The organism is Mycobacterium timonense, from assembly GCF_025821985.1.
In the GTDB taxonomy this organism is placed as follows: Bacteria; Actinomycetota; Actinomycetes; order Mycobacteriales; family Mycobacteriaceae; genus Mycobacterium; species Mycobacterium avium.
In genome coordinates this window covers 1-52,980 of sequence record NZ_JACKSY010000100.1, presented here as the reverse complement: position 1 = coordinate 52,980, position 52,980 = coordinate 1, and the positions used below count along the sequence as shown (strand labels likewise).

48 protein-coding genes, 1 tRNA gene and 3 pseudogenes are annotated in these 52,980 nt (G+C 70.3%); 37 read left to right on the top strand and 15 right to left on the bottom strand.

The window, feature by feature from the left end; translation table 11 throughout:
- Positions 1-71: 71 nt before the first annotated feature.
- Positions 72-1,298, bottom strand: a complete 1,227-nt coding sequence (locus H7I87_RS22275) for a tyrosine-type recombinase/integrase (protein ID WP_167542810.1) — start codon at positions 1,296-1,298, stop codon at positions 72-74.
- A 16-nt stretch (positions 1,299-1,314) separates the two neighbouring features.
- The gene (locus H7I87_RS22270; protein WP_011723607.1) at positions 1,315-2,538 is read right to left on the bottom strand and encodes an ImmA/IrrE family metallo-endopeptidase; all 1,224 of its coding nucleotides are present in this window, start codon (positions 2,536-2,538) and stop codon (positions 1,315-1,317) included.
- A gap of 1,075 nt (positions 2,539-3,613) precedes the next feature.
- Here H7I87_RS22270 and H7I87_RS22260 point away from each other — a divergent pair.
- From H7I87_RS22260 to H7I87_RS22235, 6 genes and pseudogenes are all read left to right on the top strand, one after another.
- A pseudogene (locus H7I87_RS22260) lies at positions 3,614-3,790 on the top strand (TadA family conjugal transfer-associated ATPase); the annotation flags it as partial.
- Positions 3,787-4,590 carry a type II secretion system F family protein gene (locus H7I87_RS22255; protein WP_011723610.1) on the top strand — a complete coding sequence of 268 codons (804 nt, stop codon included), beginning with the start codon at positions 3,787-3,789 and terminating at the stop codon, positions 4,588-4,590. The pseudogene H7I87_RS22260 and the gene H7I87_RS22255, both read left to right, overlap by 4 nt.
- 7 nt (positions 4,591-4,597) lie before the next feature.
- Positions 4,598-5,200 (top strand): type II secretion system F family protein, encoded by a 603-nt coding sequence (locus H7I87_RS22250; RefSeq protein WP_179143963.1) that lies wholly within the window; start codon positions 4,598-4,600, stop codon positions 5,198-5,200.
- An 18-nt stretch (positions 5,201-5,218) separates the two neighbouring features.
- Positions 5,219-5,419 carry a DUF4244 domain-containing protein gene (locus H7I87_RS22245; protein ID WP_009974713.1) on the top strand — a complete coding sequence of 67 codons (201 nt, stop codon included), beginning with the start codon at positions 5,219-5,221 and terminating at the stop codon, positions 5,417-5,419.
- A complete protein-coding gene (locus tag H7I87_RS22240) occupies positions 5,416-5,745 on the top strand; it encodes a TadE family type IV pilus minor pilin (protein WP_179143964.1) in 330 nt (109 codons plus the stop codon). Before H7I87_RS22245 ends, H7I87_RS22240 begins: the two co-directional genes overlap by 4 nt.
- 31 nt (positions 5,746-5,776) lie before the next feature.
- Positions 5,777-6,070, top strand: a complete 294-nt coding sequence (locus H7I87_RS22235) for an Rv3654c family TadE-like protein (RefSeq protein WP_009974714.1) — start codon at positions 5,777-5,779, stop codon at positions 6,068-6,070.
- Here H7I87_RS22235 and H7I87_RS22230 read toward each other — a convergent pair.
- On the bottom strand, positions 6,067-7,104 hold the full coding sequence (locus H7I87_RS22230; RefSeq protein WP_003873275.1) for a PAS domain-containing protein: 1,038 nt from the start codon (positions 7,102-7,104) through the stop codon (positions 6,067-6,069). The genes H7I87_RS22235 and H7I87_RS22230 overlap by 4 nt on opposite strands.
- Before the next feature lie 82 nt (positions 7,105-7,186).
- Entirely contained in the window at positions 7,187-9,517 is a 2,331-nt protein-coding gene (sftH, locus tag H7I87_RS22225; RefSeq protein ID WP_011723614.1) for a DEAD/DEAH box helicase, read from the bottom strand.
- A gap of 248 nt (positions 9,518-9,765) precedes the next feature.
- On the opposite strand from sftH, the gene cspA reads away from it, so the two are divergent.
- From cspA to topA, 3 genes are all read left to right on the top strand, one after another.
- Positions 9,766-9,969 carry a cold shock protein CspA gene (cspA, locus tag H7I87_RS22220; RefSeq protein ID WP_003419650.1) on the top strand — a complete coding sequence of 68 codons (204 nt, stop codon included), beginning with the start codon at positions 9,766-9,768 and terminating at the stop codon, positions 9,967-9,969.
- 188 nt (positions 9,970-10,157) lie between these two features.
- Positions 10,158-10,748 (top strand): hypothetical protein, encoded by a 591-nt coding sequence (locus H7I87_RS22215; protein ID WP_011723615.1) that lies wholly within the window; start codon positions 10,158-10,160, stop codon positions 10,746-10,748.
- Positions 10,749-10,952: 204 nt separating this feature from the next.
- Positions 10,953-13,751 carry a type I DNA topoisomerase gene (topA, locus tag H7I87_RS22210; RefSeq protein ID WP_009974717.1) on the top strand — a complete coding sequence of 933 codons (2,799 nt, stop codon included), beginning with the start codon at positions 10,953-10,955 and terminating at the stop codon, positions 13,749-13,751.
- Here the strand turns inward: topA and H7I87_RS22205 are convergent.
- Positions 13,748-15,409: an adenylate/guanylate cyclase domain-containing protein gene (locus tag H7I87_RS22205; protein ID WP_010948854.1), complete on the bottom strand. Its 1,662-nt coding sequence runs from the start codon at positions 15,407-15,409 to the stop codon at positions 13,748-13,750. The two genes, topA and H7I87_RS22205, sit on opposite strands and share 4 nt — an antisense overlap.
- Positions 15,410-15,507: 98 nt before the next feature.
- Here H7I87_RS22205 and H7I87_RS22200 point away from each other — a divergent pair, with 98 nt between their 5' ends.
- Entirely contained in the window at positions 15,508-16,713 is a 1,206-nt protein-coding gene (locus H7I87_RS22200; RefSeq protein WP_023861949.1) for a DNA polymerase III subunit delta', read from the top strand.
- Positions 16,714-16,754: 41 nt separating this feature from the next.
- A tRNA-Thr gene (locus H7I87_RS22195) sits at positions 16,755-16,827 on the top strand.
- An 83-nt stretch (positions 16,828-16,910) separates the two neighbouring features.
- Here the strand turns inward: H7I87_RS22195 and H7I87_RS22190 are convergent.
- Complete coding sequence (locus tag H7I87_RS22190) at positions 16,911-18,728, bottom strand: hypothetical protein (protein WP_085989538.1); 1,818 nt, start codon at positions 18,726-18,728, stop codon at positions 16,911-16,913.
- Here H7I87_RS22190 and H7I87_RS22185 point away from each other — a divergent pair.
- Complete coding sequence (locus H7I87_RS22185) at positions 18,694-19,635, top strand: NAD-dependent epimerase/dehydratase family protein (RefSeq protein ID WP_011723619.1); 942 nt, start codon at positions 18,694-18,696, stop codon at positions 19,633-19,635. The two genes, H7I87_RS22190 and H7I87_RS22185, sit on opposite strands and share 35 nt — an antisense overlap.
- On the opposite strand, the gene H7I87_RS22180 is transcribed toward H7I87_RS22185, so the two are convergent.
- From H7I87_RS22180 to H7I87_RS22170, 3 genes are read right to left on the bottom strand one after another with little or no spacing between them, the layout of a single operon-like run.
- Positions 19,632-19,973, bottom strand: a complete 342-nt coding sequence (locus H7I87_RS22180; protein ID WP_003873266.1) for a DUF2304 domain-containing protein — start codon at positions 19,971-19,973, stop codon at positions 19,632-19,634. The two genes, H7I87_RS22185 and H7I87_RS22180, sit on opposite strands and share 4 nt — an antisense overlap.
- Positions 19,970-20,671 (bottom strand): polyprenyl-phospho-N-acetylgalactosaminyl synthase PpgS, encoded by a 702-nt coding sequence (gene ppgS / locus H7I87_RS22175; RefSeq protein ID WP_003873265.1) that lies wholly within the window; start codon positions 20,669-20,671, stop codon positions 19,970-19,972. Before ppgS ends, H7I87_RS22180 begins: the two co-directional genes overlap by 4 nt.
- A gap of 35 nt (positions 20,672-20,706) precedes the next feature.
- Positions 20,707-21,957 (bottom strand): hypothetical protein, encoded by a 1,251-nt coding sequence (locus tag H7I87_RS22170; protein ID WP_009974726.1) that lies wholly within the window; start codon positions 21,955-21,957, stop codon positions 20,707-20,709.
- Between the two features lie 127 nt (positions 21,958-22,084).
- Between H7I87_RS22170 and H7I87_RS22165 the strand changes: the two genes are divergently transcribed.
- Entirely contained in the window at positions 22,085-23,173 is a 1,089-nt protein-coding gene (locus H7I87_RS22165; RefSeq protein WP_011723621.1) for a DUF475 domain-containing protein, read from the top strand.
- On the opposite strand, the gene H7I87_RS22160 is transcribed toward H7I87_RS22165, so the two are convergent.
- Positions 23,154-23,642, bottom strand: a complete 489-nt coding sequence (locus tag H7I87_RS22160) for an inorganic diphosphatase (protein WP_009974729.1) — start codon at positions 23,640-23,642, stop codon at positions 23,154-23,156. The two genes, H7I87_RS22165 and H7I87_RS22160, sit on opposite strands and share 20 nt — an antisense overlap.
- A 121-nt stretch (positions 23,643-23,763) precedes the next feature.
- Between H7I87_RS22160 and dacB the strand changes: the two genes are divergently transcribed.
- The 4 genes from dacB to hpt are packed head-to-tail and all read left to right on the top strand — an operon-like array spanning position 23,764 to position 27,822.
- On the top strand, positions 23,764-25,149 hold the full coding sequence (gene dacB, locus H7I87_RS22155; RefSeq protein WP_010948859.1) for a D-alanyl-D-alanine carboxypeptidase/D-alanyl-D-alanine endopeptidase: 1,386 nt from the start codon (positions 23,764-23,766) through the stop codon (positions 25,147-25,149).
- A complete protein-coding gene (locus H7I87_RS22150; protein ID WP_011723622.1) occupies positions 25,146-26,219 on the top strand; it encodes an Rv3626c family coenzyme F420 biosynthesis-associated protein in 1,074 nt (357 codons plus the stop codon). Before dacB ends, H7I87_RS22150 begins: the two co-directional genes overlap by 4 nt.
- Positions 26,198-27,160, top strand: a complete 963-nt coding sequence (tilS, locus tag H7I87_RS22145; RefSeq protein WP_011723623.1) for a tRNA lysidine(34) synthetase TilS — start codon at positions 26,198-26,200, stop codon at positions 27,158-27,160. The genes H7I87_RS22150 and tilS overlap by 22 nt, the downstream gene beginning before the upstream one ends.
- Before the next feature lie 5 nt (positions 27,161-27,165).
- A complete protein-coding gene (gene hpt / locus H7I87_RS22140; RefSeq protein WP_085988233.1) occupies positions 27,166-27,822 on the top strand; it encodes a hypoxanthine phosphoribosyltransferase in 657 nt (218 codons plus the stop codon).
- 7 nt (positions 27,823-27,829) lie between these two features.
- Here hpt and H7I87_RS22135 read toward each other — a convergent pair whose 3' ends face one another.
- Positions 27,830-28,579, bottom strand: a complete 750-nt coding sequence (locus tag H7I87_RS22135; protein WP_011723624.1) for an SIMPL domain-containing protein — start codon at positions 28,577-28,579, stop codon at positions 27,830-27,832.
- A gap of 316 nt (positions 28,580-28,895) precedes the next feature.
- On the opposite strand from H7I87_RS22135, the pseudogene H7I87_RS22130 reads away from it, so the two are divergent.
- Positions 28,896-29,196: pseudogene (locus H7I87_RS22130) on the top strand (PE family protein).
- A 9-nt stretch (positions 29,197-29,205) separates the two neighbouring features.
- Positions 29,206-30,471, top strand: coding sequence for a PPE family protein (locus tag H7I87_RS22125; RefSeq protein WP_011723626.1), 1,266 nt, complete (start codon positions 29,206-29,208; stop codon positions 30,469-30,471).
- Positions 30,472-30,480: 9 nt separating this feature from the next.
- Here the strand turns inward: H7I87_RS22125 and H7I87_RS22120 are convergent, their stop codons facing one another.
- The 4 genes from H7I87_RS22120 to H7I87_RS22105 are packed head-to-tail and all read right to left on the bottom strand — an operon-like array spanning position 30,481 to position 35,253.
- On the bottom strand, positions 30,481-32,061 hold the full coding sequence (locus H7I87_RS22120; protein WP_011723627.1) for an HNH endonuclease signature motif containing protein: 1,581 nt from the start codon (positions 32,059-32,061) through the stop codon (positions 30,481-30,483).
- 29 nt (positions 32,062-32,090) lie between these two features.
- Positions 32,091-33,104, bottom strand: a complete 1,014-nt coding sequence (locus H7I87_RS22115) for a zinc-binding dehydrogenase (RefSeq protein WP_011723628.1) — start codon at positions 33,102-33,104, stop codon at positions 32,091-32,093.
- Positions 33,104-34,291, bottom strand: a complete 1,188-nt coding sequence (locus H7I87_RS22110; protein ID WP_003877096.1) for an LLM class flavin-dependent oxidoreductase — start codon at positions 34,289-34,291, stop codon at positions 33,104-33,106. Before H7I87_RS22110 ends, H7I87_RS22115 begins: the two co-directional genes overlap by 1 nt.
- A complete protein-coding gene (locus H7I87_RS22105) occupies positions 34,288-35,253 on the bottom strand; it encodes an alpha/beta fold hydrolase (RefSeq protein WP_176213662.1) in 966 nt (321 codons plus the stop codon). The genes H7I87_RS22110 and H7I87_RS22105 overlap by 4 nt, the downstream gene beginning before the upstream one ends.
- 103 nt (positions 35,254-35,356) lie before the next feature.
- Between H7I87_RS22105 and H7I87_RS22100 the strand changes: the two genes are divergently transcribed.
- The 18 genes and pseudogenes from H7I87_RS22100 (at position 35,357) to H7I87_RS22015 (ending at position 52,738) form a co-directional block, all read left to right on the top strand.
- Positions 35,357-35,770 (top strand): VOC family protein, encoded by a 414-nt coding sequence (locus H7I87_RS22100; RefSeq protein WP_003875603.1) that lies wholly within the window; start codon positions 35,357-35,359, stop codon positions 35,768-35,770.
- Positions 35,771-36,157: 387 nt separating this feature from the next.
- Positions 36,158-38,557 (top strand): ATP-dependent zinc metalloprotease FtsH, encoded by a 2,400-nt coding sequence (gene ftsH / locus H7I87_RS22095; RefSeq protein ID WP_011723630.1) that lies wholly within the window; start codon positions 36,158-36,160, stop codon positions 38,555-38,557.
- 16 nt (positions 38,558-38,573) lie between these two features.
- Positions 38,574-39,188 (top strand): GTP cyclohydrolase I FolE, encoded by a 615-nt coding sequence (gene folE / locus H7I87_RS22090; RefSeq protein WP_011723631.1) that lies wholly within the window; start codon positions 38,574-38,576, stop codon positions 39,186-39,188.
- A pseudogene (gene folP / locus H7I87_RS22085) lies at positions 39,185-40,011 on the top strand (dihydropteroate synthase). Before folE ends, folP begins: the two are co-directional and overlap by 4 nt.
- The gene (gene folB / locus H7I87_RS22080) at positions 40,004-40,405 is read left to right on the top strand and encodes a dihydroneopterin aldolase (protein WP_011723632.1); all 402 of its coding nucleotides are present in this window, start codon (positions 40,004-40,006) and stop codon (positions 40,403-40,405) included. Before folP ends, folB begins: the two are co-directional and overlap by 8 nt.
- A complete protein-coding gene (folK, locus tag H7I87_RS22075) occupies positions 40,402-40,950 on the top strand; it encodes a 2-amino-4-hydroxy-6-hydroxymethyldihydropteridine diphosphokinase (protein ID WP_009974366.1) in 549 nt (182 codons plus the stop codon). Before folB ends, folK begins: the two co-directional genes overlap by 4 nt.
- Positions 40,950-41,426, top strand: coding sequence for a DUF3180 domain-containing protein (locus H7I87_RS22070; RefSeq protein WP_009974368.1), 477 nt, complete (start codon positions 40,950-40,952; stop codon positions 41,424-41,426). The genes folK and H7I87_RS22070 overlap by 1 nt, the downstream gene beginning before the upstream one ends.
- An 87-nt stretch (positions 41,427-41,513) precedes the next feature.
- Positions 41,514-42,902 carry a DUF6779 domain-containing protein gene (locus H7I87_RS22065; RefSeq protein ID WP_033725389.1) on the top strand — a complete coding sequence of 463 codons (1,389 nt, stop codon included), beginning with the start codon at positions 41,514-41,516 and terminating at the stop codon, positions 42,900-42,902.
- 115 nt (positions 42,903-43,017) lie between these two features.
- Entirely contained in the window at positions 43,018-43,929 is a 912-nt protein-coding gene (locus tag H7I87_RS22060; RefSeq protein ID WP_011723635.1) for a Rossmann-like and DUF2520 domain-containing protein, read from the top strand.
- Positions 43,926-44,852, top strand: coding sequence for a pantoate--beta-alanine ligase (gene panC / locus H7I87_RS22055; protein ID WP_011723636.1), 927 nt, complete (start codon positions 43,926-43,928; stop codon positions 44,850-44,852). Before H7I87_RS22060 ends, panC begins: the two co-directional genes overlap by 4 nt.
- Positions 44,852-45,283 carry an aspartate 1-decarboxylase gene (gene panD / locus H7I87_RS22050; RefSeq protein WP_003875613.1) on the top strand — a complete coding sequence of 144 codons (432 nt, stop codon included), beginning with the start codon at positions 44,852-44,854 and terminating at the stop codon, positions 45,281-45,283. Before panC ends, panD begins: the two co-directional genes overlap by 1 nt.
- Before the next feature lie 2 nt (positions 45,284-45,285).
- Entirely contained in the window at positions 45,286-46,101 is an 816-nt protein-coding gene (locus tag H7I87_RS22045) for a type III pantothenate kinase (protein ID WP_003875614.1), read from the top strand.
- Between the two features lie 46 nt (positions 46,102-46,147).
- Positions 46,148-47,647: a lysine--tRNA ligase gene (lysS, locus tag H7I87_RS22040; protein WP_009974742.1), complete on the top strand. Its 1,500-nt coding sequence runs from the start codon at positions 46,148-46,150 to the stop codon at positions 47,645-47,647.
- A 143-nt stretch (positions 47,648-47,790) separates the two neighbouring features.
- Positions 47,791-48,129 (top strand): histone-like nucleoid-structuring protein Lsr2, encoded by a 339-nt coding sequence (lsr2, locus tag H7I87_RS22035; protein WP_003875617.1) that lies wholly within the window; start codon positions 47,791-47,793, stop codon positions 48,127-48,129.
- A 336-nt stretch (positions 48,130-48,465) separates the two neighbouring features.
- Positions 48,466-50,997, top strand: a complete 2,532-nt coding sequence (gene clpC1 / locus H7I87_RS22030) for an ATP-dependent protease ATP-binding subunit ClpC (protein WP_019684762.1) — start codon at positions 48,466-48,468, stop codon at positions 50,995-50,997.
- Positions 50,998-51,185: 188 nt separating this feature from the next.
- Positions 51,186-51,401 (top strand): CbtB domain-containing protein, encoded by a 216-nt coding sequence (locus H7I87_RS22025; RefSeq protein ID WP_011723638.1) that lies wholly within the window; start codon positions 51,186-51,188, stop codon positions 51,399-51,401.
- A gap of 15 nt (positions 51,402-51,416) precedes the next feature.
- Positions 51,417-52,193 (top strand): CbtA family protein, encoded by a 777-nt coding sequence (locus H7I87_RS22020; protein WP_011723639.1) that lies wholly within the window; start codon positions 51,417-51,419, stop codon positions 52,191-52,193.
- Entirely contained in the window at positions 52,190-52,738 is a 549-nt protein-coding gene (locus H7I87_RS22015; protein WP_063967141.1) for a histidine phosphatase family protein, read from the top strand. Before H7I87_RS22020 ends, H7I87_RS22015 begins: the two co-directional genes overlap by 4 nt.
- Positions 52,739-52,980: the final 242 nt, after the last annotated feature.

The window sequence follows — 52,980 nt, the reverse complement described above, 5'->3', positions numbered from 1 at the left end:
TCTGCCTGGCGCGACGCCGTACCAACGTCCTTTACGCCCTCATCCGTGACAACCGCACCTGGCAACCCGAATCACCCCCGATCACCAAGTCGGCGGCTTGACATCTTCATTGAGAGTCCTTTCCAGCCGGCGACATAGTTCTTCCAGCTGGCCAACGACCGCATCTCGGCGTCCTGGGTGACCCAGCCGTAGGTGGACAAGGTGGTCTGCACATCGGCGTGGCCGAGCCGGCGCATCACCACGTGTTCGGGGACTCCGGCCAATAGCAGCGCGGTGGCGTGGGTGTGTCTCAGCCAGTGGGGCGTCCAACCTGCGGGCAGACTGGGTTGGGCCCGTTTGATGCCCCGGACTTTGTCGTAGACGGTTTCGACCCGCATCGCGGCAAACCGGGGTCCGTGGGCCAGGTTGACGAACACGAAGTGGCTGGCCAGATCCGGAACCTCGACATCAGCGGCCATCGCGACCAGCTGCCATACATATTCGGAGTACAAGGCCTCCAGATCATCGCCGACATAAACCCGACGGGAGCCGGTCTTGACTCGTACGCCGTGCGGGTGGTCTTGGCGGTCGACGATCTCGATGAATGGGGTGGCGCCGGCACCGATGTGGAAGTCGTGGTGCCGCAACGACAACGCCTCGCCCAGTCGCATGCCGGTCTCGGCCAGCACGGCGAACAACAGCCGGTTGCGCACCGCGGCGGGCCCGCCAGACCATGTCCCGTCGTGCTGCACCGAACACGCATCTAAAATGGTGTTGACTTGCGGCGGGGTCAGCACCGGGGTGGTGCAACGGTTCTGTGTGCGCATCCGGTAAATCGGGTGATCCCCGCGACGCTGCGGTCCGACGCCGTCGAGGAAGCCGACGTAGCGCCGATAACGCCGCCAACTGCCCCGCGAGGTGAACAGCCGCCGATACGGAGTATCGACGTGGTGGGCGTCGGCGTGATAGCGGTACATCGACAACACCGCTGCGGCACGCGGCTGCAACGACGAGGCCGCCAAGCGCTGTTGCGGCGGCCCGATTCGGGCCGAGCCCGGCAGATCCCCAGTGCGCAGGAACTGCAGATACTGCCCAAACAAGGTGGTAGGGAAGTCGTCCCAGACGTGGCCAGTGTGGCTGAGCACGGTAAACCAGTCGGCGATGCCGGCGGCGTACGCGCGGACCGTGTGTGGGGAGGCTCCGCCGTCGCGTAGGAACCGCAGATACTCCGCGGCTGGACCGATCGGCAGTCCGTCATCGCCGACCACGGTGTAGGTGTCGGGTCCCTCGCCGAAGCTGACTCGCTGCGATCGCGCCACCACGCACCCCTGGGGCTTACCCGCGCCGGTTACCGCGCTGGGACAGCACAATCACATTGTCATGTCTGCCGGCCAACGCCGGCACGCGCTCCTCGGCACCGTGAGTATGGGTGCCTGTAGCTCCGCGCTGCCCGGCCATGAAGTCCTCCAGCACATCCTGCGGCCACATCAGTTCATAAGGGGCCAGCATGGCTGCGCTGCGAGCCGAAAACGCGATATCGAGCCACCTGCTGATCAACAGCGGTCGCTCCACGTCGCGATCGTTCCAACCCGGCTCGACACGCCCCCACGTGGTATCGGTTTCCGCGTTGACCCGGGTATACAGCTGACGGCGCAACGCCTCGAACCGGTCGGAGGCCAACAATCCCGAGACATGCAAATGCCGCAGCAGCGCACCCAGCGAGATCCCCCACTTAGCCTTCACCGGCAACAACTCAGCCAGCGAGGGCGCCCGCGACACCTCCTCGGCCAACACCCCCGCGGGCGCCAACAACTCTGAGGCGAACGCCGAGGCCTGCTCTTCGCGTTCTTCGGTAACACCGCCCGACGCGTGTAACGACAAATGCCCGACCTCATGCGCCAGCGTCCACCGAGTCCTCTCCCACGAATTCGACTGGCGCACCACAATCAGCGGCCGAGTGTTGAACTCACCGACCCGCACCGAATAACCCAAATGCTTATCCAGCTTGCCCGTCGAATCCTCATCCCCAAGGACCCGACGCGATGAAGACGTCAGCAGCCGACGCACCACGATCACCACACCGCTGCGCTCGACCTCATGCGTCAGATACTCGATCGGCACGTCGACGTCGAATCCCAGTGCCTGACGCACCACCTCGGCCGCCTTCGCTACGGGGGTATGCGAAGGCAGTACCGGAAGCCGCACCGGCGGCAACTGTGCACGACTGTCCAGTTCGTCGAGGAATTCCCCAGCCAGCGCCGCGAACTGAGCCAGGTACTCGCGTTCCGACACCGTGATTGATCGCGGCGCCCGAAACAGCAGATCCGACGGATGCACACGCGAGGTCGGCGCGGTAGTGAAGAACTTCGCCGGGAAGCGCAGCACCTCAACGAGCCGATCGAAATCCTCGACCGGCACCAAGGCTGTCGTCGACTTCTCCAACCGGTTGAGCCGAGAATGCTTCCAGCCCAACGCTTCCATCACCGCGGTAACCGTCATCGCCCGCATCACCCGAGCCTGGTTGACGCGCAGCCCGTAGATCTGCACCGTCGTCTTCATCGCAGCTCCGATTCAACAACGACCCCACGACATGACCCATACGACCTTCCAGCACAGCGCGATCCGCCTAGGCCGGCTCGTCCGGATCGTCGGTGCCCGACCCCAACGCCGGTGGCTCGAGATCCCCGAAGTCGCTGGCCGGTTCGACGCTGCGTTTCGGTGTTGTCAGCAGTGGTGATTCCGTCACTGGCGGGAGCGGTGAAGTTGCCAAGATCTGCACCCGCGACGCACTGTCCACATCGATGACCGCCGCCAACTCGGCCTCCGCCAGACCCGACCCGTCGTCGGTGGGCCACCACAACGAAAGGATGTCTGGCTTGCCCGCCGCGGTTGTCTTCGGCGCCGGAAACAGCTCCGCCTTGGACCCCTCGTCGAGCATCATCTGCCTGCCCGGTTCGGTCGACNCCCGTAGCAGCGGCAGCCCACCCCCATCCGGCATCGCCACGATGCGCACTCGCTCCCCGTGCAGCACCTTCGACGGCCACCGCCGAACCCGCAGGTCCATCCCCCGGCCATTTGATATCTGCACCGACAACCCACTGCCACACCTCGACGACAACGTGTCCCAGGGCTGCGGCCCCCGAAGCTCCCGCATCCGCAACACCATCAACCGAACATCCGTGCAAAACGCCTGTCCATGAATGTCCCGCGGACTGTCGAACAACGCCTTCCACTGTTCGCCCACTTTCGGGATCGCCCGCTCGATGTCGTAACGCAGCGTCGCAAACGACTGTCGATGATCGGACACCACCCGATCTAACCACCCCTGTAGGTTCATGTGGCGAATTTCGCACGGTAAAGCAGCCTAAGCAAGCAACTCGGCCGGTGTGTCGCCGACCGAATCTTCTGCCCGTTTCCACCATCAAAGAATACATGTTTCTTGTGATAAATGCCCAGGTAGGCACGCCGTAAGACTGTCGGTTTGAGCGGTGACCTACAGATAANGGCCGGTGTGTCGCCGACCGAATCTTCTGCCCGTTTCCACCATCAAAGAATACATGTTTCTTGTGATAAATGCCCAGGTAGGCACGCCGTAAGACTGTCGGTTTGAGCGGTGACCTACAGATAATTCCACCAGGTGCTGCTGCACGTCGAGCGCAACCGCGCCGGCCGGCGGCGACTCAGCGAAATCGCCGTGCTGCAACGGGTTCAGGAACGGGTGCGCTCGGTCACGGTGTGGCACGCCGACCGGGGGATGACCGAGGCCGCCCCGCTGCTGCGGCGGGTGCTGGAAGACCGGATGCCGTCATGACCGGGCCGGTGGTGGGTGCGTTGCTGCTAGCGGTTGCCCTCGTCGTCGGGCCGCCCTCGCCGCGGCGCCGGCTGGGCGTGGCGGTGACGGGCAGCCGGCGGCCATCGGCGCGCCGGCTCGCGGGGCTGGGCTGGGTGGCCGCCGGCGCCGGCTGCGCGGCCCTGGCCGTGCTGCCGTTGCCGAGCGTGCTGGCCGGCGCGGTGGTGGCCGCGACGGCGGGTCTGCGGCATCGCCGCCGCGGCCGGATCCGCCGCGCCGCCGGCGAGGGCCGGGCACTGGAAACGGCGCTCGACGTGCTCGTCGGCGAGCTACGGGCCGGCTCGCATCCGGTGCGCGCGTTCGACGTCGCCGCCGGCGAGACCGCCGGCCCGGTCGCGGTGGCGCTGCGCTCGGTGGCGGCCCGGGCCCGGCTGGGCGCCGACGTCGCGGCCGGCCTGGCCGCCGCGTCGCGCGGCTCGGCGCGGCCCGAGCACTGGCAGCGGCTCGCGCTGTGCTGGCGGCTGGCCGGCGACCACGGGTTGGGCATAGCCACCCTGATGCGCGCCGCGCAGCGGGATATCGCTGAGCGGCAACGGTTCTCGGCCCGGGTGTCATCGAGCCTGGCCGGCGCGCGGGCCACCGCGGCGATCCTGGCCGCCCTGCCGGTGCTCGGCGTGCTGCTCGGCCAACTGATCGGCGCCCGGCCGCTGGATTTCCTGCTGGGCGGGCAGGTGGGTGGGTGGCTGCTGCTCGTCGGCGCGACGCTGGCCTGCGCCGGGCTGCTGTGGGCCGACCGCATCGTCGATCGGGTGATGGCATGACGCGCAGATGGATCTAGCGGCGGTGTTGCTGGCCGCGGCCGTGCTGATGGGCCCCGGCCCCTCGCTGACGCGCCGGCGTGCCGGCACGCCGGCGCGGGCCGAGGGGCCAAGGCGTGAGCCGGGCCCGGGGCGGGGGCGCGGCCCCGATCCGCTGGCGATCGCCTCCTGTCTCGACGTGCTGGCGGTATGCCTGGGCGCGGGGATGGCGGTGTCAGCCGCCGCGGCGGCCGCGGTCCCGTCCGCCCCGGCGCAGTTGGGGCGGGTGCTGCGCCGCGCCGCCGACCTGCTGGCGCTCGGCGCCGATCCCGCCGTCGCATGGTCGATGCCGCCGGACCCGCCGGGCGGCCCGGCCGACCCGCAGATCGACGCGCTGCTGCGGTTGGCCCGGCGTTCGGCGGCCTCGGGCGCGGCGCTGGCCGGCGGCGTCGCCGAGTTGGCCGACCAGTCCCGCAGCGACGCCGCCCATACGGCTGCCGCCGCGGCCGAGCGGGCCGGGGTGCTGATCGCCGGGCCGCTGGGTCTGTGCTTCCTGCCGGCGTTCGTCTGCCTGGGCATCGTCCCGGTGGTGGCCGGGCTGGCCGGCGACGTGTTGCGGTCCGGGCTGTTGTGAAAGGAAAGGAAGTCATTGATGCGCAAGGTGTTTCGCAAATTCTCGGCTCGTGTGGCGGTGCTGGTGGCCGACGAGTCGGGCATGTCGACCGTCGAGTACGCCATCGGCACCATCGCGGCGGCCGCCTTCGGGGCGGTGCTCTACACCGTGGTCACCGGCGATTCCATCGTGTCCGCGCTGACCAACATCATCGGTCGCGCGCTCAACACCAAGGTATAGCCGGCTGTGCCGGCGCCAGCACCGTCGAGGCGGCACTGGGCATCGCCTCGCTCGTCGTGGTGCTGGTGGCCTGCCTGGCCGGGATCACCGCGGTTTCGATGCAGGTGCGCTGTGTCGACGCCGCCCGCGAGGCCGCCCGGCTGGCCGCCCGCGGCGACGAACGCTCCGCCACGGCGGCCGCGGCCCGCCTCGCGCCCGCGGGGGCGCGGGTCGACCTGCGCCGCGACGGCGACCTGCTGGTGGCCACCGTTGTCGCGCATTCGAAACTGTTGCCCGCCCTCGATATTCGGGCCCAGGCGGTCTCGGCGGCCGAGCCGGCGCGGTGAGCGCGGGTCGGCCACCCTGGTCGCGGCCTGGATGGTGGTGGTGCTGCTGTCGGCGACCGGTGCCGCGGTCTACCTCGGTGCCGCGGTGGTGGCGCGGCACCGGGCCCAGGCGGCGGCCGATCTGGCGGCCCTGGCCGCCGCGGCCCGGTTGCCGTCGGGAGCCGATGCGGCCTGCGCCCGGGCCGCGGCCGTGGCCCACTCCATGCGGGTCGACGACATCGGTTGTGTCGCAGACGGTCTCGACGTCGTCGTCACGGCGCGGGTGGCGGTCGGCGCCGTCGGCACCGCCGTCGCCGCCGCGCGGGCGGGCCCGGCGACCGGCTAAGGCGTTCCGCCGGTGGCTTGCGGCAGGCCCGCGGCGGCCAGCTCTTCCTCGGTGGGCAACCGCAGCGAGACCAGCCCGGCGTAGGCGTCCGGCTCGAGTTCCACGCGGTTCACCGTGATGTGCACCGGCACCCAATCGCCGTCGTGCCCGGCCAGCCGCAGCACCCTGCTGGTGGCGCCCCCGCTGAATTCCTCTGTCATGGCCGACATCACGGCGTGGTCGTCGGGGTGGACCCGGGGCTTGCCGGTCTCGCTGCTGCGCCAGTCGTAAAAGGTGCACGGCTCATCCAGCCATTTCAACAGCGTCCAATTGTTGAGATCGATCAGCGCGCGGTGCACCCCGGCCTGGGCCAGCCCGGACAGGATCCGCTGCGCCAGATCGTCGGTCGACACCGCGGGCCCCTTCTGCTCGGCCTGCCAGTTGATCGCCCGCGCCACCAGGTGTTCCCGGCCGTCGGGCCCCGGCTCCAAGATGGTGCGCGCCACGAAACCGATCCGAATGGCCTCGCCCCGCCAGTCGGTGAGATCCCAAGTGCTGCACAGTGTTTGATCGGGTTTGGCCTTGACCGCCATCGCCAGCACCTTGGTTTCGTTCGGGTTGAGCTCACGCGACGGGAGATCCTCGGCGAACGCCCGGCCGAACGTGACCTCGACCTCGGGGTTCTTGCCGCTGTTGATCAGCGATTCGCGGGTGTCGGTGGCTACCCCCAGCGTCAGGTCCCATTTCAGCGGCCCGGGAATCGGCCGCTCCGGCGGCTCGATGTCCGACGGCCCGGTCCACACGTGCACGCCGTGGATGAATCCGTCGGACATCACCACCGGTTCGGTGCGGATGACGCGGTCGCGCTTGGGGGTGATGCTGGTCAATGCCTGGCCGGTCTGCACCGACTCGGCGATCGCCGTCCGAACCGCGGAGAGGTAGGGGCTGCGGCGCAGGAACGTGGTGATCGGCACGAGATTCTTGAGCTGACGGCCCTGCGCCACAACGGTGGGATCACCCCCGAGCGTCTCCACGAGCAACCAGTCGTGGGCCATGCGGACGATTTTACGGTGACCGGGCGGGTCCGGGGCAGGCCCGGGTGAACCGGCCCGCGGATTTCGTCGCCCGCCCCTGCGCTCAGCGCGGCCCTCCGTCCAACTCCGCGAGGACCAATCGCAACACCCGCGCCGCGCCCGCCTTGTCGAGCGGGTCATTGCCGTTGCCGCACTTGGGCGACTGCACGCACGACGGGCAGCCCCGGGGGCACTCGCACGCCTCGATGGCGGCGGCCGTCGCCCCCAGCCAGGTGCTGGCCCGGCGAAAGCCCCGCTCGGCGAATCCGGCCCCACCGGGGTGACCGTCGTAGACGAAGACGCTGGGCAGGCCGGCGGGTTCGGGTCCCGCCGCGGTGGACAAGCCGCCGATGTCGCCGCGGTCGCAGCTGGCCACCAGCGGCAGCAACCCGATCGCCGCGTGCTCGGCCGCGTGCAACGACCCGGGGATGCGCGGGCCGTCAATGCCGTTGTCCCGCAACGCTTCCTCGGTGATGGTGTACATCGCCGCGGTGGTGGCCAGCGTGTGCTCCGGCATGTCCAGTTCGATGAAGTCGATCACCTCCCCGGACAGGCGGCGGCGCAGGTAGCCCACCACCCGGTGGGTGACCCGCACCGGCACCAGGCCCAGGGTGACCGGCCCGAAGACCAGCCGCTCCCCGGCGCCGGTGACGGCGATGTCGGTGATTTCCCGCGCGAACGTCGCATACCCGGGATCCTCGGCGTGCACGAACGCGATGCCCTCCTGCAGATCCAGCGAGTCGACGACGTAGCTCTCGCCCTGATGCAGGTAGACCGCGCCCGGATGGACCGACGCCGGTGCCTGCCCGGCGCCGGCGCTGCCCAGCAACCGGCCCGTGTCGGCCTCGAGGATGACGACCTGGCCGCCCGCTCCCCGGATGTCCACCGCGGCGTGCGGCTGCAGGCCGGGCGCCGGGAAGTACTTCCCGTTCCGCCGCCGCAGCAGCCCGTCGTCCACCAGGCCCTCGGCCACCTCGGTGGCGTCCAGCTCGCGCACCTCCGCCTCCTGCAGCGGCAATTCCGTTGCCGCACACAGCAATTGCGGACCCAGAATGTAGGGGTTGCGCGGGTCGATCACCACCCGCTCGACCGGCTTGCCCAGCAGCGCGGCCGGGTTGTGCACCAGGTAGGTGTCCAGCGGATCGTCCCGGGCGATCAGCACCACCAGCGCCCCCTGGCCGCGCCGCCCGGACCGCCCGGCCTGCTGCCAGAACGAGGCGACCGTGCCCGGGAAACCGGCCAGCACCACCGCGTCCAGCCCGGCGATGTCGACCCCCAACTCCAGCGCGTTGGTGGTGGCCAGGCCCCGCAGCCGGCCCTCGGCCAGCGCCCGCTCGAGGGCGGTGCGGTCCTCGGCGAGATAGCCGGCGCGATAGGACGCCACCTGCGCCGACAACTCCGGGGCGATCTCGTCCAACCGGGCCTGCGCGCCGAGCGCGGTCAACTCGGCCGCCCGGCGCGACCGGACGAATGTCAGCGTCTGCGCACCCTCGGCGATCAGGTCGGCCATCACCCGCGCCGCCTCCCCACCGGCGGAACGGCGCACCGGCGCACCGTTCTCGCCCACCAGATCGGCCCGCAGCGCCGGCTCCCACAACGCCACCGTCCGCGCCCCCTGCGGGGAACCGTCTTCGGTGACCTCCCGCACCGGCAGCCCGATCAACTCGGCGGCCGTCGCGCCGGGCGAATCCGTTGTCGCGCTGGCGAAGATCACCGCCGGCGCGCTGGCGTACCGGGCGCACAACCGCAACAGCCGGCGTAGCACCATCGCCACATGGGAACCGAAAACCCCACGGTAGTAATGACATTCGTCGACGATCACGAAGCGCAGGCCGCGCAACAGCACCGCCCAGCGGGCGTGGTTGCGCAGCGTGGACAGATGGATCATGTCCGGGTTGGAGAATACCCAGCGGGACCGCTCCCGCGCGAAGCGGCGCACCTCGGTGGGGCTGTCGCCGTCGTAGGCGGTGGGGGCGACCGCGAAACCGGGTTCCCGCAGCCGCGGAATCGCCGCGGTCAACGCGTGCGCGGCGCGTAACTGGTCGTGGCCGAGCGCCTTGGTCGGCGACAGGTAGAGCACCCGGGCCCGCGGGTCGGTGGCCAACGCGTTGAGCGCGGGAAGCTGATAGGCCAGCGACTTGCCCGACGCGGTGCCGGTGCTGACCACCACGTGACGGCCCGACCAGGCCAGGTCGGCGGCCGTGAACTGATGCGACCAGGGTGATTTGATCCCGCGCGCGGCGAACGCGCCGACCACCTCCGGCTCGGCCCACGCCGGCCAGTCGTGCGGCCGGCCACTGCGCGGCGGCAACTCGGCCACATGACGCAGCGGCTGCTCGTCGGCGGTGGTCCCGGCGAGCGCGGCGGCCAGCAGCTCACTGCCGAAACTCGCCATCTCGCCCCTCGTGGAACCGCCCGGCGACGCAAGTCTGTCGCCGACGCGATGAACATGGTTGACTATTTGCGGTCGCAGCTTCTGTGTTCGTGTCAAACTTTCGCAGGATCGACGTTGCGGCCGCGGTTCCTGCGAGGTTAATCGGTCGGGTGAAGTTCCGGCGACTGAGCGAGGTATGGCGGTCGTACCAGGACCCGGGGCATCGAAAGGCGATGCCCCGCACCCAGAAGAAAAGGAAAGATCGAGAGATGCCACAGGGAACTGTGAAGTGGTTCAACGCGGAGAAGGGCTTCGGGTTCATCGCTCCCGAAGACGGTTCCGCTGACGTGTTTGTCCACTACACGGAGATCCAGGGAACGGGCTTCCGCACCCTTGAAGAGAACCAGAAGGTCGAGTTCGAAATCGGCCACAGCCCTAAGGGCCCCCAGGCCACCGGAGTCCGCTCCCTGTAGGCGAGCAGACCTGAAACGGATACCCCCCGTGCAGTCCCGCCCAGCGGGCCCGGCCGGGGGGTTTCCTCTTTTCTCTAGTTTTCTCCAGGGGTTTCATCCCTGGTGATCTCCCGCGGCCCGAGTCGGCGCGCCCGCAACGCCGATTGCCTCAAGACGCGAACGGCAGACCTGGCCTACTGTCGGATGGCGTGAGCCAGCTTTCCTTCTTCACGGCGGAGTCGGTGCCCCCCGCGGTCGCCGATCTCTCCGGGGTGCTGGCGGCGTCCGGGCAGATCGTCATGGTGGGGACCCCGGAACCCCACGGCGCCCGGCTGTCGGTGGTGGTCGACCACACCTGGCGCGCCGAGGCGCTGGCGGACATGATCTCCGAGGCCGGCCTGGTGGCCGAGATCGGCCGGACCGACGAGGACACCCCGCTGGTGCGCACCGCGGTGGATCCCGCGCTGAGCCCGCTGGCCGTCGAATGGACGCGCGGCGCCGTGAAGACCGTCCCGCCGCGCTGGCTGCCCGGGCCGCGCGAGTTGCGGGCCTGGACGCTGGCCGCCGGCAACCCCGAGGGCGAGCACTATGTGCTGGCGCTGGATCCGCACGCACCCGACACCCACTCGCCGCTGGCGTCGGCGTTGATGCGGGTCGGCATCGCGCCCACGCTGATCGGCACCCGCGGCGGGCGGCCGGCGCTGCGGATCAGCGGCCGCCGCCGGCTGTCACGCCTGGTAGAGAACGTGGGAGAGCCGCCCGACAGCCCGGAGGCGTCGGCGCACTGGCCGCGCGTGTAGCGGGCGGACGGACCCCGGATCCGGCCCGCCGCCGGGCCCGCCGGTTTGCGCAGGCGAGCCTCCGGGTGCGAAATTGTCAGGTGCCGCAGGGCGAAGGAACGGTCGCGTACTGTGAATTTCACCGGAATTTTCGTAGCCGACCTGTCATTCTTCCTGCAGGTGGTCTCGCAGGGGGGACCAATCAGGGATGGAGCGTAAGGGCAGTTGGCTGACCCGAAACTGAAGGAAAACACCAGCGGCGGGAACGGCAGCCGCCGGCGACTCGTGATCGTCGAGTCGCCCACCAAGGCGCGCAAACTGGCCAGCTACCTGGGCTCGCGGTACATCGTCGAGTCGTCGCGCGGGCACATCCGCGACCTGCCCCGGGCCGCGGCCGACGTGCCGGCGAAATACAAGTCGGAGCCGTGGGCGCGGCTCGGCGTGAACGTCGACGCCGACTTCGAGCCGCTGTACATCATCAGCCCGGAGAAGAAGCACACCGTCAGCGAGCTCAAGGGCCTGCTCAAGGACGTCGACGAGCTCTACCTGGCCACGGACGGCGACCGCGAGGGCGAGGCCATCGCCTGGCACCTGCTGGAAACCCTCAAACCCAACATTCCGGTCAAGCGGATGGTGTTCCACGAGATCACCGAGCCGGCCATCCTGGAGGCCGCCGAGAACCCGCGCGACCTGGACATCGACCTGGTCGACGCGCAGGAGACCCGGCGCATCCTGGACCGGCTGTACGGCTACGAGGTCAGCCCGGTGCTGTGGAAGAAGGTCGCGCCCAAGCTGTCGGCGGGCCGGGTCCAGTCGGTGGCCACCCGGATCATCGTGCAGCGCGAGCGCGACCGGATGGCGTTCCGCAGCGCGTCCTACTGGGACATCGTGGCCCAGCTGGACGCCAGCGTGTCCGACCCCCAGGCCTCCCCGCCCACCTTCGCGGCCCGGCTGACCAGCGTGGACGGCCTGCGGGTGGCGACCGGGCGGGACTTCGACTCACAGGGCCAGCTGCGCAAGGCCGACGAGGTGATCGTGCTCGACGAGCCCCAGGCGACCGAGCTGGCCGCCGGGCTGCAGGGCGCCCAGCTGTCGGTGGCCTCGGTGGAGGAAAAGCCCTACACCCGCCGGCCGTACGCGCCGTTCATGACGTCGACGCTGCAGCAGGAGGCCGGCCGCAAGCTGCGGTTCTCCGCCGAGCGCACCATGAGCATCGCCCAGCGGCTCTACGAGAACGGCTACATCACCTATATGCGTACCGACTCGACCACGCTGTCGGGCTCGGCCATCAACGCCGCGCGCACCCAGGCGCGTCAGCTCTACGGCGAGGAGTACGTCTCGCCATCGCCGCGCCAGTACACCCGCAAGGTGAAGAACGCGCAGGAGGCGCACGAGGCGATCCGTCCGGCCGGCGAGACGTTCGCCACCCCGGACGCGGTGCGCCGCGAGCTCGACGGCGACGAGTTCCGGCTCTACGAGCTGATCTGGCAGCGCACGGTGGCCTCCCAGATGGCCGACGCGCGCGGCACCACGCTGAGCCTGCGGATCGGCGGTCAGGCCGGGGACCGGCAGGTGGTGTTCTCCGCGAGCGGGCGCACCATCACCTTCCCGGGCTTTTTGAAGGCCTACGTGGAGACCGTCGACGAGCTGGCCGGCGGCGAGGCCGACGACGCCGAGAGCCGGCTGCCGCAGCTGACCCAGGGCCAGCGGCTGGACGCCATCGAGCTCACCCCCGACGGCCACGCCACCAACCCGCCGCCGCGCTACACCGAGGCGTCGTTGGTCAAGGCGCTCGAGGAGCTGGGCATCGGCCGCCCGTCGACCTACTCGTCGATCATCAAGACCATCCAGGACCGCGGCTACGTGCACAAGAAGGGCAGCGCCCTGGTGCCGTCCTGGGTCGCGTTCGCCGTCACCGGTTTGCTGGAGCAACATTTCGGCCGGCTGGTGGACTACGACTTCACCGCCGCGATGGAAGACGAGCTGGACGCGATCGCCTCGGGCCAGGAGCGGCGCACCGACTGGCTGAACAACTTCTACTTCGGCGGCGAGCACGGCGTGGCCGACTCGATCGCCCGCTCCGGCGGCCTGAAGAAACTCGTCGGCGTCAACCTGGAGGGCATCGACGCCCGAGAAGTCAACTCCATCAAGCTCTTTGACGACGAGCAGGGCCGCCCCGTCTACGTCCGGGTGGGCAAGAACGGGCCCTACCTGGAGCGCATGGTGACCGGCGACGACGGCGAGCCCACCCCGCAGCGGGCCAACCTCAACGACTCGCTGACCCCCGACGAGCTCACCCTCGAGGTGGCCGAGCAGCTGTTCGCCACGCCGCAGGAGGGCCGGGTGCTGGGGGTGGATCCGGCGACCGGCCACGAGATCGTCGCCAAGGACGGCCGTTACGGGCCGTATGTGGCCGAGGTGCTGCCCGAGCCGCCGCCCGACGATGACGACGGCAGCGGCGCGCCCGCCAAGAAGGGCAAGAAGCCCACCGGGCCCAAGCCGCGCACCGCGTCGCTGCTGCGCACCATGGACCTGCAGACGGTCACCCTCGAGGACGCGCTGCGCCTACTCTCGCTGCCCCGGGTGGTGGGGGTCGACCCCGAGACCGGTGAGGAGATCACCGCGCAGAACGGCCGCTACGGTCCATACCTGAAGCGCGGCAACGACTCTCGCTCGCTGGCCACCGAGGAGCAGCTGTTCGACATCACCCTCGAGGAAGCGCTGAAGATCTACGCCGAGCCCAAACGCCGCGGCCGGCAGGGCGCCGCCGCGCCGCCGCTGCGGGAGCTGGGCGCCGATCCGGCGACCGGCAAGCCGATGGTGATCAAGGACGGCCGGTTCGGGCCGTACGTCACCGACGGCGAGACGAACGCGAGCCTGCGCAAGGGCGACGACGTCATGTCGCTCACCGACCAGCGCGCCGCCGAGCTGTTGGCCGACCGCAGGGCGCGCGGCCCGGCGAAGCGGACCGCCAAGAAAACCAGCCGCAAGGCCCCGGCCAAGAAGGCGGCCAAGCGCGGTTAGCCGCTCACCTCGCTGGAAACCTCTTGCGGCGCAACCTCTTCGGGGGTGGCCAGCTTCACCGGTCGGGCCAACTGGGTGGGTGCGGTGCGGCCGCGCAGCTCGACGACCTCGCCGACGTCCCAGCACAACGCCTCCGAATCCAGCGCGCCGCTGACTGCGATCGCCGACGCCAGCACGTGGCCGGGCTCGAGTTTGGCCAGCTCGGTCAGCCGGGCGGCCTCGTTGACCGGGTCGCCGATCACGGTGTACTCGAACCGGGCCTGCGCGCCGATGTGGCCGGCGATGGCGCGGCCGGCCGACACCCCGATGCCGAACTCCGCCGAACCGATCACCGGCAGCAGCGCGTCGTGCAACTCCCGCGCCGCGGCCAGCGCCCCGCCGGGGGAGTCGGGGTGCTCGATCGGCGCGCCGAAGATGGCCAGCGCGGCGTCACCCTGGAACTTGTTGACGAAACCGCCATGCTTGCCAACGGTTTCCACCACCACCCGGAAGAACTCGTTGAGCAGGTGCACCACCTCGGCGGGCGGGCGGGTGGCGGCCAGCTGGGTGGAGCCGACCAGGTCCACGAACAGCACCGCGACATCGCGTTCCTGACCGCCCAGCTCGGTGCCGCGCTCCAGCGCGCGGCGGGCCACGTCCTCGCCGACGTAGCGGCCGAACAGGTCGCGCAGTCGCTGCCGCTCGGACAGGTCGCGGACCATGTCGTTGAAGCCGGCCTGCAGCAGGCCCAGCTCGCTGGCGTCGTAGATCTGCATGTGCGCGTTGTAGTTTCCGCGCTGCACCTCCGAGAGCGCCCAGCGCAGCTGGCGCAGCGGGTCGGCGATCGACATGGCCACCAGCAGCGTGCTGACCAGCCCGATGCCCAGCGCCGCGACCGCCAGCAGCAGGATGGGGGTGAACAGCTTCTCCGGCGTGGCATGCAGCAGCGAGGTCTTGTCGGCCACCACCGCCAGCACGATGGCCAGCACCGGCACCGCGGTGGACAGCATCCAGGTCAGGATCTGGCGCAGGATGACGCCGGGCGCCTTGACGTTCTCGGGCACCCCGCTGCGCAGCGCGGCGACGGCCACCGGGCGCAGCACCCGCTCGCACTGCAGGTAGCCGATGATCGCGGTGGCCGCGGCGCCCAGCCCGGTGGCCACCGCCACCACCGGCGCGGCGAACCGGGCCACCGACCAGCTGGCGATGATGAACACCACGCCGCCGATGCACCAGATCACCATGCTGGTGACGGTGCGGTAGAACGGCATGCGCAGCGCGCGGATGCGGGCGAGTTCGGTGGCGGCCGGGTCGGATTCGGCCAGCAGGTTGTCCCGGCGCTGCCACCGGAACACCGGCATCAGCAGCGTCAGGTTCACCACCGAGGCGGCGAGGAACAGCACCACCAACGACGTCGCGAACACTGCCAGGTTCACCACCGGCAGGTCCTGGAGCTGGATGCGGTCTTCGGGCGGCAGGGCGTAGCGCAGGAAGCCGAGCACGAACAGCGCGCCGATGATGTCGGCCTGCATCATGCTCAGCCAGAACAACGGCCACGGTGTGCGCACCACCCAGCGGGCGAATGCGCTGATCCGCCCCGGTAGTGCCGCCGCTGTTGTCACGATCCCACCGTATCGGGCGGCGGCGACGTCCCGGAAACTAAATTGCGTTCTCGGCAGGTCATTTCGGCGGCCGCGACGGCGGCGAAGATAACGGAATGGTCGCGGTATGGTGGCCGATCGGTATCTGTCGGGCGGACGCAGTAGGTTAGGCGCTGATGTCCGGGGTGTTTACGCGGCTGGTAGGCCAGGACGCGGTGAAGGCCGAGCTGCTCGGCGCGGCCCGGGCCGCCCGCGGTGACGCGGGCCACAGCGACGCGGGCGCCGGGACTATGACACACGCCTGGCTGATCACGGGCCCGCCGGGGTCCGGACGCTCGGTGGCGGCGCTGTGCTTCGCGGCCGCGCTGCAATGCACCGCGGACGGCGAACCGGGTTGTGGCCGCTGCCATGCCTGCACGACGACCCTGGCCGGCACCCACGCCGACGTGCGCCGGGTGGTTCCCGAGGGCCTGTCGATCGGCGTCGACGGAATGCGCGCGATCGTGCAGATCGCCGCGCGGCGCCCGGCCACCGGGAACTGGCAGATCGTGGTGATCGAGGACGCCGACCGGTTGACCGAGGGGGCGGCCAACGCGCTGCTGAAGGTGGTCGAGGAGCCGCCGCCGTCGACGGTGTTTCTGCTGTGCGCGCCGTCGGTGGACCCCGAGGACGTGGCGATCACGCTGCGGTCCCGGTGCCGGCACGTCGCGCTGGTGACGCCGTCGACCGAGGCGATCGCCCGGGTGCTGGTCGACAGCGACGGCCTCACCCCCGAGACGGCGGACTGGGCGGCGTCGGTCAGCGGCGGCCATGTGGGCCGGGCGCGGCGGCTGGCCACCGACCCCGAGGCGCGGCAGCGCCGGGAGCGGGCGCTGGGCCTGGTGCGCGACGCGGCCACGCCGTCGCGGGCCTACGCCGCGGCCGAAGAGTTGGTGGCCGCGGCCGAGGCGGAGGCGGTGGTGCTGACCGCCGAGCGCGCCGAGGCCGAGACCGAGGAGCTGCGCACGGCGCTGGGCGCCGGCGGCACCGGCAAGGGCACCGCGGGCGCCATGCGCGGGGCGGCCGGGGCGATCAAAGACCTTGAGCGGCGCCAGAAGTCGCGTCAGACCCGCGCGTCGCGGGATGCGCTGGACCGGGCGCTGATCGACCTGGCGACCTACTTCCGGGACGCGCTGATGGCCTCCTCCGGAGCCGGGGCGGTGCGGGCCAACCACCCGGACATGGCCGAGCGGGTCGCGGCGCTGGCCGCGCACGCGCCGCCCGAGCGGCTGCTGCGCTGCATCGAGGCGGTGCTGGAGTGCCGCGAAGCGCTGGCCGTCAACGTCAAGCCCAAGTTCGCCGTCGACGCCATGGTCGCCACCATCGGCCAGCAACTTGGGTGACGCGACCCCTCTGCCGTAGACTCGTGCCGCCCATCGGGCACGCCACCTTAGCTCAGTCGGTAGAGCGGCTCACTCGTAATGAGCAGGTCAGGAGTTCGATTCTCCTAGGTGGCTCCGTTTGTCTGGCGCCGAGCGTCACGCCAGCGTGACCGTCGGCGCCGAGCGTCACGCCAGCGTGACGGCGGCGGGCGAGGCGCTCACGCCGGGGCCAGAAACCCGACCGGGCCCGACGCGAGGCACAGCGCCAGCGCGGTGGTGTTGGCCCGCACCGTGATCGCGTCCCCGGCGCCGGGCAGCCGGGCGAAGACGCGGTTGAGCCCCGGATGCACCGGCACCTTGACCGGGGGGCCCTGCGTCATCGACAACGTCATCGATCCGTCGCTGTTGGCCAGGTAGTTCAGCTCGACCGTCCAGTCGGCCGGCAGCAGCGGGCCGTCCAGGACCAGGCGGGCCGGTCGGTCCGGCTGCGCGAAATACCCGCACTGCGGCATCGGCCCCGGCGTGATGGTGCGCACCCAGGTCACCCGCGCCCTGATCAGCCGCCCCGAGCTGTCCAGCATTCGCAATTGCGTTGTCGCCGAAGCGAATTCGGGCCTGTCGCGGAGCAGCGCGAACAGGTGGCTGGCCAGGTTCTCCGGCGCGGCCACCCGTTGCAGCACCAGCGGATCGACCTCCTGGTCCAGCAGCGGCGCGTCGCTGGCCGCATGCGCCGCCGCCAGCGCGGCCCGGGCGTTGCGCAGATAGGGCTGGGCGGGGTTGTCGCGCCAGCTGGTCAGGAACGTGGCCGTCGAGTACAGGCTGCTGGCCAAAAACAGCGCCGCCAAACCGCACGCGACTATCGTGCGTTTCGGTGAGGCGTCCAACCAGCGCGGCCCGGCGGGCCGGTTCGGGGCGCACAACGCGACGGCGGCCAGCAGCGCCAGCACGACGACGAGATCCGGCAGATACCGCAGCGTCTGGGCGAGTTCCAGCGCGGTCTGCTTGGACGACCGCATCAGATAGATCGGCACCTGGCAGGCCACCGCGTAGCCGGCCGCGGTCAGCCACACCGGCCCGATCCGCCGCTTGCGAAGCAGCGACACCGCCAGCACGCCGGCCAGCGCCAGCCAGCCGAGCGCCATCACCAGCGGCGGCGGCGTGGCCCACGGCGAGGCCGGCGCCCAGCGGTCCCAGTGCCACGGCCCGCCGGCCAGCCCCGGCACTATCCCGTGCGTGATCGAGCGCACCAGCAGCCGGCCCGTCATCACCACGTCCGAACTCCACCGCCGCTGGTTGACCACGGCCAGGTACAGCCCCACCCAGGCGGCGGTCAACGCCAGCGACGGCACCCACAGCCGCAGGCCGGCCCGCCACACCGCGCGCAGCGCGGATCCCGGTCCGGCGTCGCCCGCCACATGACGCAGCAGCGCGGCCACCGCGAACGCCACGAACGGGATCACCGCGGACTTCTCGAAGAACAGCAGCCCGCCGAGGTAGACCAGCACCCCGGTCAGCGCGTAACGCCGGTTCCCGGTGCGCACCAGCAGGATCGCGTCGCCGCACACCCAGGCCAGCGCCGCCAGTAGCGGCAGCGAATTCAGCGCCGCCGCCCACCACGCGAACCCGGGCACCGCCAGCGGGGTGAACAAGGCGAACGTAAACGGGATCAGCAGCACCGGCCGCCAGCCCAGGATCACGTGCAGCGCGCGCAACAACGCCAGCGACGCCAGCAGCTGCAGCACCAGCAGGCTGACCGCCGGCCAGGTCCAGTCCAGCGGCGCGGCCCGGATGATGGTGCCGGCGAGCAGGAATGCCCCCGGCATGAGGTGCCCGTCGTGGTCGTCGAACAGATACGACGGCGCCAGCAGGTTGTGGGTGCCGGCCTTGCCGATCAGGATCAGGTCGTCCCAATAGAAGTAGCCGCCGAACGCCAGCACCGCGCGCACCGCCAGCTGCACCACGACGAGCGCGGCGGCCGCCAGGGCTATGTATGGTGGGCCGGTGCGCGCACTGGTTACCGGGGCAGCCGGATTCATCGGCTCGACGCTAGTCGACCGCCTCCTGGCCGACGGTCACACGGTGGTGGGGCTGGACAACTTCGCGTCCGGCCGCGCGAGCAACCTCGAGCATCTGGTCGGCAACCCGGCGCACGTGTTCGTCGAGGCCGACATCGTGACCGCCGACCTGGAGGCCATCCTCGACGAACACCGCCCGGAGGTGGTGTTCCACCTGGCCGCCCAGATCGACGTGCGGCACTCGGTGGCCGACCCGCAATTCGACGCCTCGGTCAACGTCATCGGCACCGTGCGGCTGGCCGAGGCCGCGCGCCGCACGGGCGTGCGCAAGATCGTGCACACCTCCTCCGGCGGCTCCATCTACGGCACCCCGCCGACCTATCCCACCCCCGAGACGGTGCCCACCGACCCGGCCTCGCCGTATGCCGCGGGCAAGGTGGCCGGCGAGATCTACCTGAACACCTTCCGCCACCTCTACGGCCTGGACTGCTCGCACATCGCGCCGGCCAATGTCTATGGGCCGCGCCAGGATCCGCACGGCGAGGCCGGTGTGGTGGCGATCTTCGCCCAGGCGCTGCTGTCGGGCAAGCCCACCAAGGTTTTCGGGGACGGCACCAACACCCGCGACTACGTTTTCGTCGACGACGTGGTGGACGCCTTCGTCAAGGCATCCGGGGACGCCGGCGGCGGCCAGCGCTTCAACATCGGCACCGGCGTCGAAACCTCGGACCGGCAACTGCATTCGGCCGTCGCGGCCGCCGTCGGGGGACCCGACGACCCGGAGTTCCACCCGCCGCGGCTCGGCGACCTGAAGCGGTCCTGCCTCGATATCGGCTTAGCCGCAAGGGTTTTGGGCTGGCAACCGAAGGTCGGCCTGCAGCAGGGGGTGGCCCGCACGGTCGAGTACTTCCGCAACCAGCACAACTAGTTCGGGTCGGGCGGCAGCGCGGATTCCAGCGCGACCGCCCGGGCCAGGCGCGCGTAGCGCAGCTCCAGGTCCTTGAACCGCATATAGGTGCTGAGCGTGGTGAAGCAGAACGCCATCACCAGCGCGTAGAGCATCAGGTCTGTGCCGCGGCGCACCCCGAACCAGTTCGCCACCACGGTGGTGTCGTCGGGCCGCAGCACGGCATAGATACCGGCCAGCACGAACACCACGTAGCCGACCTTGACCCAGGCCCGGGATCGGGCGTTGCGCCGCGAGCGCAGCAGGTAAACCAGCAGCGCCACAATGGATCCGATCAGCAGCACCTGGATCCAGTTCATCGTGGAATCCTTCCTCGCAGAAATCCGTCGAAAATGATGTTCACCCCGTTGAGCAGCGGTTGGCCCTTCGACCTCGAGTACTCGGTGTAGAGCACCTCGATGGGTTCTTCGACCACGCGCCAATGGTTTTCGTCGATCAGCATGACGAACTCGTTGGCGTGGCTCATGCCGCTCATGGTGATGTCCAGCCCGTCGGCGACCTTCTTGTTGAACACCCGCAGCCCGTTGTTGGTGTCGGTCAGGCCGAGCCGGCGGCCGCGCCGGCTCAGCCGTGCCGCGGTCTGCAACACCATGCGCTTCACCAACGGCGGCCGGGCCCCCTGCCGGGTGCCGAACCGGGTGCCGATGACGACATCGACGTCACCGACCCGCAGCCGGTTGACCATCGCGGCCAGGTCTTTGACCCGGTGCTGGCCGTCGGCGTCGAAGGTGGCGAAGACCTGGGCGCCTGGCTGCCGGCGGGCGTACTCGACCCCGGTCTGAATGGCCGCGCCCTGCCCGAGGTTGATCGGATGGCGCACCAGATGCGCCCCGGCCCGCCGGGCGATCTCGCCGGTGTCGTCGGTGCTGCCGTCGTCCACGCAGACGACGTTGTCGAATACCGAACGCACATCGGCTATCACCTCGCCGATGACGGCGGCTTCGTTGAAGGCGGGAATCACGACCCAGACGGCCGAATAATGCGTGTCAGTACCCATCTAAGCCCACAAGGTACACGCCGGTGCAGGTCGGATCAGCCGGTTAGGCGCGCGGCGCGCGACAACGCCACCAGATGCACGCCGATACCCACCAGCGGCCCGCACAACAGCCCGACCACGGTCCGGGTCTGCAGCGACAACGGCAGCGCCAGCAGCAATCCCGATGCGACCGTGGCGCCCACCCACCCCAGCGCGTAGGCCCGGTGCAGCGCGGCGGCCACCGCGGCCGCGCCGGTCAGGGTGAGCATCGCGATGGCCACCGCCGCCGCGGTCAGCCAGGCCAGCAGCGCGCTGCCGGCCTGGTACTGCGGGCCGAAGGCGACCCGTAACACCCACGGGCCCAGCACGCCCGCGGCCAGCACTCCGACCGCGCCGATCGCCCCGACGATGGCCGCCGGGCCGATCAGCGCCCGAACCCGGTCGCTGCGCTCGTCGACGAAATGCGCAATCAGGTTGCCCTGCATGGCCGTCAGCGGCACCAGCAGCGGCGCGCGGGTCAGCGTGACGGCGAGGATGATCACCCCGCCCTGCGCGCCGAGCTCGGCGCTGGTCAGCTTCAGCAGCACCGGAAACCCCATCACCAGGATGGCGCTGGCGCCCGCGGCGGTGATCGAATGCGCGGCGCCGCGCAGGAACGTCGCGGTGCCGCCCGGGGTCAGCAGCCGCGCGGTGGCGCGGGTGGCGGGCGAGGCCGCCAGCAGGATCAGCCACGCGACCGCGCCGGCGACCGTCGCCCACAAGAAGCCGACCAGGCGCCAACCCAGCACCACGGTGGCCGCGGCCACCATCACCCGGATGACGGCGTCGGTCACCATCAGCGCGCCGTAGCGGGTCCACTCGTTGGTGCCGGCCAGCATGCCCAGCAGGGTGGCGTGCACGCAGAACCCGGCCAGCCCCACGGACAGCAGCAGCACCGACAGCGGCCGCGCCTCGACGAACACCCGGCCGCTCCACAACGGCGAGCTGCCGGCGATCACGACGGCCGCGGCCGCCCCGAGCAGCATGGCGACCCGCAACGGATGGGTGCGCTTGACCGGTGCGACCTCGAGGTAGGGCATCACCCGGACTTCCCGGGTGGTCTCCTGCAGCAGCCCGTTGGCCGCGCCGGTGACCAGCCCGAAAGCCCCCCAGAACACCCCGAACACCGAAAAGCCGCTCGGCGCCAGGTCGCGGGCGGCCAGGTAGATCACCGCGTATCCGCACAGTGCCGTGACGGCCGTGGCGGTCCCGACCCGGGCCATGCTGCCGCGCGCCACCGGCCCCTGCGAGGCACTGATCTCGGTCATCGGGGCGGCGCTTTCGGCCCGCTGCCCCGAGGTATCGCCACAATTTGAAAATAGTAAGCGGCCCACAGCGTGCGCCGCGGCGGCGATCGGTGTTGGTTAGGGTGGGCGGCGGCCGGAAAGGATCGCAGTGCCCGCTTTGCGCACCTTCGGGGTCTCGCTGTTGGTCACCGCGGCGGCCCTGGTCCTCGGATACGCCTACGGCGGCCCCAAGAGTCTGTACCTGCTGCTGGTGCTGGCGGCCCTCGAGGTGTCGCTGTCCTTCGACAACGCCGTCATCAACGCCGCGGTGCTCAAGCAGATGAGCCGGTTCTGGCAGCGGATGTTCCTGACGATCGGGATCCTGGTCGCCGTGTTCGGGATGCGGCTGCTGTTCCCGTTGCTGATCGTGTGGGCGACCGCGGGCCTCGACCCGGTGCGCGCGCTCGAGTTGGCGCTGCGCCCGCCCCCGCACGGCGCGCTGGAATTTCCCGACGGCTCGCCCAGCTACCAGAAGCTGCTCACCGCCGCCCATCCCCAGATCGCCGCGTTCGGCGGCATCTTCTTGCTGATGCTGTTCTTGGACTTCCTGCTAATCGATCGAGATATCAAGTGGCTCAAGTGGATTGAGGTTCCGTTCGCCCGCATCGGGCGGCTGGGTCAGGTGTCGGTGGTGCTGAGCGGCCTGACGCTGGTGCTGGTCGGCACCGGGTTGACGCACTCCAGCCAGGAGGCGGTGACGGTGCTGACCGCCGGACTGCTGGGCATGGTCGCCTACCTGGTGGTCAACGGTTTGAGCCGGGCGTTTCGGCCGTCCGGGGTGGGGCAACCGCAACCGGCAGGCCCGGCGACCGGCTGGGCCGGGCTGAGTCTGTTCCTCTATCTGGAGGTGCTCGACGCCGCCTTCTCGTTCGACGGGGTCACCGGCGCGTTCGCGATCACCTCGGACCCGGTCGTCATCGTGCTGGGGCTGGGCGTGGTGGGCGCGATGTTCGTCCGGTCGATCACCATCTACCTGGTGCACCAGGAAACGCTGGACCGCTACGTGTACCTGGAACACGGCGCGCACTGGGCGATCGGCGCGCTGGCGGTGATCATGCTGGCGTCCATCGAGCCGCGGCTGACCGTTCCCGAGCCGGTGACCGCGTCGGTCGGGGTGTTCTTCATCGGAACGGCGGTGGGCTTCAGCGTGCTGCGGCGCCGCCGCGAATCCGGGCGGGCTAGTGCCCCTGGGCCTTGAACCGTTCGATCGACCGCTGCACCTCGGCCTCGGCCTCGGCGCGGCCGACCCAGTCCGCGGCCTTGACGAACTTGCCCGGCTCCAGGTCCTTGTAGTGCACGAAGAAGTGCTTGATCACGTCGAGCTCGAACTCCGGGACGTCGCCGATGTCCTGGATGTGCTCCCAGCGGTGGTCGCCGGCCGGCACGCACAGCACCTTGTCGTCGCCGCCCTTCTCGTCGGTCATCCGGAACATGCCGACCGGGCGCGCCTCGACGATCACCCCGGGGAACACCGACTGCGGCAGCAGCACCATCGCGTCCAGCGGGTCGCCGTCCTCACCCAGGGTGTCCTCGATGAAGCCGTAGTCGGTCGGGTAGGCCATCGCGGTGTACAGGTAGCGGTCCAGGCGCAGCCGACCGGTCTCGTGGTCAACCTCGTATTTGTTCCGCTGGCCCTTGAGGATCTCGATGGTCACGTCGAATTCCACCGCGTCGGCTCCTTGTCTGGGTAGGCAGTCTGGGAAGGCAGGCCAATTTTGCTCTGCTACACCCTAGTCGAGCCCGGCGGCGCCGATTCGGCAGAATGGCGTGCAGACAGTCAGGAGAGTGATGGCCCGTACTCGCTGGCAGAAATCCACCCCAGTGTTCATCGGGTTGGGCGTGCTGGCGTTCGTCGCTGCCGTGGTGGTTGCGGCAACGTTTTTCACCACGACCGGGCACGGCGCGGGCAACGCGCACGCCCCGATACCGGCTCCGCATGCACCCACGGTCAAGCCGGGCATGCTGCCGGTCAGCGACACCGCCGAGCTACCCACCGGACCCGGGGTGAGCGCCGCGCTGGCGCCGGTGGCTGCCGATCCCAACCTGGGCCGGCTGGGCGGCCGGATCACCGACGCCATCACCGGCAAAGAGCTGTGGCAGGTGGCCGACGACATGCCGTTGGTGCCGGCGTCCACCAACAAGGTGCTGACCGCCGCGGCGGCGCTGCTGACCCTGGACCGGCAGGCCCGGATCAGCACCCGGGTGGTGGCCGGCAGCCAGAACGCGCAGGGGCCCGTCGTGCTGGTGGGTGCGGGCGACCCGGTGCTGTCGGCGGCCCCGCCCGGGCAGCCGACCTGGTATCGGGGCGCGGCCCGGATCAGCGACCTGGTCGAGCAGATCCGCCGCAGCGGGGTGACGCCGACCGCGGTGCAGGTGGACACCTCGGCGTTCAGCGGGCCGACGATGGCGCAGGGCTGGGATCCCTCCGACGTGGACAACGGCGACATCGCGCCGATCGAGTCGGTGATGATCGACGCCGGACGCATCCAGCCCACCACGGTCAACTCCCGCCGCACCCGCACACCGGCGCTGGACGCGGGCCGGGAGCTGGCCAAGGCGCTGGGGTTGGACCCCAACGCGGTGACCGTCGCGACGGCGCCGTCCGGGGCGCGGCAGCTGGCCGTCGTGCAGTCGGCGCCGCTGGTGCAGCGGCTGTCGGAGATGATGGACCACTCCGACAACGTGCTGGCCGAGTGCATCGCCCGGGAGGTCGCGGCGGCCATCAACCGGCCGCGCAGCTTCGCGGGTGCGGCCGACGCGGTCACCAACCGGCTCAGCACCGCCCACGTCGACACCGCCGGCGCGACGCTGATGGATTCCAGCGGGCTGTCGGTCGACGACCGGCTGACCGCCAAGACGCTCGACGGCGTGCTGCAGGCCGCCGCCGGGCCGGACCAGCCGGCGCTGCGGGCGCTGCTGGATTTGCTGCCGATCGCCGCCGGCAGCGGCACCCTGGGCGACCGGTTCACCGACGCCTCGACCAACCAGGGCCCGGCCGGCTGGCTGCGCGCCAAGACCGGCTCGCTGACCGCCATCAACGCGCTGGCCGGCGTGCTCACCGACCGCAGCGGGCGGGTGCTGACGTTCGCGTTCATCTCCAACGATGCCGGCCCCAACGGCCGCAACGCGATGGACGCGCTGGCCACCCGGCTCTGGTTCTGCGGGTGCTCATGACGCCGGCGCCCGATCTGACGCTGGGTACCGCCGTCGACTGGCGATTCGCGGCCACCGTCGGCCGGCGGCTGGCCCGGCCCGGCCCACCGTCCACCGACTACACCCGCCGCCAGGTGATCGACGAACTCGCCGGCGCCGCGACCAAGGCCGAGCCGTTGGTGCGCCAGGTCACCGGCCTGCTCACCGACGGCGCCGACGACGGCCGGGTGCCCGCCGCCCGCATCGTCGACCGCCCGGAGTGGATCGCCGCGGCGGCGGAGTCGATGCGGGTGATGATGAACGGCACCGAGCGGCCGCGCGGATTCCTCACCGGCCGGGTCACCGGCGCGCAGACCGGCGCGGTGCTGGCCTACGTGTCGTCGGGGATCCTCGGCCAGTACGACCCGTTCGCCACCGACCGGGGGGCCGGCGCGGGTTGCCTGCTGCTGGTCTACCCCAACGTCATCGCCGTCGAGCGGCAGCTGCGGATCGAGCCGTCCGATTTCCGGCTGTGGGTCTGCCTGCACGAGGTCACCCATCGCGTCCAGTTCACCGCCAACCCCTGGTTGCCCGGCTACATGTCGCAGGCGCTGGCCCTGCTGACCCGCGACACCGGCGACGACCTCGGGCAGGTGCTGAGCCGGCTCGCCGACTACGCGCGCAACCGCGGCAATACGGCGTCACAGGCCGACGCGAACTCGACCGGGATCCTCGGGCTGGTGCGGGCCGTGCAGTCCGAGCCCCAGCGCCAGGCCCTGGACCAGCTGCTGGTGCTGGGCACCCTGCTGGAAGGCCACGCCGACCACGTGATGGACGCCGTCGGCCCGATGGCGGTGCCGTCGGTGGCCACCATCCGCCGCCGCTTCGACGAGCGCCGGCACCGCAAGCAGCCGCCGCTGCAGCGGTTGCTGCGCGCCCTGCTGGGGCTCGACGCCAAACTCAGCCAGTACACCCGGGGCAAGGCGTTCGTCGACCAGGTGGTGGGCCGGGTCGGCATGGCGCGGTTCAACGCCGTTTGGACGGGGCCCGAAACGCTGCCGCTGCCCGTCGAAATCGAAGAGCCCCAGCGATGGATCGACCGGGTGCTCTAGACCGGCTGCGCACCGCGGTCGAGGCGTTCAGCACGGCCCACCTCGGTGCGGTCGAACGCTGGTGCGTGGCGCTGTCCGGCGGCCCGGATTCGCTGGCGCTCACCGCCGTGGCGGCCCGGCTGCGGCCCACCACCGCGGTGATCGTCGACCACGGCCTTCAACCGGACTCGGCCGCCGTCGCGCAAACCGCCCGGGCCCAGGCCATTGCGTTGGGTTGTGTTGCGGCGCAAGTCATTTCGGTTCACGTCGACGGCGAGGGCGGCCCGGAGGCGGCGGCGCGGCGGGCCCGCTACGCGGCGCTGGCCGCGCACCGCGACGGGCCGGTGCTGTTGGGTCACACCCTCGACGATCAGGCCGAGACGGTGCTGTTGGGGCTCGGCCGCGGGTCGGGGGTGCGCTCGATCGCGGGCATGCGTCCCCACGATCCGCCGTGGTGCCGGCCGCTGCTCGGGCAGCGGCGCGCGGTGACGCACGCGGCATGCGCGGAGTTGGGCCTGACGGCGTGGCAGGACCCGCACAACAGCGACCGCCGGTTCACCCGCGCCAGGCTGCGCGCCGAGGTGCTGCCGCTGCTGGAAGAGGTGCTCGGCGGCGGCGTGGCCGAGGCGCTGGCCCGCACCGCGACGGCGCTGCGCGAGGACAACGAGGTGCTCGACGCGCTGGCCGAGCGGGCGCTGCCCGCCGCCCAGGCCGGGGCGGGGCTGCAGGTGGCGGCGCTGGCCGGGCTGGACGCGCCCGTGCGGCGCCGGGTGATCCGGGCCTGGCTGCTGGCCGGCGGTGCAACCGGATTGACCGACAAGCAGATTCGCGGGGTGGACAACCTGATCACCGCCTGGCGCGGTCAGGGCGGGGTGGCGGTCGGGTCGTCGCAGCCCGGCGAGCGGCTGTTCGCGGGGCGCCGCGACGGCGTGTTGACGCTGTGGCGCGAGCCGGTCCGTTAACCGCAATGCCGGAGCCGCCGTTGGTTATTCGCCCGCCGGCGTGGCACGCTGTGGGCGTGGCCCAGATCTCCTCGGCGATCACCCCCGCCCAGCCCGCGGAGCTGTACCCCGGGGATATCAAGTCTGTCCTGCTGACGGCGGAGCAAATTCAGGCCCGCATCGCCGAACTCGGCCGCGAAATCGGGGACAACTACCGCGACGCCGCGGCCGAGACCGGACAGGACCTGCTGCTGATCACCGTGCTCAAGGGCGCTGTGATCTTCGTCACCGACCTGGCCCGCGCGATTCCGCTGCCCACCCAGTTCGAATTCATGGCCGTCAGCTCCTACGGGTCGTCGACGTCGTCGTCGGGCGTGGTGCGCATCCTCAAGGACCTGGACCGTGACATCCAGGGCCGCGACGTGCTGATCGTCGAGGACGTAGTGGACTCGGGGCTGACGCTGTCCTGGCTGCTGCGCAACCTGAGCACCCGTCATCCCCGGTCGCTGCGGGTGTGCACGCTGCTGCGCAAGCCCGACGCCAGGGGCGCCCACGTCGACATCGCCTACGTGGGGTTCGACATCCCCAACGACTTCGTGGTGGGATACGGCCTCGACTACGACGAGCGCTACCGCGACCTGTCCTACATCGGCACCCTGGACCCCAGGGTCTACCAGCAGTAGCTCCCGCTCAGTCCAGCTCCCAGGACGCGGTGACGGTGAACTTCACCGTCTGCTGGCCCGGTTCCAGCGGCACCGCCATCGGCATCGCGCGCGGCGACGGTGGCGGGCCGCCGGGTGGCGGGGCGTTGCCCGTCGCCTCCGAGATGGACAGCACCTTGCCCAGGTGCAGACCGGACAGCTGGGCGTACTGCTCGGCGCGGCTTTTGGCGTCGTTGAACGCGCGGGTGCGGGCGTCCTTGACCAGCTGCGAATCGTCGGCGATGGAGTAGCTGACCGACCGGATCCGGGTGGCGTCGCCGCCGGTGCCGAGGATGAGCGCCAGCAGCCGCGACGCGGCGTCGGGCGGGTGGATCTTGACGGCGACGGCGTTGCTGGCGCGATAGCCGGTGATCGCGGCGCTGCCGCCGGCCTCGGGGTTGCTGTACTGGGGTGTCAGCGCGACCTCGGTGGTGCTGATGTCCTTGTGGTCGATGCCCGCGCCGACCAGCGCGTTGATGACGGCCTGCTGACGCTCGTTGGTCTGGTTCATCGCGGTGGTGACATCGGGCGCGGTGAACTCGATGCCGACGTCGGCGGTCAGGGTGTCCGGAACGCCCTGGACCTGGCCGGAACCCACCACTGTCACCTGCCGGGGCGCGGCGCCGGACGGCGGCGGACCGTGCTTGTCGCACGCCGAGATCGCGACGACGGCCAGCCCGGCGGCGGCCGCCGCGATCGCTGAGCGGACACACTTCGGGGCGTTCGTTGCGACCGGCATGTCTGGCACCTTAGCCGCCGCGGCGTCGTCCGGTTTGCTTGGACGTCACCCCCGCGTGGTGCCGCCGCCGCCGGCAAACCGGGTTGGGGCGGCGTGCGCGACTCATATAAGGACATATATGACTCCAAACATATTGGAATACAGGGCTATTCATGACAAATCCAAAAGTCGCAGCAGCGCGGTCCAGCTAAGTGAACAGTTGCCGAATCGGCCATGAATTGGGTCTATTGGGGCTGTTCTCACTGGACGCGACTGACCTAACGTGTCCAGCCGGTAGCCGAAAAGTGTTCGGCTGAACGGGTTTTGAGGAGGGGTCATGTCATTTCTGATGGTGCGCCCGGAAATATTGGATGCGGCGGCCCGGGAGCTGCATGGCATCAATGCCGCTGTGCTGCAGAGCAATTCGGCCCGCGGTCACGCCGACGACGGCGTTGGCTCCGGCCGCCGCCGATGTGGTGTCGCTGGTGACGGCGGCGCGGTTCTCCCGGCACGGGCTGGCCTTCCAGGAGGTCAGTGCGCAGGCCGCGCAGCTGCGCGACCAGTTCGCGACAACCCTTGGCATCAGCGCCGGTTCGTATGCCGCCGCCGAGATCGCCAACACCGCCGCGGTCGGCTGAGGAAGCACGATGCTGAACTTCGGGCAGCTGGATTTCGCGCAGCTTCCGCCGGAGATCAACTCCGGGCTGATGTATTCCGGACCCGGCGCGGGGCCGCTGCTGGCCGCTGCGGCGGCCTGGAACGGCCTGGCCGCCGAATTACGTTCCGCCGCAGCGTCCTTCGGGTCGGTGATCACCGGCGTGGGCGACGCCGGGTGGCAGGGGCCGGCCGCGTCGTCGATGATGGCCGCGGCGGCGCCGCAGCTGGCGTGGCTCAGCGGCACCGCCGGACGGGCGGAGCTCGCCGCCGGTCAGGCCCTCGCGGCGGTGAGCGCCTATGAGACGGCCTTCGCCGAGACGGTGCCCCCACCGGTGATCGCGGCCAACCGTGCGCTGCTGCTGCAGTTGCTGGCCACCAACTTCCTCGGCCAGAACACCCCGGCCATCGCGGACGTCGAGGCGCAATACGGCGAAATGTGGGCTCAGGACGCCGCGGCCATGTACGGGTATGCGCTCGCGTCGGCCGCGGCGTCGACGCTGCCACCGTTCGAGCCGGCGAAACCCGCAACCGACCCGGCGGGGCTGGCCCGTCAGGCCGCCGCGACGGCGCAGGCGGCCGGGACCGGCGCCGGTGACAGCGCCCAAGGACTCGGCGCGGCGCCGCAATCCATGTCCACGCTGGCCGCGGGGACCAACAATCCGCCGGCGGCCAATCCAGGGTTCTCGCTGGGCGGGATCAGCCTGAATCCCGAGGGCGACGGGCTCGTCATCGGGGGTCCGCTGGGCGATCTGCTGGAGGGGCTGACCGGGTCGCAAACCCTGGACGCCAGCACGCCTTTCGACGCGTTCATTCGGTTGATCTCGCCGACGCGACTGTTCACCACCTCGTTCAAGGACATCCAGGGAATTGCCCAGGGCATGATGCCCGCCGCCAAGTCCGCCGGCGAGGGCGTGGCCAAAGCCGCCGAAGCGGTCCTGCCCGCGGCCGTCCCGGGCGCCGGCCTGGGCTCGTTGGGCTCGCTGGGCTCGATCGGCGGGTCGGTCGGCAAGGCGGCATCGATCGGCGGGTTGTCGGTCCCGGCTTCGTGGGCGAGCGCGGCCCCCACCCCGCCCTCGGTCGCCGTGGCGCTCAACGGGGCCACGACAGCCGGCGCCGCCGAGCACGCCGCCAGCGCGGTGGGCGGGGTGCCGATGATGCCCGCCGGTGCCGCGGGCCGCGGCGCGGGTGCCCACTTCGTCGTTCCCCGTTACGGTTTCAAACCCACGGTCATCGCTCAACCGCCGGCCGGAGGATGATCCGGCGGATCAGAAGGGCGGGTCGTCGGGCAGCGGCTGATACGCCGGCTCGTCGGGCACCCAGTCCGGCGGCAGTTCCTCCGGCTCCCGGGGATCGTTGACCCAGGCGCAGAAGGGGCTGGTGCTTGGCGCGCCCTTGAACAGGAAAAGCATGTCGCGCATGTGATTTCGGAACTTCCGGTCCGCGATCTCGCGCTGCCGGGCCTGCTCCAGCCGGATCCGGGCCTCGTTGATCGGACGCTGCTCACGATTGTGCTTGCGCGCCCGCATGATCCGGCCGTTTCGCTGTTTCGATCTGCTTCGCCGGTTGGGTGTCGGGGCCGCGCGTGCCGGACCGCGCGGCTGGGCGAACAGGTCGGCCCCCGCGGGCGACGTCCGGTACGCTCGTCCGGTCGGCGAGGTCCAGACCACGGTGCCGTCGGCCAGTTGCCTGTCGCGCCACCCGCCGAAGGTTTTGAGCCGATGATGTTGGCGGCACAGGCATTTGAGGTTCTCCAGCACCGTCCACCCGCCGGCCACGGGATTCTGATGGTTGAACGGCACGGAATGGTCGAGGTCACAGATCACCGCCGGACGGCTGCATCCGGGGAAGCGGCAGGTGAGATCCCGGCACCGAACGGCCCGCTCCAGCGCCGCCGACGGCTGGTAGCGCAGGGCCGCCGCCGGGCTGGTCGCGGGATTGGCGACGAGCAGGTGCGCGGCCGCCGCCAGTCGGCGCACCTGGTCGGCGTCGATGACGCCGTAACCTTCCAGGTAGCCCGGCTCGGCGCCATCGGCGTATACGGTTCGGTCGCTGGCCACCACGTTGATGACCACCCGCGCCCCGGTCCGGTCGTCTGCATTCTGGTTGCCGGTTCGAGCCGGGCAGTCGGGTTGTCCACAGGCGCAGGGCAATCGGCGGCCCTCGGCCAGCGCGGCCAACGCGTCGGCGCGGCGCTGATCCAGCGTCCGGGGATCCGCCGGGCATACCTGCTTGGCGAGTTGGGACAACCGCCGGTCGAACGCCGTCGCCGCGGCGGCGGCGACCGAGCCGTGCACCTCGGCCATCCCGTTCTCCGCGGCGCTGATCCCGATGTGCCGGTCCTCTTCGGCGGCCAGCCGGCGCTCGCGCGCGGCGTCGGGATCGGCGGTGCGCACGGCGGCGTCGACGGCGTTGACGATCCGCTGCCGCGACCAGCCGTGCCAGTTGCCGATGCGGGCGGCGAGCGACCGGTCAAGCTTGGCGATCAATTCCGCGTCGGTGACCAGACTGGTGCGGGTGATGATCAATCGTACTGTGCGCCAATCGGTTCGGCCCTCGGCGAGCAGCGCCGCCACCTCCGGCAGCCTGGTGTCGAGCGTCTCGGCGTAGGACACCAGGTAGCTGGCTGCCGCCGCGGAGAGGTTCATCGCCGCGGCCACCTCGGCGGCGGTCTGCTCGAAGCCGTCGATCTCCGCATACTCCGGCTCAGGGCGGTCGGCGGTGGCCACCCGGTGGCGAAGCAATGCCGCCACGGCCGCGAACCGGCGCGCCACCAGCATCGACTCCTCGCGATGGGTGGACTCGATCACCGCCACCAGCGCAGCCGGATCCGGGCTCGACTCGAACATGTGTTCGAGTGTAGCACCCCGCTAAGACATCAGGGCGTGACGAGAACCTTGCAGTGCCGCTCGGGATCGGCGAGGTCGTCGAACGCCGCGCCGACCCCGTCCAGCCCGACCTCGCCGGTGATCAGCGGCGCCACGTCGATGTCACCCTCGGCGAGCGCGCGCAGCGAATCGCCGAACTCCTCGGGGGTGTAGGCGAGCACGAACTGCACGTTGATCTCCTTGGCGATCGCGAAGAAGGGGTGGACGGTGTCGGGCTGCATGCACACGCCGGCGACCACCAGCCGGGTGCCGGGCCTGGCGCGCAGCAGCACGTCGTCGATGATGCCGGGTACGCCGACCGCCTCGAACACCACCGCGGGCTTGACGCTGTCGAACGGCGAGCCCTGCGCGGGATCCAGCGTCCGGTGGGCCCCCATCGCGGTGGCCAGCTGGCGGCGCTTGGGCGAAAAGTCGGACGCCACAATCGATTCCACACCGCGCGTGGCGAGGGCGGCGATGATGGCGATCCCGATCGGGCCGCACCCGAGCACCAGGGCGGTCTCGGCCGGGGTGATGTTCGATTTGTTGACCGCGTGCAGTCCGACCGCCATGGGTTCGGTCAGCGCCGCGTGCTTGACGTCCAGGCCGTTGGGGATGGGCAGCAGCAGCGGCGCCGAGAGCAGCATCCGCTCGGCATAGCCGCCGATCGTGGTGTTGCTGTAGACGATCGGCTCGACGCCCTTGGCGGACAACAACACCGGCAGCGAGGTGACCAAAGTGCCCGGGGGATGGGTTTCGGTGTCGGGGCCCGCTTCGAGTATCTCGGCGCTGAATTCGTGGCCCATGAAGATGTCGTGGTCCAGGTCGACGCGCATGCCGGCCGCGCCGCCGGCCACCCGATCGCTCATCTGAAGCACCTGGGCGCCGTGGGCGGCGAAATGCAGGTCCGAGCCGCAAATCCCGCACGCCCGCACCCCGACGAGCACCTGGCCGGTTTCGGGTATCGGTTCGGGCACGTCGTCGCGGTAGACCATGCGACCGTCGCGCAACACCGCCGCGCGCATCAGTGCACCGCGTCCTTGTGCTCGTCGACATGTTCGCTGATCGCCTTGACCACGGCCTCACCCGCCCGGCCGAGCAACTGGTCGCGCATGCCCTTCGCCCAGTCGTGCGATGCGCGCGAGGCGTCGAGCTGCCGCTTGAAGTGCGGAATCACCTTGCGCGCCATCAGGTCATAGCAGTGGTATGTCGCTTCCGGGGAGGCCCAGTCATGGCCCAGCATCAACAGGGTGCCGAAACCGCCGGACCGGTCCAGCAGGTCCTCGATGTGGGCGATGGCGTCCTCGGGCGTGCCGATGCAGCAGTTGCCCTTGGCCGCGTACTCGGCGACGAACTCGTGCGGCGTCTGGGTGCCCTCCACGCTGTTGGCCAGCGGGACGAAGCCGGCCGCGCCGAAGTAGTTCGCGAAATCCTGTAGCCCGTAAGTGCAATCGTCGATCGCCTGCTCGCGACTGTCCGCGATGTGCATGATGCTCAAGACGCGCCAGTCGCCGCGGTCCGGTTCGTCCCGGCCGGCCTTGGCGGCCTGCTCGCGCACCACGTCCCAGGTGGTCTCCAGCGCCGCGTAACCGCCGGGCACCGACATCGACAGCGACAGCAGCGAGGTGCCCAGCGCGCCGGCCAACCGCGGACCCGAGGGGGAAATCATTGCGGCCGTGGATATCTCGGGGTACGGCCAGGTGTAGGGCCGGATGTGCAACTGGGCGTCACGCAGCGTGAACCAGTCGGAGTGACGGTCGATTCGCTCGGTGGGGGCGGCGCGGAACAGCGCCAGGATCGCCTCCAGCGACTCCTGCATCATGTGCCGCTGATCGACGGGGTCGATGCCCATCATGTAGGCGTCCGACGGCAGCGCGCCGGGCCCGGTGCCGAACATCACCCGGCCGCGGGTCAGGTGATCGAGCAGCACCCAGCGATCGGCCACCATGAGCGGATGGTGATAGGGCAGCGACACCACGCCGGTGCCCAACCGAATGTGTTTGGTCCGCTCGGCCGCGGTGGCGATGAACACCTCCGGGCAGGCGATCAGTTCGTAGCCGCCGGAGTGGTGTTCGCCGAACCACGCCTCGTCGAATCCGAGCCGATCCAGTGCTACCACCCGTTCCAGGTCGTATTCCAGTGCGACCGTTGGGGATTGGCCGACGGGGTGAAACGGGGTGATGAAGACACCGAACCGCAGGGGCGCGCTCATCGCAGCTCCAATCCGTTGAGGAAGTCCAGTAAGGCCGCGTTCACCTCGGCGGGGCGCTCCTGCTGCAGCCAGTGCCCGGCGCCGTCGATCATCACGTGCCGGTACGGGCCGGAGATCACCTCCGCCGCGCGGTCGGCCCGGGTGAAGGACAGGACGGGATCGGCCGTCCCGCCGATGAACAGGCACGGCACCGCGATCTTGGCGCCGTCGAGTTCGGGGGTGGTCTCCCAGTTGCGGTCGAAATTGCGATACCAGTTCAGGCCGCCGGTGAAGCCGGTGCGCGAGAATTCGGCGATGTAGTGGTCCAGCTCGTCCTGGCTGATCCACTCCGGCAGCCCGTCGGGCTCGGGAAGGCGTTCGAGGAAACCCTCCGGACCCGGCGCCACCATCCGCAGCCCCGCCGCCTTGTCGCCGTCGGTCCGCAGGCTGCCCATCATCCGTCGCATCACCTGCGCGGGATCGGCGTTCAACTCGGCGTCGGCCACCCCGGGCTCCTGGAAGTACAGGATGTAGAAGAAGTTCTCGCCGAACATCTTTCGCCACGCCTGCGTCGGCGCCAGCCGCGGCCGGGGCGTCACCGGCACGCTCATGGCGGCGACGGCCGCGACCCGGTCCGGGTGCAGCAGCGGCGCATTCCACACCACCGCCGCACCCCAGTCGTGCCCCACCCACACAGCGCGCTGGGCGCCGACGTCGTCGAGCAGGCCGACGAGGTCGGCGGTCAACTGGTGAATGTCGTAGGCCTCGACGGCATCCGGGCGATCCGAGCCGCCGTAGCCGCGCTGATCGGGCGCCAGCACGTGGTAGCCGGCGTCGGCGAGGACGTCGATCTGGTGTCGCCAGGAGTACGCCAGTTCGGGGAATCCGTGGGCCAGGATCACCACGGGTGCGCCGCGGTCGCCCGCTTCGGTCACCCGCAGCCGCACACCATTGGTATCTACTAACCGTTGGGTAGGGGGCACCGTCTCACCAAAGCACAACGGTCGCGGACAGAGAAGGGCCCAATTGACGCGAATGGCGGTAGGTTGCGCATCAAATGGCCGCAACACCGCAATACTCGGGTTTATGCGCCTGGACCATGTCGTGCTGTGGACCAGAAATCCGCGGGTGTCGATGGACTTCTACACGCGCGTCGTCGGGCTGGAACCGGTTCGGTTCGCCGAATTCGAGGCCGGCGAGGCGCCGTTCCCCAGCGTGCGCATCTGCGCGGACTCGATCATCGACTTGATGCCGCTCGAGATGGTTTCGGGCGCCGCGTCGTCCGGGGTCGCCGAGGGCAGTGCCGGTAACCCCGTCAACCACGTCTGTATCGCCTTGTCCAAGGCCGAATACGACGCGCTGGAGGCGCGCCTGCAGGCCGAGGGCGTGGACACCGGCGTGCGGCTGAGCCGGAGTTTCGGCGCGCGGGGCTGGTCGCCGCACACCTACTACTTCGCCGACCCGGACGGCAACGTCGTCGAGGCCCGCTACTACGAGTGACGGGCCCGGACGCAGCGCCGAGCGTCACGCAGGAGTGACACCGGCCGCCGACGGCAGCGCCAGCGTGACGCTCGGGAACCGCCGGTCGTTGCTATTGACGAGGACGCTGCGCTCCGGCTCTGCCGGAGCTGGCGATCGCCGATGAGCACGACGGCGGCGACCCGCTGCGCTCCGGCTCTGCCGGAGCTGGCGATCGCCGCTGAGCACGACGGCGGCGACCCGCTGCGCCCCGGCTCTGCCGGAGCTGGCGATCGCCGCTGAGCACGACGGCGGCGACCCGCTGCGCTCCGGCTCTGCCGGAGCTGGCGATCGCCGCTAGCGGTAGCCTGGACTTTTCCAGCTGCGTGTATATCGGGGAAGGACCTGCCCAGTAAGGGCCGATGATTGATGAACCGGAAAAACGTTATTCGCACCATCACGGCGATTGCTGTCGTGGTGCTGCTCGGCTGGTCGTTCTTCTACTTCAGTGACGACACCCGCGGCTATAAGCCCGTCGACACCTCGGTGGCGATGGCCCAGATCAATGGCGACAACGTCAAGAGCGCGCAAATCGACGACCGCGAACAGCAACTGCGCCTGACCCTGAAGAAGGGCAACGGCGACACCGACAACTCCGACAAGGTCATCACCAAATATCCCAGCGGCTACGCGGTCGACCTGTTCAACGCGCTGAGCGCCAAGAACGCGAAGGTCAGCACGGTCGTCAACCAGGGCAGCATCCTGGGCGAGCTGCTGGTGTACGTGCTGCCCCTGCTGCTGCTGGTCGGGTTGTTCGTGATGTTCTCGCGCATGCAGGGCGGCGCCCGGATGGGCTTCGGGTTCGGCAAGTCGCGGGCCAAACAGCTGTCCAAGGACATGCCCAAGACCACCTTCGCCGACGTCGCCGGGGTCGACGAGGCGGTCGAGGAGCTCTACGAGATCAAGGACTTCCTGCAGAACCCGGGCCGCTATCAGGCGCTGGGCGCCAAGATCCCCAAGGGCGTGCTGCTCTACGGGCCACCCGGCACCGGTAAGACGCTGCTGGCCCGGGCGGTGGCCGGCGAGGCCGGGGTTCCGTTCTTCACCATCTCCGGATCCGACTTCGTCGAGATGTTCGTCGGGGTGGGCGCGTCCCGGGTTCGTGACCTGTTCGACCAGGCCAAACAGAACAACCCGTGCATCATCTTCGTCGACGAGATCGACGCGGTGGGACGCCAGCGCGGCGCCGGCCTGGGCGGCGGTCACGACGAGCGCGAGCAGACGCTGAACCAGTTGCTGGTCGAGATGGACGGGTTCGACCCGCGGGCCGGCGTGATCCTGATCGCCGCCACCAACCGGCCCGACATCCTGGACCCGGCGCTGTTGCGGCCCGGCCGCTTCGACCGCCAGATCCCGGTGTCCAACCCGGACCTGGCCGGCCGTCGCGCGGTGCTGGCGGTGCATTCCAAGGGCAAGCCGATCGCCCCCGACGCCGACCTCGACGGCCTGGCCAAGCGCACCGTCGGCATGACCGGCGCCGACCTGGCCAACGTGATCAACGAGGCGGCGCTGCTGACCGCCCGGGAGAACGGCACCGTCATCACCAGCGCCGCTTTGGAGGAAGCGGTCGACCGGGTGATCGGCGGGCCGCGCCGCAAGGGCCGCATCATCAGCGAGCAGGAAAAGAAGATCACCGCCTACCACGAGGGCGGCCACACGCTGGCGGCCTGGGCGATGCCCGACATCGAACCCATCTACAAGGTGACGATCCTGGCGCGCGGCCGCACCGGCGGGCACGCGGTCGCGGTGCCCGAGGAGGACAAGGGCCTGCGGACCCGCTCGGAGATGATCGCGCAACTGGTGTTCGCGATGGGTGGCCGCGCCGCCGAGGAGCTGGTCTTCCGCGAGCCGACCACCGGCGCGGTGTCCGACATCGAGCAGGCCACCAAGATCGCCCGCGCGATGGTCACCGAGTTCGGCATGAGCTCCAAACTCGGTGCGGTCAAATACGGTTCGGAACACGGCGACCCGTTCCTCGGCCGCACCATGGGCACCCAGGCCGACTACTCGCACGAGGTCGCCCGTGACATCGACGACGAGATCCGCAAGCTGATCGAGGCCGCCCACACCGAGGCCTGGGAGATCCTCACCGAATACCGCGACATCCTCGACACGCTGGCGGGCCAGCTGCTGGAGAAGGAAACGCTGCACCGCGCCGAGCTGGAGAGCATCTTCGCCGGCGTCGAAAAGCGGCCCCGGCTCACGATGTTCGACGATTTCGGTGGCCGCATCCCGTCGGACAAGCCGCCGATCAAGACACCCGGCGAACTGGCCATCGAGCGCGGCGAGCCGTGGCCCCCGCCCGCCCCCGAGCCGGCCTTCAAGGCGGCCATCGCCAAGGCCAGCGAGGCCGCCGCGGCCGCCCGGCTGGAGGCCGACCGAAACGCCAACGGCGGCAACGGTTCTCACGCCAACCAGGGCGGTAATCGGCAGGGTCCCACCCAACCGGACTACGGTGCGCCGGCCGGCTGGCGGGCGCCGGGCTGGCCGCCGCAGCAGTCGCAGCAGCCCAACTACTGGCACCCGCCCGCCCAGCCGCCCTACTGGCAGCAACCGGCGCACGGCTACCCGGGCCAGCAGCCTTACCCGGGCCAGCAGCCCTATCCCGGCCAGCCGGGCGGACCGGCTCAGTCCGGCCCACCCCAGGCGCGTCCGCCGTACCCGCCGTACCCGCCGTACCCCCCGCCCGGTCAGCCCGCCCCCGAGGGTGGGTCGCCGGACCGGCAGGATGACGACGTGAGCCGGTCCAACCCGCCGGCCCACGGCTGAGCAAACGGAGGATGTGATGGCCGGGAACGGTTCAGCGCCGGACACCGCGACGCACCAGGTCCGGCAGTTCGACCAGGCGCGCGCCGAGGCCGCCGTCCGCGAGTTGCTGTTCGCCATCGGCGAGAACCCCGACCGGCACGGCCTGGCCGAAACCCCGGCCCGCGTCGCCCGCGCCTACCGGGAGATGTTCGCCGGCCTGTACACCGACCCGGACAGCGTGCTGAACACCATGTTCGACGAGGAACACGACGAACTGGTGCTGGTCAAGGAGATCCCGCTGTACTCCACCTGCGAGCACCACCTGGTGTCGTTTCACGGGGTGGCCCATGTCGGTTACATCCCCGGCAACGACGGCCGGGTCACCGGCCTGTCCAAGATCGCCCGCCTGGTCGACCTGTACGCCAAGCGGCCCCAGGTGCAGGAGCGGCTGACCAGTCAGATCGCCGACGCCCTGGTGAAAAAGCTCAATCCGCGCGGGGTGATCGTGGTGGTCGAGGCCGAGCACCTGTGCATGGCGATGCGCGGTGTCCGCAAACCCGGTGCCGTCACCACGACCTCGGCGGTGCGCGGGCTGTTCAAGACCAACGCGGCTTCTCGGGCGGAGGCGCTCGACCTGATCCTGCGTAAGTGAGTCCGGCGCCTTGCAGGTAATGGGAGTCTTGAACGTCACTGACGATTCGTTCTCCGACGGCGGCCGCTACCTCGACCCCGACAAGGCCGTCGCACACGGACTGGCGCTGGTCGCCGAGGGCGCCGGCATCGTCGACGTGGGCGGCGAATCCACCCGCCCCGGCGCCACCCGGATCGACCCGCGCGTCGAGACCTCCCGCGTCGTCCCCGTCGTCAAAGCGCTTGCGGCAGAAGGTGTCACGGTGAGCATCGACACCATGCACGCCGACGTCGCGCGGGCGGCGCTGGGCAGCGGCGCGCGGATCGTCAACGACGTGTCCGGCGGGCGCGCCGATCCGGCGATGGCGCCGCTGCTGGCCGAGGCGAAAGTGCCCTGGGTGCTGATGCATTGGCGATCGGTGTCGGCCGAGCGCCCGCACGCGGCCCCGCAGTACCGCGACGTGGTCGCCGAGGTGCGCGCCGAACTGCTGGCCAGCGTCGACGCCGCGGTGGCAGCCGGCGTCGATTCCGCCCGGCTGATGATCGATCCGGGGTTGGGATTCGCCAAGACCGGACAACACAATTGGGCCCTGCTGCACGCGTTGCCGCAGTTGGTCGCCACCGGGATCCCGGTACTGCTGGGCGCCTCCCGCAAACGGTTCCTCGGCACGCTGCTGGCCGGGCCCGACGGCGCGCCGCGGCCGCCCGACGGGCGGGAGACGGCGACCGCGGTGATTTCCGCGCTGGCCGCGCTGCACGGGGCGTGGGGGGTGCGGGTGCACGACGTGCGGGCCACGGTCGATGCGCTCAAGGTGCTCGGCGCTTGGATGGGAGACGATGGCTGATCGAATCGAGTTGCGCGGCTTGAGGGTTCGCGGACAACACGGAGTGTTCGACCACGAGCGCGTCGACGGGCAGGACTTCGTCATCGACGTCACGGTCTGGATCGACCTGGTGGGCGCCGCGGCCAGCGACGAGCTGGCCGACACCTACGACTACGCCGCGCTGGCGCAGTTGGCCGCCGACGTGGTGGCCGGCCCGGCGCGCAATCTGATCGAAACCGTCGGGGCGCAGATCGCCGACCAGGTGATGGACGACGAACGTGTGCACGCCGTCGAGGTGATGGTGCACAAGCCGCAGGCCCCGATCCCGCAGCAGTTCGCCGACGTCGCGGTGGTGGTGCGGCGGTCCCGGCGCGGCGGCCGCGGTTCGGTGGTCCCGGCGGGCGGGGCGCTATGACACGCGTTGTCTTATCCATTGGCTCCAATCTGGGGGACCGGCTGGCGCGGCTGCAGTCCGTCGTCGACGGGCTCGGCGGCGCGGTGCGCGCCATCTCGCCGGTGTACGAAACCCAACCCTGGGGCCGGGTGGATCAGGCGCCGTTTCTCAACGCGGTGCTGATCGCCGACGACCCGGCCTGCGACGGCCAGGGCTGGCTGCGCCGGGCGCAGGAATTCGAGCGGGCCGCGGGCCGGGTGCGGGGCGAACGCTGGGGCCCGCGCACCCTCGACGTCGACCTGATCGCCTGCTACGGCGACGGCGAGGTGATCTCCCGGGAGAACAACCTGACCCTGCCGCATCCGCTGGCGCATCTGCGGGCCTTCGTCCTTATCCCCTGGCTGGCCGTCGACCCGGACGCGCGGCTGACGGTGGCCGACGGGCCGCAACCGGTCGCCCGCCTGCTGGCCCAGCTGGACCAAGCCGACCGGGACGGTGTCCGGCCGACCGGCCTGACGCTGACACCGCCCGCGGGCTCGTCGGCCGATTCGGGGGCGGGCAGCTGATGGGCCCCACCCGCAAACGTGACCTGACGGCCGCGGTGGTCGGCGCTGCCGTCGTGGGGTATCTGCTGGTCCAGGGCCTGTATCGGTGGTTTCCGCCGATCACGGTGTGGACCGGGCTGTCGCTGCTGGCCGTCGCCGTCATCGAGGCGCTGTGGGCGCGCTACGTGCGCACCAAGATCAACGACGGCGAGATCGGCTCCGGTCCCGGCTGGCTGCATCCGCTGGCGGTGGCACGCAGCCTGATGGTGGCCAAGGCGTCGGCATGGGTGGGCGCGCTGATGCTGGGCTGGTGGATCGGAGTGCTGGTGTACTTTCTGCCGCGCCGCTCCTGGCTGCGGGCAGCCTCCGAGGACACCTCGGGGGCGGTGGTGGCGGCCGTCAGCGCGCTGGCTCTGCTCGTCGCCGCGCTGTGGCTGCAACATTGCTGCAAATCCCCGCCGGACTCCGGCGAGCACGGCGAGGGCGCGGAAACCTAGCCGACCCGGCCGCGGCGCGGGCAACCCGCAAAGAATCGCCGGAGTCGGCCGACACGCTGATTGACCTCGCGCAGGTACAGTTTGGCCATGACCGTTCTGTCCCGCGGCGCCCGGGTCCGGCGCGGCGGCCGCAGGCCGGGTTGGGTGCTCTTGACCGCGTTGCTGGTCCTCGCGATGGGGGCCAGTTCCGCATTGGTTTTCACCAATCGGGTGGAACTCCTCAAGCTCGCTGTAATCCTGGCGCTGTGGGCCGCAGTCGCCGGCGCTTTCGTCTCCGTGCTGTATCGCCGCCAAAGCGACGCCGACCAGTCCCGCGTCCGCGACCTCAAACTGGTCTACGACCTGCAGCTGGACCGCGAGATCTCGGCCCGGCGCGAATACGAGCTCACGGTGGAGTCCCAGCTGCGCCGCGAGCTCGCCTCCGAGCTGCGCGCCCAGGCCGCCGACGACCTGGCCGAGCTGCGCGCCGAGCTGAGCGCCCTGCGGACCAGCCTGGAAATCTTGTTCGACACCGACCTGGGGCAGCGCCCGGCGCTCGGGGCGTTCGAGGGCGAGCCGCAACCCGAGCGGGCGTACAGCGAGTGGGAGCGCAACGGCGAGAACCCCCGCGACACGCCGGTGGATTGGGTGCCCAGCGATCGGGTGACCTCGGCACCCCAGGAGCATCCGCCCGGACGGCACGACGAGACGGCCATCATCGACGTGCCCGAGGAGCCGCTGATGCCGCCCCGCCCGCAGCAGCCAGCGCCGCCGCGGCGCGAGCGTCCCCGCTACCAGGAGCCCCCGGGGCCGACGGAGCCGCGGTTCGAGCCCCGGTATCAACCCCCGCCGGCCGCCGCCGCGACGCCACCTCCGCCGGAAACGCCGCCGGATCCCCCGCGCGAGCCCCAGCCGGAACCGCAACCCGAACCCCAGCCCCAGCCGCAGGGCCGCGACTGGCAGCCCGTGGGCGCCGAGGGGCAGTGGTTGCCGCCCGGATCACCGGGCAGCAACTGGGCCGGCGCCGACGCGGAGTCGACGGGTGGACGCCGGCGCGCGCGGCATTCGGGCGCCGACGAGGCCTGGGATGGCATGCCCGTGGAGCCCGTGCCCCCGCCGCCGTACGCCGAGTCCGGTCGCCGGGCCCGCTCGCGCCATTCCGCGGAGTACCGCGACTACGGGGTGCGCAACTTCGCGCCCGGCAGCGAGCCGCCGGCCGGACCGGCCCCCGCGCCGCCTCCGCCCGCCGCGGCCACACCGCCGCCCCCGGCCGCTCCGGCGCCGTCCGGACCGGCCGCCGGTGCACCCCCACCACCGCGGCTGGCGCCGCCGCCGGCCGCCGAGCACACGCCGCGGCACGGCGGGGAGCCGGAACCGGCCGACCCGCGGCGGGCGCGGGACGCCTCCGGCACCGGGGGCCAGTCGGTGGCCGACCTGCTGGCCCGGCTGCAGGTGCAGCCGTCCGAGGGCGGCCGGCGCCGGCGCCGCGAGGGCTGAGCTGGGAGCTTCCTCACATTGGGGGATGCGACCTGATCGACTAGGATTCGAGTGACCGAACGGTACCCACCTGCGTGGGACCGGAACGAACCAGAAATCTGTGAGGTCGTCTGCGATGGTGCAGTTCGACGGTCTGCGCCCGGCCAGGCTCAAGGTGGGCATCATCTCGGCCGGCCGGGTGGGCACCGCGCTCGGTGTCGCGCTGGAGCGCGCGGACCACGTCGTGGTGGCGTGCAGCGCCATCTCCCATGCGTCCCGGCAGCGGGCGCAGCGCCGGCTGCCCGACACCCCGGTGGCCACGCCGCCGGAGGTGGCGGCCGGTGCCGAGCTGTTGCTGCTGGCGGTTCCCGACAGCGAACTCGCCGGCCTGGTCTCCGGTTTGGCGGCGACGGAGGCGGTGCGGGCCGGGACCATCGTGGCCCACACCTCGGGCGCCAACGGGGTGGGCATCCTCGCGCCGCTGACCCGGCAGGGCTGCATCCCGCTGGCGATCCACCCGGCGATGACGTTCACCGGCTCCGACGAGGACATCAGCCGGCTGCCGGACACCTGCTTCGGCATCACGGCGGCCGACGAGGTCGGCTACGCGATCGCCCAGTCGCTGGTGCTGGAGATGGGCGGGGAGCCGTTCAGCGTCGCCGAGGACGCCCGCGTGCTCTACCACGCCGCGCTGGCGCACGCGAGCAACCACCTCGTGACGGTGCTGTCCGACGCACTCGAGGCGTTGCGGGCCGCGCTGCGCGGCAGCGAACTGCTCGGCCAGCAGACCGTCGACGAGCAGCCCGGCGGCATCGCCGAACGCATCGTCGGGCCACTGGCCCGGGCCGCGCTGGAGAACACCCTGCAGCGCGGGCAGGCCGCGCTCACCGGCCCGGTCGCGCGCGGCGACGCGGCCGCGGTGGCCGGGCATCTGGCCGCGCTGCACCGGGTGGCACCCGAGCTGGCACAGGCCTATCGGGTCAACGCCCTGCGCACCGCCCAGCGGGCGCACGCTCCCCAGGAGGTCGTCGAGGTGCTGGCACCGTGAAACCCGCCTTCACCGCGGGCGAACTCAACACCTACACCAGCCCGGGCGACGTCACCGCCGTCAGCCGCGCGCTGCGCCACACCGGCCGCCGGGTGATGCTGGTGCCCACCATGGGTGCGCTGCACGACGGCCACCTCGCGCTGGTGCGGGCGGCCAAGCGGGTGCCCGGTTCGGTGGTGGTGGTGTCGATCTTCGTCAACCCGCTGCAATTCAGCGCCGGCGAAGACCTGGACGCCTACCCCCGCACCCTGGACGACGACCTGGCGCTACTGCGCTCCGAGGGCGTCGAAATCGCCTTCACCCCAACGGCCGCGGCGATGTACCCAAATGGTTTGCGCACCACCGTGCAGCCCGGCCCGCTGGCCGCCGAGCTGGAGGGCGGGCCCCGGCCGACGCATTTCGCCGGCGTGCTGACCGTCGTGTGCAAGCTGCTGCAGATCGTGCGCCCCGACCGAATCTTCTTCGGCGAGAAGGACTACCAGCAGCTGGTGATGATCCGTCAGATGGTCGCCGACCTCAACATCGACGTGCAGGTGGTCGGGGTGCCTACCGTGCGGGAGGCCGACGGCCTGGCGATGTCGTCGCGCAACCGCTACCTGGACGCCACGCAACGCGAACTGGCCGTGACGCTTTCGGCGGCCCTGACCGCCGGCGCGCACGCCGCCCACCTGGGCGGTGCGGCCGCGCTGCGGGCCGCGCGGGCGGTGCTGGACGCCGTGCCCGAGCTCACCGTCGACTATCTCGAGCTGCGCGACGCCGGGCTGGGCCCGGCACCCGCCCACGGCTCGGCGCGGCTGCTGGTCGCCGCCCGGCTGGGCAACACCCGACTGCTGGACAACATCGAAATGCAGATCGAAACACCCGCCGGCACCGCTGGGCCGGACGGCGACCGCCAATACGCCCAATCACCTTGGAGGAATTGATGTTACGGACGATGCTCAAGTCGAAGATCCATCGGGCCACCGTCACGCAGGCCGACCTGCACTACGTGGGCTCGGTGACCATCGACGCCGACCTGATGGACGCCGCCGACCTGCTCGAGGGCGAACAGGTGACCATCGTCGACATCGACAACGGCGCCCGGCTGGTCACCTACGCGATCACCGGTGAGCGTGGCAGCGGGGTGATCGGGATCAACGGTGCCGCAGCGCATCTGGTCCACCCGGGCGATCTGGTCATCCTGATCGCCTACGGGACCATGGAGGAGGCCGAGGCGCGGGCGTATCAGCCGCGGATCGTCTTCGTCGACGCCGACAACAAGCCGGTCGACCTCGGCCACGATCCGGCATTCGTGCCGGACTTCGAGATAGCAGGGGCGGCCGAGTTGCTCGATCCCCGGATCGTTGCGCGGTAGCCGTGCTGCTGGCCATCGACGTCCGTAACACCCACACCGTCGTCGGGCTGATATCCGGTTCCAAAGAGCACGCAAAAGTGGTGCAGCAGTGGCGGATTCGCACCGAGTCGGAGATCACCGCCGACGAGCTGGCGCTGACCATCGACGGTTTGATCGGCGACGACTCGGAGCGGCTCACCGGCGCCGCCGCGCTGTCGACCGTGCCGTCGGTGCTGCACGAGGTGCGCCTCATGCTCGACCAGTACTGGCCGTCGGTGCCGCACGTGCTGATCGAGCCCGGGGTGCGCACCGGCATCCCGCTGCTGGTGGACAACCCCAAGGAAGTGGGCGCCGACCGGATCGTCAACTGCCTGGCCGCTTTTCACCGTTTCCAAAGCCCCGCCATCGTCATCGACTTCGGATCCTCGATCTGCGTGGACGTCGTGTCGGCCAAGGGCGAATTCCTGGGCGGCGCGATCGCGCCCGGACTGCAGGTCTCCTCCGATGCCGCCGCGGCCCGCTCCGCCGCGCTGCGCCGGGTCGAGCTGGCCCGTCCCCGCTCGGTGATCGGCAAGAACACCGTCGAATGCATGCAGGCGGGCGCGGTGTTCGGCTTCGCCGGGCTGGTCGACGGCCTGGTCGGGCGCATCCGCGAGGACGTGCCGGGATTCGGCGGCGACGACGTCGCGATCGTGGCCACCGGGCACACCGCGCCGCTGCTGCTGCCCGAACTGGACACCGTCAGCCACTACGACCAGCACCTGACCCTGCACGGCCTGCGGCTGGTTTTCGAACGCAACCGGGACGCGCAGCGCGGGCGGCTGAAAACGGCCCGGTGACGGCGTCGGCGCGGCCTGGCGGCCGCGTCATTTAAGCTGGCACGTCGTGAGTCCCGCCCCAGACGCCGACATTCCCGAGCAGTACCGGATCCGCCGGGACAAGCGCGCGCGGCTGCTCGCCGAGGGGCACGACCCGTACCCGGTCGCCGTCGAACGCACCCACACGCTGGCGCAGGTGCGCGCCGCCCACCCCGACCTGCCCGTCGACACCGCGACCGACGACGTGGTCGGCGTCGCCGGCCGGGTGATCTTCGCGCGCAACTCCGGCAAGCTGTGCTTCGCCACGCTGCAGGAGGGCGACGGCACCACCCTGCAGGTGATGGTCAGCCTGGACAAGGTGGGCCGCGAAGCCCTGGACGCGTGGAAGGCCGACGTCGACCTGGGCGACATCGTCTCCGTGCACGGCACCCTGATCAGCTCCCGGCGCGGCGAACTGTCCGTGCTCGCCGACTCGTGGCGGATGGCGTCCAAGTCGTTGCGTCCGCTGCCCGTCGCGCACAAGGAGATGAGCGAAGAGGCGCGGGTGCGGCAGCGCTACGTCGACCTGATCGTGCGCCCGCAGGCGCGCACGGTCGCCCGGCAGCGGATCGCGGTGATCCGGGCGATCCGCAACGCCTTGGAACGGCGCGGGTTTCTCGAAGTCGAAACCCCAATGTTGCAGACGCTGGCCGGGGGCGCGGCTGCACGGCCGTTCGTCACCCATTCCAACGCGCTCGACATCGATCTCTACCTGCGGATCGCCCCGGAACTGTTCCTCAAGCGCTGCGTCGTCGGTGGTTTCGATAAGGTTTTCGAACTAAATCGCGTGTTCCGAAACGAAGGTGCGGATTCCACCCATTCTCCGGAATTCTCCATGCTGGAGACCTACCAGGCCTACGGAACGTATGACGATTCGGCGGTGGTGACGCGCGAGCTTATTCAAGAGGTGGCCGACGAGGCCATCGGAACCCGACAACTACCGCTGCCCGACGGCAGCGTCTACGACATAGACGGAGAATGGGCTTCTATAGAAATGTACCCGTCGCTGTCGGCGGCGCTCGGTGAGGAGATCACCCCGCAGACCACGGTGGAAAAGCTGCTCGGCATCGCCGAGCGGCTGGGCGTCGAGATCCCCCGCGACCGCGGCTACGGGCACGGCAAGATCGTCGAGGAGCTGTGGGAGCACACCGTGGGCGACACGCTCACCGCGCCCACGTTCGTGCGGGATTTCCCGGTCGAGACAACGCCTTTGACGCGTCAGCACCGCAGCATCGACGGCGTCACCGAGAAATGGGACCTGTACGTGCGTGGGGTCGAGCTGGCCACCGGCTACTCGGAGTTGACCGATCCCGTGGTGCAGCGCGAGCGGTTCGCCGCCCAGGCGCGTGCGGCGGCCGCCGGCGACGACGAGGCCATGGTGCTCGACGAAGACTTTCTCGCCGCGCTCGAGTATGGGATGCCGCCCTGCACCGGAACGGGAATGGGTATCGACCGGTTGTTGATGACATTGACCGGGCTGTCAATTCGGGAGACAGTTTTGTTCCCCATCGTTCGGCCGCATTCGTAGTTGAAAGTGCAACGCCGCAGAAAGTCCAACCCTGCGGCGTCCGTACAGATTGAGTATGCTGCGCTGTTATGGCAGATTGGTGGCCGGGGAGGTCGATCCAATCTGCTCAGCAACTGCTCAGGACGAAATGCGAGGGTAAGCCAATGGCAAAAAAAGTGACCGTCACCTTGGTCGATGATTTCGACGGTGCCGGCGCAGCCGACGAAACAGTGGAATTCGGGCTTGACGGGGTGACCTACGAGATTGACCTTTCGTCCAAGAATGCCGCGAAACTTCGTAATGATCTGAAGCAATGGGTGGAAGCCGGCCGTCGCGTCGGCGGCCGCCGGCGCGGGCGCTCGGGCTCGGGACGCGGCCGCGGCGCCATCGACCGCGAGCAGAGCGCGGCGATCCGCGAATGGGCCCGTCGCAACGGGCACAACGTGTCGACCCGCGGCCGCATCCCGGCCGACGTCATCGACGCCTTCCACGCCGCAACCTGACCGTCCTGCAGCCGGCGCCCGGGCGTGCAGTCCGGGCGCCGGTTTGTCGTTTCGCTGGCCGCGAAATGGTCGGCGGGTGGCGCCGGAAACGAATTGGCGCGCCGCGGCGTTTCTTCAGTTACGCGCACAACGCCGCAGGCAGCCGCGGCCGTGATTGCATCGCAACGACGGCGCACGTCCGACTACGAGCAAGGCGGCGCAAGGTTAGGCCCGCCGGCAAGCCGACCATTACAGTGGATGGCAGGTACGCGATTCCGGCCACAAGGGACCGGCAGGGTTGCCAGAAGGGCCGCTAACAGGTTTGTACCGATGGTGAGGGAGAGCAGGTAACCACCGATGTTTGAACGATTTACCGACCGTGCCCGCAGGGTCGTCGTCTTGGCGCAAGAAGAGGCCCGGATGCTCAACCACAACTACATCGGCACCGAGCACATCCTGCTGGGTTTGATCCACGAGGGCGAGGGCGTGGCGGCCAAGTCGCTGGAGTCGCTGGGCATCTCGCTGGAGGGCGTCCGCAGCCAGGTCGAGGAGATCATCGGCCAGGGCCAGCAGGCGCCGTCCGGACACATCCCGTTCACCCCGCGCGCCAAGAAGGTGCTCGAGCTGAGCCTGCGCGAGGCGCTGCAGCTCGGCCACAACTACATCGGCACCGAGCACATTCTGCTGGGCCTGATCCGCGAGGGTGAGGGCGTGGCCGCCCAGGTGCTGGTCAAGCTGGGCGCCGAGCTGACCCGGGTGCGCCAGCAGGTGATCCAGCTGCTCTCCGGCTACCAGGGTAAGGAGGCCGCCGAGGCCGGCACCGGTGGGCGCGGCGGCGAGTCCGGCAGCCCATCCACGTCGTTGGTGCTCGACCAGTTCGGCCGCAACCTGACCGCCGCCGCGATGGAGGGCAAGCTGGACCCGGTCATCGGCCGCGAGAAGGAAATCGAGCGGGTGATGCAGGTGCTGAGCCGGCGCACCAAGAACAACCCGGTGCTGATCGGCGAGCCCGGCGTCGGCAAGACGGCCGTCGTCGAGGGCCTGGCGCAGGCCATCGTGCACGGCCAGGTGCCCGAGACGCTGAAGGACAAGCAGCTCTACACCCTGGACCTGGGTTCGCTGGTGGCGGGCTCGCGCTACCGCGGTGACTTCGAGGAGCGCCTGAAGAAGGTGCTCAAGGAGATCAACACCCGCGGCGACATCATCCTGTTCATCGACGAGCTGCACACGCTGGTCGGTGCGGGTGCCGCCGAGGGCGCGATCGACGCGGCCAGCATCCTCAAGCCGAAGCTGGCTCGCGGCGAGCTGCAGACCATCGGCGCCACCACGCTCGACGAGTACCGCAAGTACATCGAGAAGGACGCCGCGCTGGAGCGTCGGTTCCAGCCGGTGCAGGTGGGTGAGCCGACGGTGGAGCACACCATCGAGATCCTCAAGGGGCTGCGCGACCGCTACGAGGCGCACCACCGGGTGTCCATCACCGACTCGGCGATGGTGGCGGCCGCGACGCTGGCGGACCGCTACATCAATGACCGCTACCTGCCGGACAAGGCGATCGACCTGATCGATGAGGCGGGGGCGCGGATGCGGATCCGCCGGATGACCGCGCCGCCGGACCTGCGCGAGTTCGACGAGAAGATCGCCGAGGCGCGCCGGGAGAAGGAATCGGCGATAGACGCCCAGGACTTCGAGAAGGCGGCCAGCCTGCGCGACCGGGAGAAGCAGCTCGTCGCGCAGCGCGCCGAGCGCGAAAAGCAGTGGCGCTCCGGCGACCTCGACGTGGTCGCCGAGGTGGACGACGAGCAGATCGCCGAGGTGCTGGGCAACTGGACCGGCATCCCGGTGTTCAAGCTGACCGAGGCCGAGACCACGCGCCTGCTGCGCATGGAGGACGAGCTGCACAAGCGGATCATCGGCCAGGAGGACGCCGTCAAAGCGGTCTCCAAGGCGATCCGCCGCACCCGCGCCGGGTTGAAGGACCCCAAGCGGCCGTCGGGCTCGTTCATCTTCGCCGGCCCGTCCGGTGTCGGTAAGACCGAGCTGTCCAAGGCGCTGGCCAACTTCCTGTTCGGCGACGACGACGCGCTCATCCAGATCGACATGGGCGAGTTCCACGACCGGTTCACCGCCTCGCGGCTGTTCGGCGCCCCGCCGGGATACGTCGGCTACGAGGAGGGCGGCCAGCTCACCGAGAAGGTGCGGCGCAAGCCGTTCTCGGTGGTGCTGTTCGACGAGATCGAGAAGGCTCACCAGGAGATCTACAACAGCCTGTTGCAGGTCCTCGAGGACGGCCGGCTCACCGACGGCCAGGGCCGCACGGTCGACTTCAAGAACACCGTGCTGATCTTCACCTCGAACCTCGGCACGTCCGACATCTCCAAGCCGGTCGGCCTGGGCTTCACCCAGGGTGGCGGTGAGAACAACTACGAGCGGATGAAGCAGAAGGTCAACGACGAGCTGAAGAAGCACTTCCGCCCGGAGTTCCTCAACCGCATCGACGACATCATCGTCTTCCACCAGCTGACTCGCGACGAGATCATCCGGATGGTCGACCTGATGATCACCCGGGTCGCCGGCCAGCTCAAGAGCAAGGACATGGACCTGGTGCTCACCGACAAGGCCAAGGCCCTGCTGGCCAAGCGCGGCTTCGACCCGGTGCTGGGTGCCCGCCCGCTGCGGCGCACCATCCAGCGCGAGATCGAGGACCAGCTCTCCGAGAAGATCCTCTTCGAGGAGGTCGGGCCCGGTCAGATCGTCACGGTCGACGTCGACAACTGGGACGGCGAAAGCGCCGGCGAGGACGCGGTGTTCACCTTCACCGGTACCCGCAAGCCGCCGGCCGAGCCGGACCTGGCCAAGGCCGGGGCGCACAGCGCCGACCCGCAGTAGCGCATCAACGGAAACGGGCGGTGGTCTTCCGGGACTGCCGCCCGTTTTCGCTGTGCTCTACACTGACGGCTGTCATCGACGTGCCACGGAATTTGGTGAAACTCCAAAACGGTCGCGCCACTGTCCACAGTCAGACCCGAGGCCCGTCATCCCCCACGGGGACGCGTAATCCCCGGAAGGAGTCGATTGTGTCCCACCCGCAGCCGACGCGCAGCCGCACCAGGTCGGTCGATCTGTCCGCCGCCGGAACCGCGCTCTTCCTGGCCGCCACCGTCTTTTTCGCGTTGCTGGCGCTCTACCTCGTCGGCGTCGAGCAGGGGGCGGTGTCGCTGTTCGGCAGCGACTCGCACGTGCACGAATTCATGCACGACGCCCGGCACCTGCTCGGCTTCCCCTGCCACTAACGGGGGAGCGGCAGCGTGGAAAAACGCCTGATCGGGGCCGGCCTGCTGGCGGGCGCCGTCGGGGCGGTGCTGGCGTTCGTGTTTGCCCGGCTGTGCGCCGAACCCGTCATCGCCCGCGCCATCGCCTTTGAGGACGGCCGCGCCGACGCGGAGAACGCGCACGGCGTGCACGAGCATGGCGCCGAGTTGTTCAGCCGTGGGGTGCAATCGGGACCCGGCCTGGGGTTCGGGGTGCTGATCTTCGGCCTGGCCATGGGCGCGTTGTTCGCGGTGCTATTCAGCGTGGTCTATGCGCGCACGGAAAGCATTTCCCCGCAAGCGCTTTCGCTGCTGTTGGCGGCCGGTGCGTTCGGTGCGGTGTACCTGGTGCCGTTCGTGAAGTATCCGCCGAACCCGCCGGCGGTCGGTCAGGCCGACACCATCGGCGCGCGCACCGGCTGGTATCTGGCGCTGGTCGCGGCGTCGGCGGCGCTGACGATCGGCGTGGTGTGGCTGGCGCGCCGGCTGGAGGCCCGGCTCGGCCCGTGGAACGCGCGGCTGCTTTCGGCCGCGGCGTATCTGGTGGCGATCGTCGCGGTGGCGGTGCTGGCGCCGTCGGTGGACGAGACGCCGGCGCCGCTGCGCGATGCCGCCGGCGCCATCGTCTATCCGGGGTTCCCCGCCGACGTGCTCTACGAATTCCGGCTGGTGTCGCTGGCCGCGCAGCTGGTGCTGTGGGCGGGCATCGGCCTGGTTTTCGCGGCGGTCAGCGGGCGGCTGCTCGGGGCGCGGGCGCCACGCGTGCCGGCGTGACCGGGGTCGTGCGGCTGACGCTCGTTTCGCATGGCATGACGGATGCCATGGCGGACGGGCGTTTTCCCGCCGACGAGCCGCTGAACGAGCTGGGCCGCCGTCAGGTGCAAGCTATCACCGCCCAATTCGGTAGTGCTGCAAGGTATTTCGTCGCACCCGAGCTGCGCGCCCGGCAGACCGCGGGGCTGCTCGGCTGCGACGGGGCAGCCGAACCGCTGCTGGCCGACCTGGATTGCGGGCGGTGGCGCGGGCGGGCGCTGCAGGCCGTGGACCAAGCCGACCTGGCGGCGTGGCTGAGCGATCCGGCCGGGGCGCCGCACGGTGGCGAGTCGATCGCCGACCTGATCGAGCGGGCGTCGCGTTGGTTGAATGCGTTGACCGCCAACCCCTTACGCACCGCGGCGGTGACGCATCCGGCGGTGATCCGGGCGGCGATCGCGGCGGCGCTGGACGCCGACCCGGCGTCGTTTTGGCGCGTCGATGTCGCACCGGCGGCCTGCGTCGTCATGCATCACCGGGGCGGTCGGTGGACGCTGCGGTTGTGAGTCGTTACGCCGCCCGCGCTGCGGGACCATGCGGCTTCTCGCAACGGCGATAGCGCCGACGCTATCCGAGCGAGACACCACGACCCGACCCATCGGGACGGCGTACGCCAAACTTGACACCTGACTTTTATCACTGTCGGCGATCCGGCGGTTGTGTAGGGCTGTGACCTGTGTCTTCGGTTGTGGCCTGGTGCGGATTTGTGCACTAGCCGGTGGGCCGTAGGGTGCCTGCGTGGCCTATG

What these genes read in the sequence shown, in the direction of transcription:
- H7I87_RS22270 (WP_011723607.1), bottom strand. Translation starts at nt 2,538, where the DNA reads ATGAAGACGACGGTGCAGATCTACGGGCTGCGCGTCAACCAGGCTCGG.
- H7I87_RS22255 (WP_011723610.1), top strand. Translation starts at nt 3,787, where the DNA reads ATGACCGGGCCGGTGGTGGGTGCGTTGCTGCTAGCGGTTGCCCTCGTC.
- H7I87_RS22250 (WP_179143963.1), top strand. Translation starts at nt 4,598, where the DNA reads ATGGATCTAGCGGCGGTGTTGCTGGCCGCGGCCGTGCTGATGGGCCCC.
- H7I87_RS22245 (WP_009974713.1), top strand. Translation starts at nt 5,219, where the DNA reads ATGCGCAAGGTGTTTCGCAAATTCTCGGCTCGTGTGGCGGTGCTGGTG.
- H7I87_RS22235 (WP_009974714.1), top strand. Translation starts at nt 5,777, where the DNA reads ATGGTGGTGGTGCTGCTGTCGGCGACCGGTGCCGCGGTCTACCTCGGT.
- H7I87_RS22230 (WP_003873275.1), bottom strand. Translation starts at nt 7,104, where the DNA reads ATGGCCCACGACTGGTTGCTCGTGGAGACGCTCGGGGGTGATCCCACC.
- sftH (WP_011723614.1), bottom strand. Translation starts at nt 9,517, where the DNA reads ATGGCGAGTTTCGGCAGTGAGCTGCTGGCCGCCGCGCTCGCCGGGACC.
- cspA (WP_003419650.1), top strand. Translation starts at nt 9,766, where the DNA reads ATGCCACAGGGAACTGTGAAGTGGTTCAACGCGGAGAAGGGCTTCGGG.
- H7I87_RS22200 (WP_023861949.1), top strand. Translation starts at nt 15,508, where the DNA reads ATGTCCGGGGTGTTTACGCGGCTGGTAGGCCAGGACGCGGTGAAGGCC.
- H7I87_RS22190 (WP_085989538.1), bottom strand. Translation starts at nt 18,728, where the DNA reads ATGAATCCGGCTGCCCCGGTAACCAGTGCGCGCACCGGCCCACCATAC.
- H7I87_RS22180 (WP_003873266.1), bottom strand. Translation starts at nt 19,973, where the DNA reads ATGAACTGGATCCAGGTGCTGCTGATCGGATCCATTGTGGCGCTGCTG.
- ppgS (WP_003873265.1), bottom strand. Translation starts at nt 20,671, where the DNA reads ATGGGTACTGACACGCATTATTCGGCCGTCTGGGTCGTGATTCCCGCC.
- H7I87_RS22170 (WP_009974726.1), bottom strand. Translation starts at nt 21,957, where the DNA reads ATGACCGAGATCAGTGCCTCGCAGGGGCCGGTGGCGCGCGGCAGCATG.
- dacB (WP_010948859.1), top strand. Translation starts at nt 23,764, where the DNA reads ATGGCCCGTACTCGCTGGCAGAAATCCACCCCAGTGTTCATCGGGTTG.
- H7I87_RS22150 (WP_011723622.1), top strand. Translation starts at nt 25,146, where the DNA reads ATGACGCCGGCGCCCGATCTGACGCTGGGTACCGCCGTCGACTGGCGA.
- tilS (WP_011723623.1), top strand. Translation starts at nt 26,198, where the DNA reads ATGGATCGACCGGGTGCTCTAGACCGGCTGCGCACCGCGGTCGAGGCG.
- hpt (WP_085988233.1), top strand. Translation starts at nt 27,166, where the DNA reads ATGCCGGAGCCGCCGTTGGTTATTCGCCCGCCGGCGTGGCACGCTGTG.
- H7I87_RS22135 (WP_011723624.1), bottom strand. Translation starts at nt 28,579, where the DNA reads ATGCCGGTCGCAACGAACGCCCCGAAGTGTGTCCGCTCAGCGATCGCG.
- H7I87_RS22125 (WP_011723626.1), top strand. Translation starts at nt 29,206, where the DNA reads ATGCTGAACTTCGGGCAGCTGGATTTCGCGCAGCTTCCGCCGGAGATC.
- H7I87_RS22120 (WP_011723627.1), bottom strand. Translation starts at nt 32,061, where the DNA reads ATGTTCGAGTCGAGCCCGGATCCGGCTGCGCTGGTGGCGGTGATCGAG.
- H7I87_RS22115 (WP_011723628.1), bottom strand. Translation starts at nt 33,104, where the DNA reads ATGCGCGCGGCGGTGTTGCGCGACGGTCGCATGGTCTACCGCGACGAC.
- H7I87_RS22110 (WP_003877096.1), bottom strand. Translation starts at nt 34,291, where the DNA reads ATGAGCGCGCCCCTGCGGTTCGGTGTCTTCATCACCCCGTTTCACCCC.
- H7I87_RS22100 (WP_003875603.1), top strand. Translation starts at nt 35,357, where the DNA reads ATGCGCCTGGACCATGTCGTGCTGTGGACCAGAAATCCGCGGGTGTCG.
- ftsH (WP_011723630.1), top strand. Translation starts at nt 36,158, where the DNA reads ATGAACCGGAAAAACGTTATTCGCACCATCACGGCGATTGCTGTCGTG.
- folE (WP_011723631.1), top strand. Translation starts at nt 38,574, where the DNA reads ATGGCCGGGAACGGTTCAGCGCCGGACACCGCGACGCACCAGGTCCGG.
- folB (WP_011723632.1), top strand. Translation starts at nt 40,004, where the DNA reads ATGGCTGATCGAATCGAGTTGCGCGGCTTGAGGGTTCGCGGACAACAC.
- folK (WP_009974366.1), top strand. Translation starts at nt 40,402, where the DNA reads ATGACACGCGTTGTCTTATCCATTGGCTCCAATCTGGGGGACCGGCTG.
- H7I87_RS22070 (WP_009974368.1), top strand. Translation starts at nt 40,950, where the DNA reads ATGGGCCCCACCCGCAAACGTGACCTGACGGCCGCGGTGGTCGGCGCT.
- H7I87_RS22065 (WP_033725389.1), top strand. Translation starts at nt 41,514, where the DNA reads ATGACCGTTCTGTCCCGCGGCGCCCGGGTCCGGCGCGGCGGCCGCAGG.
- H7I87_RS22060 (WP_011723635.1), top strand. Translation starts at nt 43,018, where the DNA reads ATGGTGCAGTTCGACGGTCTGCGCCCGGCCAGGCTCAAGGTGGGCATC.
- panD (WP_003875613.1), top strand. Translation starts at nt 44,852, where the DNA reads ATGTTACGGACGATGCTCAAGTCGAAGATCCATCGGGCCACCGTCACG.
- lsr2 (WP_003875617.1), top strand. Translation starts at nt 47,791, where the DNA reads ATGGCAAAAAAAGTGACCGTCACCTTGGTCGATGATTTCGACGGTGCC.
- clpC1 (WP_019684762.1), top strand. Translation starts at nt 48,466, where the DNA reads ATGTTTGAACGATTTACCGACCGTGCCCGCAGGGTCGTCGTCTTGGCG.